The following is a 44885-nucleotide window of genomic DNA, read 5'->3' on the forward strand; positions in this document are numbered from 1 at the left end:
AGTCGTACAAGGCGGAATCCCTTTCCCAGCGGGCTTGGCGGCCGCATTGAGTTTGCTGATGCCCCAGGTGGAGACCTTGCCGGGGAAGTTTTGAAGGATGATATCCATTCCGCCTTGTTTCAGGATTGGCTCCACACTATTCCTTCCCGTTTCGATTCGTTGGCAACGGATCCAGTGTGGGTCCAGCAAACCATACGAGCGGTGGAGCTGATGCTTCAGGGAAGGGTACAGGAAAGTGGGGTTCTTTGACCTAGCTGCAGAATTATCCCAGTATCTGCAAGACCAGCTGTTGGGAAGGTATGTGCTTGAAAACTACAGATACCTGAGAGTCTCGAGCAGGAGCAGGTTTTCAAGTAAGGCTGAAAAGAATGGTCAAAACTCCCTCTGGACTTTACAGAGCCGCTGGAGTAGCTTTCCGAGCGGGAGTTGAAGGGGAGGGAATTTATACCGGGTAACGCTCACAGACTCTGGATGGCAATGCCTACTCTCGTCTGACTCATTGAGAGGAAAGACGCTCGTCCTCTCTCTTTTGGACTTCCGGTAGCTGGAATTCTGTACGGAACACTACACCCTGCACGCTCTAGGGAGGTATTTCTGGAATTGAAGGATAGGGAAGATTTGGTTTTTGTTTCTATCAATGCAGATAAGGAACACAAGCCGATGGAGAGAGAGTATTCTGTCAGACCGTTTTACACATCCTGATATGCTGCAACTGCATCAGGATGAAGGCACAGGGATTCTTGAAGCTTACAAGATACTGCTCTCCTTTCCCTGAAAAGCTTCTGATAGACCCACAGCACAACCTTTTCCTGCTCACCAAAAACCAATATTCTCCTCTGGAGTCTATTAGCCTAATTGAAAAAGCCAATGGAGAGCACTTTTCTTATTTTACAAACGAAATCTCATGCAGAATGAAAAATATACTAGTTCTCTTTATCTCGTCTGTGTCTGAATAAATGAGCGTACGCAGGCGCAGGAACAACCTGGTCTCCTGAAAGGTATAATCCTAACCAAGGAGGATGCAAAACCCGTGACGCAGTTGCGTTAGTAGCACTGGGGAAAAGTAATCAGCTCGCTATTACCGATGAGAGCTGGGGAGCTTTATGCTATGGAAAGCTATTCCGGGACTCATACGAACTGACAGTTTCCTATTTAGGTAATGATTTCCCGCACTGTTTTAGTGACGCTACCTTTGGAGGAAGAGCTGGTAATATCCCTGTTGACGGACAGTAGGCAGCTGACAGGAAGTTACGGTGAGGTCCACTGGCTATCAGAATCTCCCGGTGGAGCGGGTGACTTGGTGTCATTTGCCGCAATGGACAAGGAGTTGGTTAGCGGCAGTGTCACAAGCAATTTTCTGGATAGACTCGATAATGTTGTGTCCGGTGTGACATTCGACAGTGGCCACTGGGGACCGGGGGAGAGAAACTTTCCATTCGAGGCCTGATCCACACTCTTTGCAAATGCAGAGCCGCTTATAATAGTGGATAATTTCCCGCAGCGACGGTCCTCTGGAAAGCATCAATCCAAACGATATCGAGGAGATCACAGTTTTAAAAGATGCCGCGGCTGCATCCATCTGGGGAGCAAGAGCTGGAAACGGGGTAATAGTAGTGACCACTAGCAAAGGCTCCCGTCTATGGGCTCCTGTAGAAGCTTCAACTGCCTCCGTCGGATGATTTTCAGCAACCTGACCTACAGTTACGTTCCTCAAATGGATATGGGGGATTACATAGCACAGTAGAAAGGCAGTCGTTTCAAAAAAACTACTACCGCTCACAGGAGATCAGCTCAAACAAGACAGCTCTTTCTCCTGTGGTAGAAACCCTGGATAGCACAGCGGGAGGGCAGGATCAGTGAATCCGAAGCAGAAGTGCAGCTGGAGCTATACAAAGGAAGGGATCTGAGGACTGACCTATCCCAATATTATTATAGACCACGATTGAACCAGCAATACGCATTGGCGGTGTCAGGCGGGTCGGCATCACAGCAACTCACCGGTATAGTGTGGGGTATGACAGGAACCTACAGAATAATCATAGGGAATGCTGATGATCGCTGGACATTTTCAGGTGAAGATTTCATGGAGTTTCTTCTTTAAAGATAAGTTAAGCTGGTCTGTCGGGGCTTACCATGGAACCGAGAGCGGAGATATCAATACCACGGCGGCGCCCAGCACAGCGCCTTATGGATCGCTCGGCCGATGAAACAGGAAGCCCTTTGCCTGATCTGATACGTACCTTTCCCAACGTTACATCAATTCTTCGGAAGGGAGTGCCGCTTTTAGATCGGCACAACATACCACTCAATGAAGTTGGGCCAGTTGGATATACAGGTATGACAAACTCGATGGCAGATTTCAGATCCTCGGTCGAATTTCGAACTGGCAAAAGATCTGAAGATTGGGGCATCCTACCAAGAAATTGGGGATTCCGAGGAAGAGCTAGCGACAGAAGTCCTGAAGGCTTGGCGGATTATGTTCGGGATCTGGTCAATAGGTTCACTACGATCGGGGAAAACGAACTGGTGAAGCAAGAGGCCCTTGCCAGATGGAGATATCCTGAACTCTTTCCGGAGACATTTTCCCCTTTTCACACACAGTTAGAAGCCAACTGACCTATCAGAAATACTGGTCAGAAAAGCACAGGCTCTCCTTATTGGCAGGCACTGGAGATCAGAGATCTCAGGCAGGAATCCGATTCCATGCGTCTATGCACGGGCCATAATGATAAGCTGGGGACCAGTGCTGCCTGTGGATTTCCATCAGGCTGACGCTTCCCAGTCATGATCATACTGAATTCAAGTAGATCCCATTGATCCGACAGAACAAGCCATGGTGGGGCTACAGACAGATTTGTGTCCTTCTACAGCAATCTGGGGTACCTGACTGCAAAACAAGCTGGGATGCTACCTTCAGCATTCCAAAAGGACTCAGTCTAATTTTTTTGGTGTAGAATCAAACGCAAAAGGGACAGCGCCGCTCTGGTCTGCAGGTCTGGGATGGACCTTGAGTGAAGAACCATGTTCCTCCCTTCTGAATGGAGCCCTCATCCAAAATGGAGGGGAAGCTATGGCTACAGTGGCAATTTGGATGAAAGGCATCCTGGGCTTCTGACTGCTGCCTATTTCACACACAGCCACCTCATGCCTTTATTCCCAACATTCCGGGTGCCTGATATCCCAGAATCCACCGAGTCCCTGTATTGAGATGGGAAAAAGTAGGAATCTGGAATACTGGTTTGGACTTTGAATCTACATCAGGGAGCACTTGCTGCCTCCTTGGAGCTCCACGTGCAAAAGGGGACAGGACCTTATCAGCCAATTTGAATGTCCCTGCATCTACAGGATTTACCAGTGTTACAGGAAACTTTGCCACTACCCAGACCACAGGATTGGATGTAGTAGTAGGAGCGAATTGGCTAAAGGGTACGTTGAAGTGGAAGACCGACCTGCTTTATTCCCACATAAGGGATCAAGTAATCCAGGTAGATGTGACACAATCGGCATCGAGCCTCTGGTGACCTCCGGATTCTCTGCTCTTCCTGCTCCAATTGAAGGCCAGCCCTTTTTTGGTATTTATTCCTTCCCTTGGGCTGGACTCAATCCTGACAATGGAAATCCAATGGGATTCCTGGATGGAGAGCCCTCTGAGAATTACGGGGCAATCATTTCATCACTCAGCCCGGATGACCTAGTTTTTCATGGATCGGCACGTCCAACGGATTTTGGTTCTCTGAGAAATTCCCTTTCATGGAAGGGGTTCAGTCTTTCGGTAAATATTTGATATGGTCTTGGCTACTATTACAGGCGTAGATCCATAGACTATAATACCCTTCTGAGAGGACAGCAGATAGGACATGGAGATTTTGATAAGCGATGGAAGGAGACAGGAGATGAACTGCTAACTGATGTGCCATCCATGCCCACATCAGCAAATAGTATCCGAAATTCATTTTATATGTATTCAGAACCTTTGGTGGAAAGGGGAGACCATATCCGCTTGCAGGACATTCGGTTTTCCTATTCTCTGGCAAGAAGGAAAAAAATAAGTTGCCATTTTCCAGAGCCGAGTTTTACACTTATGCAAACAATCTGGGAGTCATCTGGAAAGCTAGCGATGATGAACTCGATCCTGATTACCAAGACTGTAGCCCCAAGAACAAGCATTGCTATGGGAATAAAAATGGATTTCTAACTCTTCAATTGAAATAAACGCATGAAATCGAGCATAATCGAAGCGACAAACAATGGGTTGATCTTTCACCCTGCGAGATTCTTCCGATCCGCCGTGGCGGATCGGGAGCAGGCTATGTGGCCATAAAAAATCAAATTATAAACACATGAAATTACACTATAGAATATTAATGTTACTTGGATTGCTTATAAGCACATCCTGTCAGGGGTTTTTGGATGAAAAACCTACTAAATCCATCCTTGTGCCTGAATCTGTCCCGGATTTTGAAGCATTGCTTGATGGATATGGGACAATGAACCTGACGACTATCCTGCCTTTTATGTTTTCAGATGATTATTGGACATCAAAGTCCAACTGGCAGAATTTCAATTCCTGCAACAAAGAGCATATTTGTGGGATTTAGACCCCTATCTTCCTGATGAGCCTCCTTTGGATTATTCTATTATGTATAGAAAAATCAGCTATGCCAATGTCACACTTGATAAGCTAAATGAAGACCCTGACTGGCTAGAAGAAGATAAAATGAGGCTGAAAGGAAAAGCATTGTTTTGGAGGGCAAGTGCCTATTTTGAACTGGCGGTATTATACCTGCCTATGCCTTCCAGTACTTTAGATAGCGATGAATTTGTGATTCCTATGCCATCAACAGCTGATATTAATGCTGCACAAGAGCTTAAAACATCAGAAGAAGTATTTACGGAAATCTTAAATGATTTGCAGGAGGCGATTCTCTTGCTTCCAATAAAAACAGACTATGCTACTCAGCCGTCTCTTTACGCTGGTTATGGACTATTGGCTAGGATCAGCCTTTATTTGGGGAATTATTCTGATGCTGCTACTTATGCTAAATTAGTATTAGATGGAGGTTTTACCTTAATGGATTATCAGGATCTGGATTTTTCACAGGCTTATCCCTCTCCTTTATTTAACTCAGAAACTATCCTATTTACCTTTCTTGCTCCACAAGGCTCAGTTTCCGGTGAGAATGTAGCTTATGTAGATTCTCTTTTTGTCAAAAGTTTTGACTCATTAGATCTAAGATCAAAGTTTTTGTTTGAGAATAATATGAATTCAACATCTTTCAAAGGGAGTTATACAGGCAATTATGAGTTGTTTACCGGAGTTGCCCTTGATGAAATTTATTTGATTTTAGCGGAAGCCCATGTTCGATTGGGAGATATTGAAAAGGCGAAAAACTACTTGGATATCTTATTAGCATCCCGGATAGTTGATTATGCAGGTAATGAGGATCAACAAAATTATTTAAAAACAGTACTTGAAGAAAGAAGAAAAACACTGTTGTATCGAGGCCAAAGATGGGCTGACCTAAAAAGGTTCAGTTATCACGATGGGGAGCAATTAACTTTAAGGAGATATGAGGGAGATGAATTTGTGATATTTGAGGGAAAACCGGAGAACTTCCAATTAAAGCTTTCAATCCGGGAGCGGAACCTATTGTATTGAAAAAAGGGAGAGTCAGGTTACGTTTCTGACTCTCCCAGATTAAATTAAGCCGGTGTTAAATTACTGGCATTTTTGACAACAAATAGCTGTCCTGGTGCAGAGATTGGATTCCCCATCAATGATGGGTCGTCATACAGACAATGCTGAGATCCTGACTCACACTGGTAAGTGTTAATGCCTGGATCAGTATCGGTAACATCGTACCAGATACCTCCACCTTTGCCATATTCTCTATCCTCTTTTGGAGAGTTAAACGCAAATGCTGCAAAGGCAGCAAATACGAAAGCGATCATGGGCAATGCGCCCTTTACTTTATTCATAAGATGCCCTGTTTTTTAACAGATCAAAAACAGGGAAACCGTTTCTGGTTGTTTGCCTACTCTGATAAGGGTTTTCGGCATCTCCCTTCCAGGAATTCATCAGCATAAACCAGCCTCGAGCTCTGGTCTTTTCGAGGAATAAATTCCCATTCTTATTTTTTGCAGCCCATTCTTGCAAGGTTTTGGGCTGTGGGGCGGTTTCAGCAGCCGCCCCTTTTTTAACCTTTGGGGTTTTCAAAACCCCGAAGGTTTCTACCTCGGTTCCTGTAATCTGGAACACCCCCAACCATGGTGTGTGTCTCAACGACCATTTTTTATTATTAAGCCGTTCACCTCACATCCGAAATCAATTCAGGTTCCATCTTGCTGGCATTTGGTAATCGTCTCTGAATGACGATTCTGGGTCAGCGCTGGTAAAACATTATACTTCTTTGAGCTGGGGTTGAAACCCCAGCCTATTGACTACAATCCTATTTCTTGACCGCTTCCAACTTCATCATTCGATATTCGAAATTGTATATTCATCATTATTAACAACTAACATCGGTCACCCAACACTAGCCATCTCCATCCATGGTCTGTGTCTCAACGACCCAACAATCCATGACTTTTGCTAATACATTCTACTGACTAAAATTCAGCGGTTTAATTGCATATTCTTTATTCAACATTTCTAACAATGATGGCTACCCGTTTCCATCTTGCTGGCATTTGGTAATCGTCTCTGAATGACGATTCTGGGTCAGCGCTGGTAAAACATTATACTTCTTTGAGCTGGGGTTGAAACCCCAGCCTATTGACTACAATCCTATTTCTTGACCGCCTCCTACTTCATCATTCGATATTTGAAATTTTACATTCATCATTAATAACCTACGGCATGCTCTCCAAATTCCAGATCTCTTACCATTTTAAATTCTCAATTCCTTTATTTTAAATTGTAGCCAACCAACACCTGTCCTCCGTGGCGGAACTTCCACCCATTTTAAATTTTAAATTATCAATTCCTCCTCACCGGACACCGGACACCGGACGTCCAACATCCTTCTCACATCCGAAATCGATTCGGATTTCATCTTGCTGGCATACCGAATTCATCTCCGAATGAGGATTCCGGGCCAGCGCTGTTGAACATTATACTTCTTTGAGCTGGGGTTGAAACCCCAGCCTATTGACTATAATCAGGTTACTTTACCGCCTCCTACTTCATCATTCGATATTCGAAATTTTACATTCATCATTAATAACAATTAACATCGGTCACCCAACACTAGCCATCTCCAACCATGGTCTGTGTCCCAACGACCATTTTTTCTTACCGAACCGATCATCTCACATCCGAAATCGATTCGGTTTCCACCTTGCTGGCATTTGGTAATCGTCTCCGAATGACGATTCTGGGCCAGCGCTGGTAAAATATTATACTTCTTTGAGCTGGGGTTGAAACCCCAGCCTATTGACTACAATCCTATTTCTTGACCGCTTCCAACTTCATCATTCGATATTCGAAATTGTATATTCATCATTATTATCAACTAACATCGATCCCCCAACACTAGCCATCTCCATCCATGGTGTGTGTTTCACAGACCATTTTTTCTTACCGAACCATCCTTCTCACATCCGAAATCGATTCGGATTTCATCTTGCTGGCATTTGGTAATCATCTCCGATAGACGATTCCGGGCCAGCGCTGTTGAACGATTACAACCTTATTCCCAGGGTTAAAACCCTGGACTCACCCATCTTGCATACCTACGGCATGCTCTCCAAATTCCAGATCTCTTACCATTTTAAATTTTAAATTCCCAATTCCTCCTCACCGGGCACCGGACATCCAACATCGGACAACTTCCCCAATTTTAAATTCCTAATTCTTACATTTTAAATTATTAAGTCCCCACACCGACACTCCAATACACACCACATTAAGAACAAAATGCTCCGCCCATCCCAAGCTTTCAATTATCCCCGCACAGTTGCACGGCACCCTAGGAAAAGCTCCCACCCAAATTAGTCCCACATAAGTAGTAAATACTGTCAGCAGTAATATGCTGCCTAGATATCCCCACCATCGGGTCACTGAAAAGAGCAGGAGCAGGGCGAGAAGCAACTCTGTAAATGGAATGGCATAGGCTAGAATCTCTGCCAATTCTCCAGTGAAAAGTTTGATTATAAAATGCTTTTCTACTCGCATTAAAGCGGATTACCTTGTCTAGACCAGTGTAGGTCCAGAGAAGGATTAGAAAAGTGCAGAGGATCCTATTCATAAATTTGTCATATATAACATTGACTTACCATTTGCTTGAGTATATCCAAGCCTGTTGAAACCCCAACCGTTTAGAAAAATTAGAGACATGTGATCAATTGATTGTAAGCCACTTGGCGTATCCATTAAATTTTTCGTCTAAATCACGCCAATTGGCATTTTTTCCTAAAAAAAATTTAGTCGTCGCCTTTTTATTCTTGACATAAATGCTTGTTAACATTAAATTAACAGTGTGGATTTAGTCTAAATAATGATTGTAATCTGCTTTTTCACACACGGGATAGTATTGTTTAATTAAATAGAAAGGTCATGGACAGAAAGTACCGTTTGCAATTGATCGATTTTTATAAAAGTCTAATGGAGATTTCTGAAGAAGATCTGTCAGCTCTTTTTTCAAGACTTGATCAAAAAAGGTTTAAAAAAGGAATGATTATTAAGGAAGCTGGCAAAATAGATCAATTCTCACGCTTTGTTTGTGAAGGACTGATTGGGCTTTACAGAGAAAAGGATGGTACTCCCAATTTGGAGTATCTTTTTACTACAGGGGACATTGCCACAGAATTTCATTCTTATTACACCAATCAGGCGAGTGAGTATTACCTGAAAACCCTCAATGATGGGGTCTATATTGAGCTATCTGCTGACTCTCAGGAATATGTAGCCAAAAAAAATCATAACCTCATGAAATTGGAATCAAAGGTTATGTCCTATATCATGAGTAGAAGGACTGAAATGAATGGAATTAGATTGTTGGGACTTGAAGCTGGTTATCGGGAACTGGCAAAATACCTGGGAGACTATATCTTCCTATTAAAGCAAACGGACCTAGCTGGCTTATTTAATTGTAGTCTAAGAAAAGTATCCCGCTGGTATAGTGAAAAAGGATCCAAAGACTTATGAACCTCTCTATTTTACCGGTGTCTCTCAATTTACATACACGCAGTGCAGAAGCAGCAGCTATTGAATGGGGTTGGAGTTTTGGTTTAGTGGACGATGAGTTAGTCTTAAAAAGTGATAAAATCCTGTGGTTTGCTGGTTATGCATTGCCAGATCTTGACAAACCTCAGCTGGAGCAGGTTACCAAGTTTTTCTTCTGCCTAACAACTCTGGATGACTTGCTACAAGATTGTTTTTACGAGGAGGCTATGGAGTTCTTTCACAGATGGGAGGAATATTCATTTTATCAGGAATTTGAAAGTCCATTTAGCTCATTGTGGTTTGCATTGGAAGATGTGCTTGAGAATATGTCAGATTTAAGCGATCAGGAATGGTTGGATACACTGTGGTTTTATCTGGATGATTACCTACAGGCAAGACGCTGGGAATATTATAATATAAAACAAGGTATTATCCCAGGCATGAATTTATTCACTATGCAGCATGCCTATGGTTCAGGTATTTACCTTGCTATCCACTTCCTCAAATTGCACTTTCCGGCAGAGGAATACCCTATCGAATGGGTGGAGCAACGTATAGCTAGAATTCTATGCCTCTTCGCAGATTTAAAGGCATTTGAATTTCATGGGAAAACCCAAAGTAGCCAAAATGAATTAGTGCTACGGCAAATTCATACTGGAATATCCGACGCTGAGGCTTGCAGACATGCGGTCAATCTCATATCCATACTATTTGATAGTTTATTGGAGATAATTCAGGAATTCAAAAATGAAAATAAGACCCTCTCTGAATGGGCAGATCGTTTACTATTATTGCTAGGAGGATGTCTGTACTGGTCCGAAGAAAATGCTCTTCGGTATGGAACCACTATAAATGGAGTGAAAAAGACCTAAATGAGAATTCTGATGATCACAAAAAGATGTGTAATCTATGCTAAGGATGTTCAGCGCATTACCGGACGGAGTGAGCGGTACAGCCATGATGTACTACGAAAAATCCGGGAACATCTTGAAAAAGGGGAAAAGCAATTTGTTACTGTGGCGGAGTTTTCCGCATTCTCAGGAATACCCGAAGAAAAACTAAGGGAATATATATTCTAACTGGCATTGCCTTAATTCAAGTGATATTATAATCCCAGTCCTAGTAAGGGATGAGCATATGCTGCTAGTAGTCAAAGGCATACTTCCTCCCTTAATTCTCCCTTAATCCTCCCTTGTAGTTCCCTTGATTCTCCCAGTGAGTAAGGGAAGTTCAAGGGAGCAATATGGGCTCAGGTGTGAAGCTTTTACGGGATTGACACCCGTAATCCTAGGCTATTAATTTAAAAACAACTAATAATGGGAAAGGTAACAGATTCACTATTAAGTGGAGTCGTAGGAAAAGTCGGTAATCTCGTGCTCTATAAGCAGAAGGGAAAGACTTTTATTAAGCAAAAGGCCACAAGGTCTGCTGACTACAAACCATCCAAACTGCAACTTTACTCAAACAATGCTTTTGTGGAGGTACAGCAGTTCTTGCTTCCAATAGAATCCATATTGGCCATGGGTTTTGAGCGCTTTACTTCAGGAGGAAAACGAGGGATTCACTTGGCAATGTCCTGGGCCCTGAAGCATGCAGTGGAAAATGAGGATGGGATTCCTCGCCTCTATCCAAAAAAGATCAAAGTATGTGATGGAGATCTTGACTTGTCCCCCGGAATGAATTTGGTGAAGGAGGAGGAAAGAAAGTATTCCATCTATTGGGATGTTGGAGAGGTAGGTCGTGCCCGGCATTCAGATATTTGCTGGGTGTTGATCTATAATCCCCTTAGCAAAAAGTTCCGATTGATAGATGAAGGGGTATATAGAAAAAGAGGTTTGTTAGCGTTTACCCTAGACCCAAATTTGGATTTAGTTGGCGGATATGTATACGTTGCCTTCTACCGTTTGAAAAAGAATAAGGCCAGGTACTTTTCAAGTTCTGTTTGCTTGGGTAGTCTGGAATAAGTAATTCTTCAAGATCCCTACCATTGAAAAGTAAAAAGTCATTCTATGTCTATTTATACTGATTCAGTTGATCCCGGATATTCCGGGATTTTTTTTATCCGTCTAAGACTGAGTAATACAGCTAAATCCTGAACTTATAGCAGATTCTGCTCTATACTGCACATTCAATTGATATCCAGGCTTATAGGGATGAATTTTCCTGCATGTTTCACTTAAACCCCATATACTTATGGCAAAACAAGCAGGAGTTATTACACTAAATGGAAAGGTAGGAAGACTCTCTTTCTACAAATCCAAAGACGGATACCTCGCCCGTGAAAAAGGAGGTGTCAGCAAGAGCCGCATCATGAATGATGCACGCTTTGCACGTACCCGGGAGAACCTCAAAGAGTTCGCCGATAATGCTACTTCGGCCAAACTCGTTCGGGATGCTTTACGTCCGGTAATCGCTAAGATTGGAGACAGCAGACTGAGTCAGCGAATCACCCAGGTGATGATGAAGGTGCTGCAATCTGATCTTGTCAATAACCGAGGAGAACGTATGGTACGTGCAGGCGACTGGAGTCTACTGAAAGATATGGAGCTGAATGCTTCCAGTTCCCTGGGTAGTACGCTCTTTTTGGAAACTACCTACACGGATTCCCCAACGGCATGGGCGGTAGCCATCCCGGCTTTTGTCCCTCAGGATTATGTGGCAGTACCTAAAGGTGCAACCCACTTGAGGATATCGGCTACAGGAGTGGGACTGGATTTTTCGACGGGTGCAAGAGCAGTGCAAACTGCTGTTTCAACTTTGCTTCCGGTAATCGATCCGGCTGCGGCAATCAATTTATCCGTTGATAAAGCCCTGCTTCCTGGCACGCACAGAGCTTTTGTGCTCAGTGTGGAATTCGTCCAGATGGTGAATGGCAGCGAGTACTCCATTAACAATGGGGCGCACAATGCGGCCAAGATGGTAGGCGTAGAGCAGGTCTAAGATGAGACTGGTACTTCACCGCAAGTACAAAGCAACAGTAACCCTTGGGAGATTATTTCTAGGGCAGAAGCAGCTCTGCTTTACCCGTGAGCCTCCCAAGGCCTGCTTTGGAAAAGAGATCGCCTGTCTGGCAGAAGGAGTGTACGAGCTGGAAGCTATGCATTCCGAGGGGAAAGGCTGGGAGATAGGAATAGGGGACAAAGGTAAAATCTCTTTTTACCAAGGAGAAGATAAGCTGGAATCCAGTTCCCTCTATCCTGTGACCAGCTATAGAGCCGACGGGACACCGCTATTCACGAACCTAGCATTTCTCCAGTTGATGGAGAGACTGGAGTCTGAATGGGAGCGGGGGGAGATTGTAGAGTTGCAGATAGTATCAGAGCAAGTTCCATATCTCCTTGAATCATGTCTGCAGCGGAGCTATTGCTAAGTCTGGCGGGAGTGGTGACCATGATGCTGCTTTCAGTGATTGCTTACTTTCTAAAATTGCTGATAGAGGATACAAGGCAGTTAAGGGATGAGTTAGCCAAGTTGAAAGAGCTCTTTTACCGACTTGAAGCCGAACAGGCAGTGATAAAGAATGTGATGCAGCGTACCCGCAGTCCAAGGATTCGCAGATCCTCTCGAACGAAGCAAGAGGATCCTTCGGGCTGCACCACTCTGTAATCGCATTTTGCAAGAAGCTCTTGATTCAGGCAATTTGTATTTAAGCCGGAGGGGATTCCTCTCCGGTTTTTTTATCCCAGTTCCAATAGGGGAGCATCAACATTCACCCGTTAGAATGGCCTCTATTGTCCTGCTTCTCCAGAAGCTGGACTCAACTACTACCAGATACGGACCAAGCACCCCTTTCCATGGTCTGTGTCCCACAGACCATTTTTCTTTATTAAACCCCACATCCCACATCCCAAATCCCAAATCCTACATCTGAAATCTGAAATTGATTCGGTTTCCATCTTACTGGCACTTCGCCTTCGTCTCCGAATGAGGATTTCGAGCCAGCGCTGTTGAAACCTTATACTTCTTTGAGCTGGGGTTGAAACCCCAGCCTATTGAATACAATCCTATATCTTGACCGCTTCCTACTTCATCATTCGATATTCGAAATTTTACATTCATCATTAACAACATCTAACATCGGTCACCCAACATCCAACACCAGCTATCTCCATCCGTGGTCTGTGTCTCACAAACCATTTTTTCTTATCTGTTGTCCTGCTTCTCCAGAAGCTGGACTCAACTACTACCAGATAAAGAACAAGCCCCGAACTTCCACCCATTTTAAATTTTAAATTCTCAATTCCTCCTCACCGGACACAGGACGTCCAACATCTATCTCACATCCGAAATTGATTCGGTTTCCATCTTGCTGGCACCAGGCATTCGTCTTCGATAGACGATTCCGGGCCAGCGCTGGTAAAACATTATACTTCTTTGAGCTGGGGTTGAAACCCCAGCCTATTGACTATAAGCAGGTTACTTTAACGCCTCCTACTTCATCATTCGATATTCGAAATTTTACATTCATCATTATTAACAACTAACATTGGTCACCCAACACCAGCCATCTCCATCCAAGTTCTGTGTCTCACAGATCATTTTTTCTTACCAAAGAAAATCCGAAATCAATTCTGGTTCCATCTTACTGGCACTTCGCCTTCGTCTCCGAATGACAATTCTGGGCCAGCGCTGGTGAACGATTACAACCTTATTCCCAGGGTTAAAACCCTGGGCTACAAATTTGCCATGCCTACGGCATTGTTCAGTTTCCAACTTCCCTGCTTTCAAACCTCCGATACCCGCCAACTCCTAACTGCCACCCGCGAAAAGAAATTGCGAGGTGGTAGAACCTCTGCTGTTCGTAAGGGCGCGGTGGGAAGCTGAAATAGCGGGGCAGGCGGCTGGAATGCGGGTTGAAGCATTATTTCAGCAAGCCTTTTGGTTACTTTTGGGCTCAAAAGTGACAAGAAAGAAACCATCTGGCTCGCCTCCCTTCGTTTCTCACAGATCATTTCCTTTCTGTTGTCCTGCTTCTCCAGAAGCTGGACTCAACTACTACCAGATAAAGAACAAGCCCCGAACTTCCACCCATTTTAAATTTTAAATTCTCAATTCCTCCTCACCGGACATCCAACATCCAACATCCATCTCACATCCGAAATTGATTCGGATTTCATCTTGCTGGTACCTCGATTTCATCTCCGATAGACGATTCCGGGCCAGCGCTGGTAAAACATTATACTTCTATAAGCTGGGGTTGAAACCCCAGCCTATTGACTACAATCCTATTTCTTGACCTCTTCCTACTTCATCATTCGATATTCGAAATTTTACATTCATCATTAATAACATCTAATATCGGTCACTCAACATTCAACACCAGCTATCTCCATCCGTGGTCTGTGTCTCACAGACCATTTTTTCTTACCAAAGAAATCCGAAATCAATTCTGGTTCCATCTTGCTGGCATTTGGTAATCGTCTCCGAATGACGATTCTGGGCCAGCGCTGGTGAATGATTAGAACCTTATTCCCAGGGTTAAAACCCGGCGCTACAAATTTGACATGCCTACGGCATTGTTCAGTTTCCAACTTCCCTGCTTTCAAACCTCCGATACCCGCCAACTTCTAACTGCCACCCACGAAAAAAAATTGCAATGTGGTAGAACCTCTGCTGTTCGTAAGGGCGCGGTGGGAAGCTGAAATAGCGGGGCAGGCGGTTGGAATGCGGGTTGAAGCATTATTTCAGCAAGCCTTTTGGTTACTTTTGGGCTCAAAAGTATCAGAGAAGATGATATGGATCTCACATCCGAAATCCGAAATCGATTCGGTTTCCATCTTGCTGGCAAAATGCCACATCTCCTAGAGGATTCCGAGCCAGCGCTGTTAAAATATCATGCTCCGATTCAACCCAGGGCTGCGTCGTACCTCCTTACCCTGGGCTATTAATATTGCATGCCTTCAGCATGCTCCTCATATCCAACTATCACCGCAAACGCCAATCGCCAACCGACAACTTTCATTCATTTTAAATTTTAAATTCCTTCATTTTAAATTCTTAATTTCCTCCGTTTCCATCTTGCTGCAGTCGGCTGGAATGCGGGTTGAAGCATTATTTCAGCAAGCCTTTTGGTTACTTTTGGGCTCAAAAGTGACAAGAAAGAAACCATCTGGCTCGCCTCCCTTCGTCTCTCACAGATCATTTCCTTTCTGTTGTCCTGCTTCTCCAGAAGCTGGACTCAATTACTACCAGATACGGACCAAGCCCCAAACTTCCACTCATTTTAAATTTTAAATTCTCAATTCCTTTATTTTAAATTGTAGCCAATCAACACTTGTCCGCCGTGGCGGAACCTCCTCTAATTTTAAATTTTACATTGATCAATCAGCAAATTCCACTCTCCCCTTTAGGGATCGGGGTAACCAACAACTTCACTAAAATAAATTGCTCATCTTAAATAGAATGGGTTGGACTGCTATTCCCTCAACAGGATTTCCTAATCTATCTTCTTTTGGTTCAAAATCCCACTCAAAATTAGCCAGTACTCTAAGTGCTTCAGTAGCGAAAAGTGGCTCAAATTCTGGGTTTCCTACTTCCATTTCTTTTACATTACCTTCACTGTCGACTGTCAAAATCATATATATAGTCCCTTCAATTCCCTTACGACGAGCTAGTTTAGGATATTTCATATTTTCCCTTAACCATATGCCTAATTCATCAATATTCATCAGCCTTGGGGTAAATCTGTGCTCATCTAAGGATAATTTTTTATTGCCCTCAGGAGATATTTCCCATCCTGAAATAAAATATGACTTCTCCCTGTAAACTTCGGAGAATATTACCCCCTCATCATAATGAAAGATTCTTTCATTTTGTTCTAACAAATCAATTACACTCATCTGGAGAGTATCTCCCGAGTTAGAGAATGAGACGGATTGGGTTTTTACAGGAACCTTATGCTTCTTTTCTTTTACCAGCCATGTTCGGCTTATACTGCTTAAATTGCCTAGGGTGTCAAACGTTTTAAAACTATACAAACTGTCGGAATCTTCAGTGATTTGACCATAAAAGCTAGGCTTATACTTCAATGTGTCTTTTATAGAGAATTTGTGAGCATTCAGCGGTACAAGTTCCTGGCAGTTTGCATTTTGGATAAATGCCATCAGAAAAAACAAGATTATATATTTAGACATTTCTTTAATTAGAAAAGTAGAGTAGGGTGGCTTCACTTTATCATACATTTTAGATGTTGGAATTTCCTGACAGTCATCTTCTGCTAAGCGTTAATCATGCTGGGATTCAATCGATAGTTACCAGTTTAATAAATACATCCTTCAAATGAACAAAATCCTTGTCTTTAGTAAAAAGTGTTGCATTAATGACATAGGTGGTGGCAGCTATCCACATATCATTTTGTCCAATGATTTTAGAATTTGCTGCTTTCAATCTTGGGTGGTTATTTTGGCAATACCCCTGTATAGCAGCATAAGCTTGCATCAACTTTTTATCTCTTCCATCTATTGACAAAATGATAGATTTTTCCAAAAGCTTTCTCCAGCGCTCAGTTTGTTTTTCACCGTAATCCTTTCTAAGGAAAAAACCCTCAATTTCCCCAATGCTGATTGCAGAAAGTAAAATAATGGAGCCTGGATCAGTCAATAAGTGATGTTCCTCCTCCACCTTTCGGAAAGTAGCATCTCCTCTCATATAATGTAGAATCAGGGAGGTGTCAAGGAGGATTTTTTTCATACACCCAGATCCTTAAGTAAAGTTTCAAACTCTTCGTCAGTCTCTGAACCAGGCCAGGAAACCAACAATCAGCTTCAGAGGGTTAGTTTCTTTTCCTTCTTTTAATTGTCTGTTAATCTGCTCCTCCAGATTTTCATGCCTCGGTTTCTTGGAGAAAAACCCATCACCATCAGCCTGATCAAATAACTGCTCTATTTCTACGGCAAATCTTTTTCCGGGCTTATAGTGCTTCGTTCCCACTACGGTTGCCTCTTTGCCCCACCAATCCTTGATTTTATCGGTATCGAATTTTTCCGACAAAAAAGCATCCACCAGTCCCTCCTTAGTCAAAATTCTTACTTTTTGGGTGCTGAATTTCAACTCCTCTATTCTTCCATTGATTATGGTTCCTTCTGAAGATGGTATTTCTTCTTCTATTACCTGAATCTGTTTGAAATCAGATTTTCTGAGTGAAAATTCTGAAATGCTTCCCTCATTCTTTATAGAAAAAACTTCCTCATCACCCTTAAAAGATCTTTTAAAGTTTATCAGCTCCTTAAGTAGGGGTTTGTCTAACAGTTCACTCTCCTCAGGACTTTGCAAAGCCGCCATGAAGGATTCAACCACCAAGCTTATTGCGGTTTTTTGGGGCAGGTCATGTTGGTGCTCTATTCTGAACAGATCCGTTTGAAAAGAGGGGAGGGTCTTTTCAAAGGGCTCACTTTGAAGACATAAAATGGTACTTCCTTTCTCAATGCCCGTCAAAGTTACTTTCAGTGCTTCCTCCAGTTTTAAGGTCTTTTTGGCTTTACTCAGTCCCTTTAACCTAAGCATTAAAGCCCCTTCCGCTATTTTCCTCAAACCCTCTGAGATATTGGAAAGCCTCTGCAGGTCAATGCTGCCATCAGTATCTAATGCATGCGCTATTTTTAGTTCATACTTCATGACTTGTTTATTTGTTCCAAGTTGCTAGTCATACCTACATTATTCTCATGAGTGAAGGGTAACTCACTTCCCCTCCAGTATCTTATCACCTCATTCATCTGCATCATCTTCATCATTACTTCGGTTTGCTTATTGTGGTGCAATTATTATTGGAGTTTATAGATACAGGCGAATTAGTATGATGCTCTATTACGTGACCTGGTTGAGCTGAAATTAAATGCAGAGGATACACATTTAAGAACTCAGCAACTTTTTGAATTAAATCAACGGTGATTATGCTCTCTCCCCGCTCATACTTTGTATTGGTCTGCTTCCTTAATTCCTCAATATTCTGCTACTTCAATCGCTTTCCTGTCTCCCAGTTTTCTGAACATGGAAAGATTTCTACCTATTTTTTAACTCTCCAAAACGGTAAATTCTGATTCTTCTCCATCTCTCATAATAATGCTATTTATTCAAAAATACGGGTTTTGGCGCTATTGAATGCTGTTTTTTATAAACAGTAGTTTTAAACTACTATACATAGAGTTTATACTACCGAATTTATTCTTTTTTGATGAAACATCTAGTTAAAATTATCTAAGAATCATAGCAAATGAGACATTCTGAGACAATTACTGCCTTTTTTCATTTCTCTTCTCTCTATTCGATGAAAGGTGTGTTTTCATACGTCCATTGTGCAGAGTTTATTTTAGCTAAAGGGTTTGGAAGTATGCAATCAGACAGTGATTGCCTATATCCACTGAAGCCCAAGAATCCGATTTGAGATATTCGACTTTTATCGCCGATTAAGGGGAGGTGCACAGCCCTTAGCAGGTCGGTTACCAACACCAGCCATCTCCATCCATGGTCTATGTCTCACAGACCATATACATATTTATGCTTCAATTAAACCTAGAGTTGCGTCGTGCCTCCTTACCCTAGGCTCTTTCTGTTGCATGCCTTCAGCATGCTCCTCATATTTTACTACCAACACTGTAATAACCGAAAATCCTAACAACCAACACCTGTCCGCTGTGGCGGAACTTCCACCCATTTTAAATTTTAAATTTTAAATTCCTCATCACCGGACACCCAACATCTATCTCACATCCGAAATTGATTCGGTTTTCATCTTTTGCTTGCCCGCCGCGGCGGGGTACCTCGATTTCATCTCCGAATGATGATTCTGGACCAGCGCTGTTGAACGATTACAACCTTAAACACCGGGTTAAAACCCTGGGCTACAAATTTGACATGACTACGGCATTGTTCAGTTTCCAACTTCCCTGCTTTCAAACCTCCGATACCCGCCAACTTCTAACTGCTACCCGCGAAAAAAAAAATGCAATGTGGTAGAACCTCTGCTGTTCGTAAGGGCGCGGTGGGAAGCTGAAATAGCGGGGCAGGCGGCTGGAATGCGGGTTGAAACATTATTTCAGCAAGCCTTTTGGTTACTTTTGGGCTCAAAAGTGACAAGAAAGAAACCATCTGGCGCGCCTCCCTTCGTTTCTCACAGATCATTTCCTTTCTGTTGTCCTGCTTCTCCAGAAGCTGGACTCAACTCTTACCAGATAAAGAACAAGCCCCGAACTTCCACCCATTTTAAATTTTAAATTCTCAATTCCTCCTCACCGGACACCGGACATCCACCATCTATCTCACATCCGAAATCGATTCGGATTTCATCTTGCTCGGCATACCGAATTCATCTCCGAATGACGATTCCGGGCCAGCGCTGGTAAAACCTTATACTTCTTTGAGCTGGGGTTGAAACCCCAGCCTATTGACTACAATCCTATTTCTTGACCTTTTCCTACTTCATCATTAGATATTCGAAATTTTACATTCATCATTATTAACAACTAACATCGGTCACCCAACACCAGCTATCTCCTTCCGTGGTCTGTGTCTCACAGACCATTTTTTCTTACCAAAGAAATCCGAAATCAATTCTGGTTCCATCTTGCTGGCACAACACCGCGTCTCCGCTAGACGATTCTGGGCCAGCGCTGGTTTACAACTACATTCTTAAACACCGGGTTAAAACCCGGCGCTACCCATCTTGCATACCTACGGCATGCTCTCCAAATCCCAGATCTCTTACCATTTTAAATTCTCAATTCCTTTATTTTAGTTTGTAGCCAACTAACACCTGTCCTCTGTGGCGGAACCAACACTTGTCCGCCGTGGCGGAACTTCCTCCCATTTTAAATTTTAAATTCCTCATCACCGGACACCCAACATCTATCTCACATCCGAAATTGATTCGGATTTCATCTTGCTGGTACCTCGATTTCATCTCCGCTAGACGATTCCGGGCCAGCGCTGGTAAAACCTTATACTTCTTTTAGCTGGGGTTGAAACCCCAGCCTATTGAATACAATCCTATTTCTTGACCTTTTCCTACTTCATCATTAGATATTCGAAATTTTACATTCATCATTATTAACAACTAACATCGGTCACCCAACACCAGCTATCTCCTTCGGTGGTCTGTGTCTCACAGACCATTTTTTCTTACCAAAGAAATCCGAAATCAATTCTGGTTCCATCTTGCTGGCACAACACCGCGTCTCCGCTAGACGATTCTGGGCCAGCGCTGGTTTACAACTACATTCTTAAACACCGGGTTAAAACCCGGTGCTACAAATTTGACATGCCTACGGCATTGTTCAGTTTCCAACTTCTGTTGTCCTGCTTCTCCAGAAGCTGGACTCAACTACTACCAGATAAAGAACAAGCCCCTAACTTCCACCCATTATAAATTTTAAATTCTCAATTCCTCATCACCGGACACCGGGCATCCATCTCACATCAGAAATCCGAAATCGATTCGGTTTCATCTTACTGGCATACCGAATTCATCTCCGATAGACGATTCCGGGCCAGCGCTGGTAAAACATTATACTTCTTTGAGCTGGGGTTGAAACCCCAGCCTATTGACTACAATCATGTTTCTTGACCTCTTCCTACCTTCATCATTCGATATTCGAAATTGTACATTCATCATTATTAACAACTAACATCGAGCCCCCAACATCAGCCATCTCCATCCATTGTCTTTGTCTCACAGACCCAACAATCCATGACTTTTGCTAATACATTCTACTGACTAAAATTCAGCGGTTTAATTGCATATTCTTTATTCAACATTTCTAACAATAATGGCTACCCGTTTCCATCTTACTGGCACCAGGATTTCATCTCCGAATGACGATTTCGGGCCAGTGCTGTTGAACGATTACAACCTTATTCACAGGGTTAAAACCCTGGGCTACCCCATCTTGCATACCTACGGCATGCTCCTCATATTTTAACTACCAACGCTGTAATAACCGAAAATCCTAACAACCAACAACCAACAACCAACAATTAACAACCACCACCTGTCCGCCGTGGCGGAACTTCCACCCATTTTAAATTCTAAATTTTAAATTCTCAATTCTCAATTCCTCCTCACCAGACACCGGGCACCCGGCATCAATCAATTTTCAGATTTTCAAAAAACCTCCAAATCCCCCAAACTCCAACCCCAAGGCCGCTGCAATAAATCCTCAGAAAGTCCTACTTTCCTAAGTGTTACTTCTGGACCTATAGACATCACAGGCATTAAACCCATTTCTATAGGCAACTCTTTTCCAAACTGTAAACCAGAATAGGAAGTGAACCTGACTTTCTCATTTTTTTCAATTGTTTTCAATCGAGTGTTCAGCTGTTTCTTTTCATTCTGACCAAAATCTGAAAGCTGGAAGAAATCTACAATTCTAAGCTCTCTGCCAATTTTCCCTTCCTTAATCCTATAGATTAGTAGGTAGCTCTCGCTATCGCTGATGAAATGATAAGGAAAAAGAGGGCAAGTAATATAGCGCCAATGAATATAGCCGGTGACTAGATTAGTTCTGAATCAGATTGGTACTAAAAGAAGTGTGCTCTATTTTCTTAATAAAGTCACTAATACTGCTCCAGTCACTTGTCTGAGACTGATTTTTACTTTTGCCTACACCTAAGTTAAAGTGGATTTTCAGGGGTAACTTCCCCCATTTTTCCCAGCCCATCTTCAGGTAACCTGCATACTTTGAGTATTGGGTGTATTATAAATCAAATCCACTCCCTCACTTTTGAGTTCTTCTATCAGTGAAAGTGTAAGGTTCTTGAAAATTCCTTTGCCTTGATAGTCTGGATGAATAGCGGTGTCTACAGCCCGGCAGGCTTTGATGATTTCTTCACCTTGTAGAAACTCCCATCTTAGAAAGACACGTACCCCACAGATCATCCCGTTATCCTCGGCAAGAAGTAAAGGTGATGTACCGAAAGGATTAGCCACATGCTTCCAGTGCCAAAGTTCCTCAGATTTGGGAATCATACTTTCCCCCAAAGAGGCTCTTAATAGCTTAATAATTGCTGGTAAATCACTGGAAATAGCCTTTCTGATCTGCATGGGTTGAAGATAGGAAGATTTTTTATTTGGGTTTACGAGAGCTTTGAATGGATTTATAGCTGAAAGATCATTTGTGTGATTTCACTTGCGCTAGTACTAAAGGGTATTTGCCGCAGAATGTTACTGCGATTAAATATTCTAAAAGGTTAATCGTCTAAATGAATTCCCGTTTACATCCTCCTGCATTTACTTTCTTAGTACATAGGTAATTCCGGACAGGAGAGTAGTATACCTCAGTCTTTCCTATTTACCACATAGGTTTGACCCCTTTGGACCCATTAGGTTATTTTCACCCTTCTCCGACCTCCCACACCCAACATCGCACATCCCACATCGGCCATCGCACATCGTTCATCCAATTTTAAATTCATAATTCTTACATTTTAAATTCCTACATCGGACATCGGACATCGGACATCGGACATCGCACATCGGACATCGCACATCGGTCATCCCACATCGTTCATCCAATTTTAAATTCATAATTCTTACATTTTAAATTCCCACATCGGTCATCGATCATCTACAAACAACTAAGCCCCATACACCTTCTCCCCAAGTATTTTTATATATTTGATCCGAGCTAAATTTATGCTTCTAGAATGAAGAAAATCCTTTTTGTCGTCAGCATTGTGATTTTTGCTAACAAGTTGTATCAGTAATAAGCGAATTACCTATCTGCAAAACCTCCCTGACAATACCCCGATTGAGTTAAATGAATTTATTCCTTTTGCTGAAGTTGACTATCAGTACATATTGCAACCCTTTGATATAGTCTCCATTGATTTTGCAACTTCTGATGCAGAACTGATAGAAGCGTTCTCCTTTCAAAATTCCCAAAACATGGGGGGAATGGGAGGCGGAGCTGGTGGCGGAGGAGGAGGTTCGGATCCCCTATATTTCCGCGGATATTCTATTGATCAGCTAGGTTTTGTACAAGTTCCAAAGCTTGGAAAAATTAAAATCTCGGGACTTACAGAAGAAGAAGCAAAGGATAAGGTGCAGCTTGAAATCAATAAATTTTTCAAGGAAGAAATCTTCGTCAAACTGGGAATAGCGGGAATAAGATATACCACTCTAGGGGAGTTTAATTCCGTAGGAGTCAATGTGATATATAAGAATAGAGCAACTATTTTCGATGCCTTGGCAAATTCAGGTGAGACCACCATCTTGGGCAAGAAAAACAAGCTTTTTATTATCCGTCAATACGATGGAGGTACTAAAATCCATCAAATTAATTTGAATGACAGAGCTATTTTGGCCAGCCCCTTTTATTTCATCCAACCTAATGATATCTTGTATATGGAGCCGATGAATATCAGACAGTTTGGAAACGCAGATAACCTTACAGCATCCTTGGCCCTGTTTGCCGGATTGCTTGCATCCACTCTTCTGATTATAAATTTGGTAACCGGTAACTAGTAGCTATGGAGAAGTTAGACTTAAGCCAGTTAGACAACGAGGAGAAGGCTCTGGAGATCAGGTATGTGGTCGCTAAGTACATTCGCTATTGGCCTTGGTACGCCCTTTTTATCATACTATTTCTGATTGTCACCTTTCTTTTTCACCGCTACACGGTAGATGAATATGAGGTGTCAGGAACGATGATGATTAAGACAAATACCTCTCCCGAAGCTAGAATCCTCGATAGATCAAACATTTTTTCCACCGGTCTTAATCTGGAAAATGACATTCTCCGACTTAAGTCAAAGGGCCTAGCTCGTGAGGCCTTGAAAAAGCTTCATTTTGATGTGGAGTATTATGCCAAGACTAATATCAAGGCAATAGAATTGTATGACAGATCTCCGATTAGAATTGAGGTCGACTGGGATCACTTTCAGTTATCTGATGTACCTATTCAGCTCGAAATACTATCTGGAGAAACCTTCAGGTTAGCCCAGGAGGAGTCCAGTTTGCTGGATTTCAATTCAGCCATGGCTGCAGGTGACGAATCTATTTACAATAAAACCTATTCTTTTGGCGAAGAGATAGTTACTGCCAAATCAAAGTTTACCGTTCACCTGGTAAATCCCGGCAGAACTAATGAGCAATTGGTCTTTAAACTTAGAGATCCATCCTCCTTGGAAGACTCTTACGCTAGATCTACTCAAGTTTCACTGCAGAATGAATACAGTTCCGTCCTTCGCCTCAGCACCACTTCCGAGGTGGTGGAAAAAGGCAGGGATTATATTAACTCCCTTATGCAATCTTACATTAGCGTACGCAATCTAGAGCGAAAAGAATAAAATTCAGGAAAACACACTTGCGTTTATTGAAGAGCAGTTGGGGATTTTTCTGGAGGATTCCCTCCAGCAAAAAGAACGGGAATTGCAGGATTTTAAAGTGGAAAACAAGTTGCTGGATGTGTCAGCCGAATTTTCCAATATCCTAGGGAAAATGAATACCCTGGATGAGATGAATGCTGAGATAGATTATCAGCTGGAGAATATTTCGAGCAGATTCGGGCCTACATGGAACAAAAAAGCAAGGATTTTTCTGATGTAATTGCTCCCTCAGTCATTGGGATTCCAGATCCTTTATTGAATGGCCTGATTCAAACCTTGGTGACCCTATCTCAAGAACGTAGAAAATTGCTTGCTACAGTCAATGAGAATCATCCTGAAGTACTGAAAATCGATGTGCAGATGGATAAAACCCAGGATGCTCTGTTTGAGAAGCGTCAGTAAACCTAATAGAAAATACCAAGCAAAAAGAAGAGTAGCATCCTACGGGATATCCGGGTTTATAGATGCCCGAGTTTTCCACCTTACCTGAGTCGGAATCTGGAGTATGCAGGGATTTTCAGAGAATTTAAACTGAGAGAATCCTTATATACTTACTTGCTTCGAGAAACGTGCTGAAGCCGGTATCGCCATGGCTTCCAATGTCTCTGATAATGCTATTCTGGATGCTGCCCAGAAGAGGGACGCTACATCGTTCCAAAGAAGCAACAGAATTATGGATTCGCCATCAGTGTTGGGATTTCTTTCACCATTTTCGGTTTTACAGTGGTAAGGGATATTTCTGGTGGATACGCATCAAGAGATCAAAGAGACCTGAAAAAGCATTTTATGATTGCTCAACTCGGGATAGTAGGCTTTAGCTTGAGGGTTACAGAATATAGGTTGTGCTGGATTTTCCTAAATCAGCGGTAGCAGAATCTTTCAGATCCCTGCGCTCGGCAATTACTTACCTTGCTAGTGGAAAAAAATACCAAGAAAATTCTGGTAACAAACATCATCTGTTTCTGGAGAAGGAAAAACCGTCACCTCTTTGAATCTTGCCTCAGCTATGGCTTTGGGCTCAAAAAACACCGTAGCGGTAGGAGGGGATTTGAGAAGACCTAAATTGGCTTCCTATTTTGGAGAATCTGATCGCATAGGACTTTCTACCTACTTAATTGGTAAAGTGGAGGCGGAAGAAATAGTAATGCCTACAGATCATGAAAACCTATGGTTTGTACCATCCGGAGTAATTCCTCCAAATCCTGCAGAATTATTGCAAACGCCAAGGCTAATTGAATTCCTAAATTACTTGGAATCGCAATTTGATGTGGTGATTTTTGATACTCCTCCTATGGGACTAGTATCAGAGACCATAGATTTAATGCGATTATTTGATATTAATCTATATGTGGTTAGGCAGAATTATACTGTGAAGGATGCACCTGGTAATGATCAATGACTTATTCAATAATAAGCAGGTGAAAAATGTTTACGGAGTCTTCAATGGTATCATCAATTCCGGATACCATTACGAAGGGTACAATTATGGGTATGGAAATACCTACTTGTATTCTCAGAACAACAAGTATATGTATAACTACTATGGAGATGATCTGGAGACAAAGAAGAAGAAAATCAAGAAAAGCCAGGCTGGAGTAATTCAAAAACTAATCAAACTATTCAAAGTAAAGTAATTGTTTGGTCTAGACTGACAATTCCTAAATAAGAATGCTATCCTGATATTGTGTAGAAAGCGGGAATAAGTATGAATATTTGCAAAGTGTGAGTCACACCTTCTTTGTTCTTCGGACACCGATATTCCCACCAAAAAGGTGAAGAATCATCCATCTTTTCATGCTTCCGGAAATTCTTAATACCTCAAATTTCAAATCCTTAATTTCACTTTAACCCCATGCCTAAAATTGCCGCTCTAATTCCCGCTAGATATGCTTCCACGCGCTTGCCTGCCAAACTTGTACAAGATCTTGGTGGGAAGTCTGTTATCCAACGAACCTATTTGAGTACTATCGATACCCATGTATTCGATGAGGTTTGGGTGGTCACCGATCATATGGAGATTAAAAAGCAGATTGAGGCAGTAGGAGGAAATGTGTTTTATAGTGAGACAGCTCACGAAAGTGGCTCCGATAGAATAGCGGAGGCTCTGGAAAAAGTGGAAGCCGGGATCATTGTGAATGTGCAAGGAGACGAACCCTTTCAAGACAAGAAGTCTTTGGAGGATTTGGTGGCTGTCTTTGAGGATAAAGCGGTAGAAATAGCTTCCCTGAAAACCCTGATCTCGGAGGATGAAGCCCAAAACCCAAATTTTGTAAAGGTTATTACTGACCTTAAAGGGGATGCCCTGTATTTTTCAAGATCACCTATTCCATACAATAGGGATAAAATCAGAGATCTTCAGTATTGGAAGCATATTGGAATTTACGCCTATAGAAGGGAAGCCTTGATTCATTATACTTCATTGGAGAAAAGTACCTGGAGAAGGTTGAAATGCTTGAGCAATTACGCTTGCTGGAAAATGGCTTTAAGATTAGGATGGTTTCTACTGTTCATCATGCGGTGGCTATAGATACCTTGGAAGATCTGGAAAGGGCCAGAAGTCTTATGGGGCTGAGGAATTAATGTACAAGGCTATTTAGAGCTAAGTTTTCTGTCATTTCTACATGCGGGCCATAGTTGAATTATTTCACATGGAGCGCATAGAGAGCGCTCTTTTGAGTAGGCCAACTAAGATTTTTCTCTCATAGAAAGACCCCTTATTCATTCGTTTTTCAACAGTCCCAAATTCCAAACCTCCAAACCCCACAATCCCTACCACGTTCTAAAATCATATTAATTTTTAGGTATGAAATCCATTACAAAATTCCGCTGTGTTGCTGCTTAAAATGAATAAAAAACGGTATCAGCGGAAAGAAATGACCGAGGCTCAGGGCTTTTTGGTTACTTTTTGTCCGCCAAAAAGTGACAAAGATAAAACCTATATAAAATGGAGGAAGGAGTAGGAGATGTTAATTCTTACTCAAGAAAAATTATCTAATAATAAAAAGAAGCTATACTTTCTTCTGTAGATATTAGTTTAGCGGCCAACTTACCTTTCCATTAAATTCAGGATAGAACGAACTTTAAATTGTCTTTTCGCTATATTTTACTCAGTTTCAATTACCAAGATTACTTTGATCAATGCAAAATATGAATTACTCATATGGAGACAGTTCTAGATTGAAATCTCTAGAAGGACTACAAATCCTAAATGCCGATAAGGATTTGGAGTTAGACGGAATCGCCAAGCTATCCATGATGATTTCGGCATCCTCTACGGGATTAATCTACTTTTTTGGAACTGATAAGGTTTGGATTAAATCCCAACAGGGAAAGATCCAGGATTTGATAGCTTCAGATCTAGACACTACTTTTTTAGCACTTCAGCAATCCGAGATTATTTTATTGTCAGAAGAGAAGCAGGATTTCGATAATCCCTTAAGGGAAAAAGGAGTTAATTTTTTCTCAGCGCTTCCGATTAAGGATATTCATGGTAACCTCTTGGGAGCATTGGCAGTGCTGGACCTGGAATCCAAAACTCTAAATGAGGAGCAGATCACAGGATTTAAGATTTCTTGCAGGAGGGCTGATGAGTATGCTCCGTGACAGGAAAATTAACATAGAGCTTTACCATTATGAAAAACTATTTCAATTCTCCTCAGATCCAGTTTGTGTAGCTGGTACAGATGGTTTTTTCAAAAAGGTAAGCCCCTCCTTTCATCAGATTCTAGGTTGGGATGAGCACACTTTGTTGAATAAATCCTTCTTCGAATTGATTCATCCGGATGATGTGGACAAAACAGCTTTGGAAGTACAGAAACTATCCTCTGGGATTCCCACCGTAAACTTTATAGATAGATTCAGAACCATTGATGGGTCTTACAAGGTGCTTCAATGGATGGCTTCTCCTGAACCTGAAACAGGAAGTATTTTCGCTATTGGAAGAGATATTTCGAAGGAAAGAAAGAAGGAATTGGAACTTGTAGAAAGTGAAGAGAAGCTAAGGTCATTTTTTGAAAACTCACAAGGACTCATGTGTACACATGATGTAAAAGGTAACTTTTTGACTGTCAATGATTCAGGGGCGAATATTTTAGGGTATACGGTGAATGAAATAAAAGCTATGAGCCTTTATGATATCATGCCCACCGACAAGCATGATGAACTGGAGAATTACCTAAAAGTAATTTTAACGAAGGGCAGAGCCAATGGGCAGATGATTACCAAGCACAAAAATGGATCTCAGCGCATTTGGCTATTTAATAATGTACTGGAGAAAAGTAAGGTGGATGATTCCACCTATATAATCGGTAATGCCATTGATATTACTTCTCGCTCAGAGCTTCAGGAAGACCTGAATAAGACAAAGCAATTGCTGGAGGAAACGGGTAAGGTAGCGAGAGTAGGAGGCTGGAGTATTGACCTTATCAGTAAAAATGTGCTTTGGACACCCGTCACCAGATTAATTCATGAAGCTGAAGATGATTTTGAACCGAACATAGAAACCGGAATCAATTTTTATAAAAAAGGGGAAAGTAGAAATAGAATTACAGAAGCTGTGGAGAATGCTATAGCTACTGGTGAGCCCTGGGACTTAGAATTGGAACTAGTCACCCAAAAGGAGAATGTATTATGGGTGTGGACTATTGGGCACCCGGAGTTTACTGATGGGGTTTGTACTCGGTTGTTTGGGACATTTCAGGATATGGATCTAAAGAAAGAAGATTGAGTTGGAAGTGGCAAGGGCCAAAAAAACACTGGATGATGTATTTAATGCTTCTTCCGAAGTAAGCTTTATTGCCACAGATCTGAACGGAGTGATGAGCTGTCTTTAATCAGGGGAGCTGAAAGAATTGCCTTGGCTACTCCTCTGAAGAAATGGTTGGTAAGCAAACCCCGGCATTGAATTCTGATTTAGAAGAAGAAATAGAAGAGCTTGGGTCAGAACTTTCGGAGGAATTAGGAAGAAAAGTTTCAGGATTTGAGGTGTTCAGATTACTCGTCCTGAACGAGATGGTTCTGAGCAAAGAATCTGGACATACCTGAGAAAAGATGGAGACAAGCGTTTGGTTTCTTTGATTATTACTCCAATCAAAGTTCCTGATTTTACAAGCATTGGATACTTAGGTGTAGCCATTGATATTACGGAGAATAGAAAAGTAGAGCTTGACCTCATCAATGAAAAGAGCAGACTTTCTGCCTTTGTAGAACATACTCCAGCAGAGTCCGTAGCCATGCTCGATAAAGAAATGCGCTACCTAGCCGTCTCTAATCGATGGATAGATGAGTATAAATTGAGCGGTAGAGCCTTAGATCGGTGAATCGCACTACGATGTATTTACTGAAAGCATTACACCTTCAGCGGTGGAAAGACATAAGCGGGTATCAAATGGAGCTATAGAAAAGAGAGAAGAAGAGGTATATACGCTTCGAGGATTTGATAAGCCGCAACATGTGACATGGGAGATGCGCCCTTGGTATCTCCACGATGGGGAAATTGGAGGAATGATGATTTTCCCACAAAACATCACCTCACTCATTAGTCAGCGGGAGGAATTAAAATTGGCCAGAGGCCAAGCGGGAATAGGAAGCAAGTAAAACAAAATCTGAATTTTTGGCTAATATGAGCCATGAAATCAAGAACTCCCCTGAATGGAGTAATAGGATTTACTGACTTGTTGCTCAAAACTAAATTAAATGAGACACAGCATCAATACTTGTCTATGGTTGAAATCAATCCGGGAATGCCTTACTGAGTATTATCAATGATATTTTGGATTTTTCTAAAATAGAAGCTGGTAAACTTGAACTGGATATTGAAAAGGCTGATCTCTACGAAATGTGTGCTCAGGCTACGGATATTATTGCCTATCAGATCCAGAATAAGGGCCTTGAAATGCTTCTCAATATCGAAAGTGATCTTCCTAGATTTATCTATACTGATTCGGATAGACTGAAGCAAGTTTTGGTCAATCTATTGGGCAATGCCTCAAAATTCACTGAAAAAGGAGAAATAGAATTGAAGGTGGAAAACCTAGGATCTAAGGGACAGTATTCTAAATTGAGATTTTCAGTTAGAGACACTGGCATCGGAATTCATCCGGAGAAACAGAAAAAGATTTTCGAAGCTTTCTCCGAGGAAGACAGTTCTACTACCAAGAAATATGGTGGTACAGGCTTGGGTTTAACTATTTCCAATCGTCTCCTTGGGTTGATGGATAGCACCTTGCAAGTGGTTTCAACTATTGGCCAGGGAAGTACCTTCTTTTTTGAGGTGCTCTTGGAGACTGAAATGGGAGAACCTATAGAATGGTTTGAAATTGAAGACATCAAGAAAGTCTTGGTAGTGGATGACAATGATAACAACAGGCTGATAGTTAGCCAGATGCTATTACTGAAGAATATACAATCCACCGAAGCTAAGAATGGTCTGGAAGCACTTCAGATTTTAGCCACAGGAGAACATTTTGATGTGATCCTAATGGATTACCATATGCCGTTTATGGATGGTCTGGAGACTATAAAGAAAATCAAAGAGAGCTTCATAGCTGATTTAAGTGAAATGCCTGTGATTTTGCTTCAAAGCTCTTCTGACGATCAAAAAATACTGAAGGTGTGTAAGGAGCTTGGCGTGAAGCACCGCTTGGTGAAGCCCATCAAACTTCAGGATTTTTATTATACCCTTTCCCGCCTACATACCCATGAGGAAAATACAAACAGTGCAAAAAAGGAAAGTATAGAGCTGCAGGAAGATACCAATACAAAATTTTAATTGCTGAAGACAATACGGTGAATATGCTGCTTGCAGAAACTATTATTGAGCGCACCTTTCCCAACGCCATTTTGATCAAAGCAACTAATGGGTTGGAGGCCTTGGAATATTGTAAAATGGAAACGCCTGATCTGATTCTAATGGATTTGCAAATGCCTGAAATGAATGGGTATGAAGCCACTAGGAATATCCGGGCAATTACTAAAGACAGGCAGGTGCAAGTACCCATTGTTGCGCTTACAGCTGGAAATGTAAAAGGAGAACGTGAGAAATGTATGGAAGCGGGTATGGACGATTTTGTAGTTAAACCAGTGGTAGAAGCTACCCTGCGGGAGGTTTTTAAAAAGTGGCTTGTAGTCGAAACTACAGCTGAATCCCAAGCTGTTTCAGAAGACCATTACTCTAAAAACACGCTGATAAATTATACTGGCAATAACAAACAGGTCTTAGCTAGGATTTTGGATACGGTTAAAGCAGAATTAGTAGGATCACTCCAAGATTTAAGTAAGAGAATAGAGGAGGAGGATTTGCATGGGTTGAATGAGGCAGGTCATAAACTATATGGTACTGCTGTATCTTCCGGGATGCCTATTCTCGCAAAAATGGCTACGGGGTTTGAAAAAGCTTCTGTATTTGAAAAGAGCTTTCTCGCTGGAGAAGTTAGATCTGTTGCGAAATGAAATTGAATTGGTACTAAGTCAGGTGGAATTGCAAAAGCAGGAATTAGGAAATTAAATGGCAATCCTGATGAATTTAAATCAGATTAAGTCTGCTCATTAATTCAGCTCTTCTGGATCTGCTGATAGGGATTACTGATTTCTGAATCAGCACGGTATTGTCCTGTATATCAATTATTTTATGGAGGTTGATAATGTAGGATCTATGAACTTGAAAAAATGAATCAGGAGATAATTTTTCGAAAATCTTTGTGAGTGTACTATGAACTCATACTCCTGGTTATCCAATTTGATAAGGGCATAATCTCCCTGTGCTTCAATCAGATTTACCTCATTTGCATTGAGTTTTATCAGTCTCTTGTCAATATTGATGTAAAATTGACTCTTATCACCTTTATCTGATTTTAATTCAGAAACAGTTGTATCCTCCTGTTTGTGGATCTTGAAGGCTTTCCCGATTGCTTTCTTTAATCGGTTGGGATCTATAGGCTTCGTTAAGAAATCAATGATAGTATCATAATCAAAAGCATGTATGGCAATACTTTGGTCTGAAGTAGTCAGGATGATATGCGTTGGCTTTTTTAAAGTTTGGATAAAATCAAAGCCACTGAATCCCGGCATATGGATATCCAGAAATATCAGGTCTACCTGTTCCTTGTTGAGGAATCTAAATGCATCCAAGGCATTTGAAAAACTTCCTACCACCTCTAAATCAGGCTCTTTTTCACATAAAAAAGTTAGTATTTCTCTTGACACACTTTCGTCGTCAATGATTATGCAGTTCATAACTACTCATATTGTTCGGGAAGAAATGTAAGAATATTACTTAAAACTTCCTGAAATTCTAGTTGATAATTTGTATTTCCTGCCATTAAAGCTGTTTCATGCTTCTCAGTGATGGATAAAGCCTCTTTCATTTGAAAGAAAGCCACTTTGTGTTTGATTTTATGTACTATATCAGCAGCCCAATAGTAATTTTGGGTTTTGATGGCATGTTGGTAAGTTTCAAATTCAGCAGGAAGTTCATCAAGCAATATTTTGAAAATTTTCATTTCGAAATTTTTGTTGCCTTTTGACAAATCCTTCAGATACGTTAAGGAGGGGGTTTCCATCGTGTTTTAATTCAAAAGCTTAAAATAACATCTACTTTTCTGGAAGGAGTCTTCTTTGAAATCGCCAAGGTGAATTCATTGACTAGGTCTAGAAAGTTAAACTTGCTCTTTATCAGGTCTTCATTAGGAACAGCTACAGCGCAAACTGTAAAAATCCAGGATTTGGAATCTTTGATGTGGCTGATATTAATTTCTTCGGTTAAGCCTTTGAATAATTCGAATCCTTTACTAATGAAGTCTTTAAATAGTAGTGTTAGTTGCTCTGGGTCCCCGTTTATTAAGGGGAGTGTATTATCGAGTTTGAAAGTAAAATTGGCCTGCCCCTCAAAATCCACAAGTATTGCTTTAATCATTTCATAGCTATCTACTATTTGATCCGGTTGATTGGTCCCATAGTGGGTGATTATTAGATCAGTGAGATTTACCATTGTATTGACTTTTCGCGTTGGGATTTATTCGGGGCAAGCCGAGGGGTGGGGGTGATCGACAACTTATTCTGCGCTCTTTTTCTACTCCAACTACTGCCTTCTATTGATTCTCTTAATTTATGATGTTAACAAAATTGATTTGGTAAAAGACCTCACGGCTTGTGCCGCGCTTTTTCCGCTTTATGTTAACAAATGTCATAAATTGAAAAAACTAAAAAATGGGATTATGGCTCAGTTGGAATAATCTATAGTCGAATTGCACAGATTTGTCGGTGAATGGAAATGTGTTCAGCCCAATAAATCTATGTTTTAGTCTGCCTTGCGCCTATTTAAATGAAATGCAGTGATTTCTCTTTTAGACACTAGGATGAAATTTCATCCTATGTTCTTCGAAATGTAGTACAGAGTAAAGACAATAGTTGGGGCTGTGATACAAAGGTTAGCTCACTACCTCCCTCCAATTAATTTAAAAATGACAGCTACTAGTGCTAGTACTAAAAGAATATGTATCAATCCAGTTACGCTGTAAATAAATACGCCAATTATCCAGCCGATTAATAGAATTACTGCAATGATATATAATATAGAACTCATGATATGTTTGTTTAATTTATGATTGAACTTTTGCTTACCTATAAATTCAATCCTAATGCCATTAACAGAAAAACGCCCTAATTCAGCGAATTAGGGCGTTTTTCTGTTACTTTTATACGGTTTTATGATTTTTCTGGGAATTATAAATCCCATAGTGGGAATAATTTTAAGGAGGAAAAACAATAGAATGACACTTCTCTGCAAGCGCTGCAAATTTCCCCGTTTATCCTCCACAGGCTTAATTTTGAAGATATAGTGTGCTGGGAAGCTGGGAGAAATATCCTCGGATACCGAGTTTGCTTACTGAAAGCTCTCGAAGTATGTGAGGTGCCTGGAGATTCAATTAGGCCTCCGGCAGAATTTCATATTACCATAATAAATAGTCCCAAATCTCCAGATCAAAATTTTTCCTTCTTACCCTCTTCCCCCAAAAATCGCAGAGCCTATCCTCACCATGGTACTTCCTTCTTCCTGAGCAATCAGGTAATCACCACTCATTCCCATTGACAGTTCTACCAGTTGTACCAAGGCAGGAAGTTGTCTTCCTTTTAATTCGTCAAAAAGTGATTTGAGCCCCCGAAACTCCTTTCTGACCTGATCTTGATTTTCTGTGAAGGTAGCCATTCCCATCAGACCTTGAATAGACACATGACTAAGGTTTGAAAAATCAGGATCTGAAAGCATTTCATTTAATTCTTTGGTGTCAAAACCGAACTTGCTTTCCTCCTCTGCAATGTGCATTTGAAGAAGCACATTTATTACCCTATCAATCTTTTTTCCCTGCTTATTGATTTCTTTGAGCAGTTTGAAGGAATCCACGCCATGAATCAGGTGAATGAAAGGAGCGATATACTTGACCTTGTTACTTTGTAGATGACCAATCATGTGCCACTTGACGTCCTGAGGCATTTCAGGTTGTTTTGCCTGAAGCTCCTGCACTTTATTTTCTCCAAAGTCCCTGATTCCAGCCGAGTAAGCCACTTTTAGGTCTTCCAAGGGTTTGGTCTTACTCACGGCAACCAGGAGACAATCCTGATTTATGAATGTTTTTTTTACTTTTTCGAGGTTGGCTTTGATGTCCATTTTCTATTTTTATGCTTTACTATTTTTAAAGAAGGCCTAAAACAAAGATATGGCGATCATTAGTACTTTACTAAAAAAAGGCATCCGTCTGAGGGAGAGTCTAGAGCAAGAATACTCTCATCCTTTGGAACTACAGCGTCAGGAATTGAAGAAATTACTGATTCAGGCAGCAGATACGGAGATAGGAAGGAAGTATGATTTTGCTAAAATTCTAAAGAGCTTCCGAAAGGGAGAAGGTGATTTTTATGAGATGTATAAAGCTCAGCTTCCTATTTATGATTATAACCGCATACACGAGGAATGGTGGTACAAACTCCTAGAAGGTAAACCCAATGTTACTTGGCCGGGTCCGGTTAGGCATTTCGCTTTGAGCAGTGGTACATCCGGCGCCACCTCCAAATTCATTCCCATCACCAGAGATATGGTGAAAGCCATTCGTAGAACTGGAGTGCGCCAAATTCTTTCACTCTCCAAGTATGACTTGCCAGCTTCTTTGCTGACAAAAGGTATTTTGATGTTGGGCGGAAGTACGGACTTAGAGTTTAACGGTACGTATTTCTCAGGCGATTTAAGTGGTATCACCACAGGAAGGTTGCCGATTTGGTTTCAGCGTTTTTACAAGCCTGGGAAAAAGATCTCAAGGAGCAAAAACTGGGGAGATAAGCTTGATCAAATTGTAGAAAAAGCGAAGTCCTGGGACATAGGAATTATCGTTGGGGTACCAGCCTGGCTTCAAATCCTGATTGAAAAAATAATTGAACGATATAAGGTAAAGAACATTCATGAAATCTGGCCAAACCTGCAGATTTTCGTCCATGGGGGCGTTTCCTTCGAACCTTATAAAAAGGGATTTGAGAAGCTCTTGGGCAGGCCGTTGCTCTACTTGGAAACCTACTTGGCCTCTGAAGGTTTTTTGGCTTTTCAGGCCTTGCCACATCGCAAATCCATGCGCTTGGTTCTGAATAATGGTATTTTCCATGAGTTTGTGCCTTTTACTGAGGATAATTTTGATGAGGAAGGAAATATCAAGGCAGATGCTAAAACTTTAAAAATTGATGAGGTAGAGGAGGGGAAAGATTATGCGCTTCTGATTAGCACCTGTGCTGGAGCTTGGCGTTACCTGATTGGCGATGTGGTGCGCTTTGTGTCCAAAGAGGAATCAGAGATAATTATTTCTGGTCGTACCAAGCATTTCTTAAGTCTATGCGGAGAGCACCTTTCGGTTGATAATATGAATAAAGCCATAGAACTCACTGCTGAGGAGCATGATTTGAATATCCGTGAATTCACTGTGATTGGAGTTCCACATGGTACTTTGTTTGCCCACCATTGGTTTATAGGACTGGATGCTGCTATGGACTCCCAAGTCCTAAGTGACACCATAGATAGGTATCTAAAAGTGCTCAACGATGATTATGCAGTGGAAAGAAATCATGCGTTGAGAGAGGTGATAGTTTCGGTTATACCATCCGCTGTATTTTATGAGTGGCTAAAGGAGCAAGGAAAGGAGGGGGGATCTTACAAATTCCCAAGGGTGCTCAAGGGAGAGAAAGCCGCAAATTGGCAGGCATTTCTATCTAGTAGAGATATCAAGCTATGAGTCAAGCGCTGCTTGAAGGAATAAGTATGGGGCTGTTGCTTTCTGCAATGATAGGCCCCGTGTTTTTCACCTTAATTCAAAGTAGCCTGGAAAAGGGTTTTCGCTATGCTGCTATGGTAGCATTAGGAATTCAAACCAGCGATGCACTTTATGTGCTTCTTACTTTTTTCGGCGTAAAATTCTTAGCAGAAGCCACTTATTTCGAATCCATCCTAGGCTATGTGGGTGGAGCAATTTTGATAGGTTTTGGCATAAGCTATTTGGTGAAAAGACAAGCGACGAAGCCTGATGCTAAAGTTGAAGAAGTTCGTAGAGCCAAAAAGCGAAGTGCATTTCTAAAGGGTTTTAGTATCAATGGCATCAATCCATTTGTACTTCTTTTCTGGATTTCCATCGCCAGTTTGGTTCACTTAAAATCCGATTTTGACAAAACAGCTATTTGGTCTTATTACTTGGGAATTCTTCTTACCGTCTTTGCCATTGATCTCATCAAAGCATACATAGCAAAGAAATTAGCTCATTTCGTAACGCCAAAATTTATGTTCTGGCTTAATAAAGCCGTTGGGGTTGCCATGATAGGTTTTGGGATTCGATTGATCTGGTTTGCAATAGGGAATGTTTAAACAATTATAAGAACAAAAGCGTTGAAGTTGTCGGTTGTCGGTCAGACACCAGACATCAGTCATCAGTCATCAGTCATCTAACATCGGACATCGGACATTGGTCATCGGACATCTGACACCCGACATCGGTCATCGGTCATCACTCCTCCCTCTCAAACCCTCCTCTATGTTCAATAAATCATCGTCCTATTCTCTTATACTTTTATTGGTACTGCTGACTGCCGTCTTTATACCTATGGAGACTTTTGCTCAAACTATTCCAGAACTTCAGGAATTCAACCAAACCAGGATTTCGTACAATGAAAAAGGAATGATGATTTTGGGTGGATGGGCTGTTGGAAATATGATTTGGGGTGGAATAGCAGCGGGTCAAACCACTGGGCAGACGAAAGCCTTTCATCAGATGAATTTGTATTGGAACACAGTTAATTTGGTGATTGCGGGATTTGGTTATTGGCAGGCAACCAAGGAAAATGCAGGCACTGACTTCTGGTCAACCATGGATGCTCAGCAGAATATGGAGAAAATATTACTTTTTAATGCAGCTCTAGATATCGCCTATATTGCCGGAGGTTTGTATCTGAAAGAACGTGGACTTCGGATCGATAAGGATAAATTTGTTGGTTTTGGAAAGTCTATCATTTTACAGGGAGCATTCCTATTGACTTTCGATGCTGTTATGTACACATTCCATCACACCCACGCCAAAGAACTTCCTCAAATTGTAAATCAGATCAGTTTAGGCCCAACTGGTTTCAATATCCGCATCCCATTAGGATCTGATCACTAATAGCCAAGAATAAAATTCTGGGTTGAATTAATGATGGGTAAGTCTTTGAGTGCCTACGTCACGATCCGTTTGAATTTTCCTTAAAGCTGGTCGATTCTTCTGTAAGTCTCTTGCCAACGGCAAGACTTGTAAGAGCCCAGAATGGAATTCTGGGTAGATTTAAGGTTTAATTACAGTTTTGAGTGCCAACGGCACGATCGGTAGTTATTCCATAACTCACATCAAAGAACTACCCATAATTTTTCCTAACAGGGGCGAGGAATTCTATAGTTTAATAGCCAAGAATTGATACCAAGTCTGAGCAGCGACCTCCGCGTTTTCCTCTGCGCGCTTTGCGGCAAAAGGCGTTTTTCTCTGCGCACTTTGTGGTAAAAAAGGTTCATTCCTTAAGGCACCTTGGTCTTTGATATTACTGCCACTTCTTCTGAAAAGCTCGTACACCTTTTAACTGCGCTCTCTGCGAAACCTCTGCGACCTCAGTGGTTAAATTTTTACAAAAAAATCCCTCCAGCTTTCACCAAAGGGATTCATATATATTAAAATCAGCTCTTATCAGTCAGCCAAATACTTTATCACTGGAGTGTAATCCATGTCAAACGCTTCTGCTACTGCCTGATATACAATATCACCATTGATAATATTCAAACCTGGAACCAAATCAGGATTATCCTGAGCAGCTTTTTTCCAGCCCTTATCAGCCAATTGCATAGCGTAAGGAAGAGTTGCATTTGTCAATGCCAAAGTAGAAGTGTATGGTACAGCACCTGGCATGTTTGCCACGCAATAGTGAACCACATCGTCGATCACGAAAGTTGGGTCCTGGTGCGTAGTCGGCTTACAAGTCTCGATACATCCTCCTTGATCTACTGCCACATCCACTAACACAGTGCCAGGAAGCATGTCCTTCAACATATCACGGGTGATCAAGTGAGGAGCTTTTGCACCTGGAATCAATACAGCACCAATAATCAAGTCATGATTCTGGATCAATTTTCTAATGTTGAATTCATTAGACATCATGGTATTCACGTTGGCAGGCATTACATCAGCTAAGTAGCGCAAACGCTGCAAGTTAAGGTCCATAATCGTAACATCTGCACCAAGTCCCGCTGCCATCCATGCAGCTTGTGTACCTACAATACCACCGCCAAGGATCAATACTTTAGCAGGAAGTACACCCGGTACTCCACCTAGAAGAATTCCTCTTCCACCAAGAGGCTTCTCCAAATAATTCGCTCCTTTTTGAACGGCCATTCTACCGGCTACCTCAGACATAGGAACCAAAAGTGGAAGGCTTTTATCCGGCTTTTCTACAGTTTCGTAGGCAAGACAAACAGACTTACTAGCTACCATCGCCTTAGTCAATGGCTCATAGGAAGCAAAGTGAAAATAAGTAAACAACAATTGATCTTCTTTGATCAGTGGGTATTCAGCTTCTATTGGCTCTTTTACCTTCATAATCATCTCAGCGATCTCGTATGTCGCTTCAATAGTAGGAAGAATAGTAGCACCAGCTTCTACATACATCTCATCTGGGAAGCCACTTCCTTCACCAGCGGTGTGCTGAACGTAAACAGAATGACCTCTTTTTACCAATTCTTGTGCACCGGCAGGAGTCAAGAGCTACCCGGTTTTCGTTGTTTTTGATTTCCTTAGGAACACCTATAATCATGACTTCAAATTTTGGATTTAAATAAACTTGCCCACAAATATAGTAAGTGAAAAGCTACCGATTTACACAGTAAAGAATAGTATTTGGTATGCTTTCGAAAATAAATTGATTTCGAAATTATATTCCGATAATACCCAAAAACATTTAGCAAATTTTAAAAAAGGAAAATTAAGCATTTAAAATTTTGAAGTGGTTTTTTAGCTAAATGCTTGGTTTATAGTCTACAGGGTTTTTGAATTCCCTGCTACTATTAATGGAGAATATTTGTTTTTCAAAATTAAATTCTGTTTTGAATCTTATTAATGACCTCGGTCAAAATTTTTGATTGAAAATTTATATTGTTGAAATTTGCATAGAAGGGGGATTTGGCTATTTTTGAATGATTCAAAAAATCAGCTAAGTAAAACCCAAATAACTTTAGTAAATTAACCTCTATGTCAGAAGTTCAATCAGTTCCAAAAAACCTGAATTCTCCGAATCTTTCCAAAGAAGCTATACTTGAAGATTTTCGAATTGCCATGATCAGTAGGCATGCTTCGTTGGTAGGTAGGAAAGAGGTTTTTATGGGAAAAGCGAAGTTTGGAATTTTTGGAGATGGTAAGGAACTAGCGCAGATCGCTATGGCCAGAGCCTTTCAGATTGGAGATTTTCGCTCAGGGTACTACAGAGACCAGACTTTTATGCTGGCTATCGGTGAATTGACAGTTCAACAATATTTTTCTCAGTTATACGCCCATACCAATGTAGAGGAAGAGCCTGCCAGTGCAGGGCGCCTGATGAATGGGCACTTCGCTACAAGATCCATTAATGAGGATGGAACTTGGAAGGATCTGACCAAAATGTATAATTCTGCTGCTGATATTTCACCCACAGCTGCTCAAATGCCTAAGCTTCTTGGCCTAGCATATGCTTCCAAGCTTTACAGAGAAAATAAAGGGCTGAAGGATATGACTAAGTTCTCGGTAAACGGTAATGAAGTTGCCCTGGGGGACCATAGGAAATGCATCCACATCGGAAGGAATGTTTTTCGAAACTATCAATGCTGCAGGGGTAATGCAGGTACCAATGGTAATATCCATTTGGGATGATGGCTATGGAATATCTGTGCCAAATGAGTTTCATACAACCAAAGGAAGTATTTCGGAGGTTTTGGAAGGTTTTGGAAGAACGGATTCTGAAAAAGGAATTGAAATCATCAGAGTGAATGGCTGGGATTACGAGGCATTACTGAATGCTTATGTGGAAGCAGGAGAGCTGGCTAGAACCTCTCATGTGCCAGTATTGATACATGTGCTTGAAATGACCCAGCCGCAAGGCCATTCTACTTCGGGATCTCATGAGCGATACAAAGACAAAAAGCGTCTTCAGTGGGAGAAAGACTGGGATTGTATTTCCAAATTCAGAGAATATATCCTAAGCAATCAAATTGCCAATGCAGATACTCTAGACAAAATAGAGGCTGGGGCCAAAGCTCAGGTGAAGCAGGAAAAAGAGGCTGCTTGGTCTAATTTTTCCAGTGAAATCAAAAAGGAATTAAATGAAGTTGTCACGCTTTTAAGGGAGGCAGCACAGCATAGCACGAGAAAAGTTATAATCAATCAAATCGCTGAGGAACTATCCAAGACTATTAATCCAATAAGAAAGGATGTAGTAATGGCAGTCCGTAAGGCACTTTTGACCCTGAGATTGGATAGCCCGGCTGTTAAAGCTGATTTGAAAAACTGGTTTTCAAAACAGGCAGATTTAAATTTCGATAGATACAATTCACATCTGTATAGCCAATCAAAATGGAGTGTATTGAATGTGGAGGAAGTACCTGCCCAATTCAATGATACGTCTTCATTCGTAGATGGGAGAGAAGTACTACAGTCTTATTTTGACCTTACCCTCGAAAAAGATCCGCGTTTCTTTACCTTCGGTGAGGATGTGGGTAAGATAGGAGATGTTAACCAAGCCTTTGCAGGCTTACAAGCAAAGCATGGGGAGCTACGTGTTGCCGATACAGGAATCCGGGAATGTACGATTATAGGGCAGGGGATAGGGACAGCATTGCGCGGTTTGAGACCATTAGCGGAAATCCAATACTTGGATTACCTACTCTATGGACTTCAAATGCTTTCGGACGATGTTGCCTGTTTAAACTACCGTACTAAAGGAGGGCAGAAAGTTCCAATGATCGTGCGTACGCGTGGACATAGATTAGAAGGTGTCTGGCATTCAGGCTCACCTATGGGAATGATACTTTCCTCCTTGCGTGGAATGGTTGTTTGTGTTCCTAGAGATATGACTCAAGCTGCCGGCATGTATAATGCATTACTTAAGTCTGATGAACCTGCAATCGTCATAGAATGCTTGAATGGTTATCGACTGAAAGAAAGAATGCCGGTTAATTTGGGCGAATACACAGTAGCTTTAGGTAAGCCTGAAGTTCTAAGAGAAGGAACAGAAGTAACTATTGTTACATATGGTTCCATGTGTAGAATAGTGATGGAAGCCGCTAATGATTTGGCAGAAATGGGCGTTGAGATAGAAGTGCTTGATGTTCAGACGCTTTTGCCATTTGACGTGCATGGAATCATCGGTGAATCAATCAAAAAAACTAACAGAGTGATATTTGCTGATGAAGATGTGCCAGGAGGCGGTTCTGCTTTTATGCTACAGCAAGTAATTGAAGGTCAGGAAGTTTTTAAATTCCTGACAATTCCGAACCTCAAACTCTCACTGCTAAAGCCCATAGGCCAGCTTATTCTTCGGATGGTGATTATTTCTCCAAGCCTAGCGTGGAAGATGTAGTAGAGAAGGTGTATGCTATGATGAGTGAAGTAAATCCTAAGAAATATCCAGCAATCTGAAAAGCTGATTATATATCATAAAAAAAGCCCTTCTGAAGGGCTTTTTTTTATTGTCTTGTGATTTGTGAAAGTGTTACTTCAGGGCTAAAAACCTCATTGCTTCTATTAAGTGCTCTGTCCTGAATTTCTACGGCAATTTGAATGGTATCCCTTCTGAAGATAGGTTCCCAACCAGAGGATAGCATTCCGTAACTAATATTTCCTTCTACAGCCTGTCCCACATCTGAAGTTAAAATTCTAGGGAAACGCCCATTAAAAGTAGTGTAGTATGGAGGATCCTGCCATCTAAACTCTGTGAATTGCCCGTTTCTTTTGATATAGAACTTGACAAATATATTATACTGATTAGGATTCTGCTTTACCCAAATCGTGTCTTTAACCACTTGATTATTGACGATAGGATCTACTAACCAATCGATAGGGTTATAGGAAGGAGCATCTGCAGGTCTGTTGCTATAAGTAATCAACTCACCATTTGAATCCCTTTGGAAGTCCACATCTTGAAATGGCGGATCATCATCGGTAGATGATAAGCCTAAATCTCCCTCTGCGTCCTGAAAATCTATCCCAATTATAAGTGAATCAGCACCGTTGGTAGGGACGTATTCAAGTGATTCAAAGGTGATTTTGGGAACAGAAGGGAAATTATCCGGGGGGTTAATACAGGCACTTGCGAGTAGTAACAAAAAGAATATTCCTAAATAGCTTTTTAAACGCATAAGGCGAAAGTAAATTTACCACAGAATTAAACCAATACTTTGGTTGATTGATGCAAAATATAAAACGATGCAGGACTTTAAAAGTTTTTCAAACAGGGTAAGTAATTTGAGTTCGGATGAATTCGAAAATCTTTAAGTCGAACTTTTTCATTTCCAGTCACAGGCAAATCCAATTTACAGGAAATATCTAGCCGCTCGTAATCTAAATACGGAAAAGGTGAAATCCTTGGATCAAATTCCTTTTTTACCTATCCGCTTTTTCAAGGATCATCAGGTAATATCGGGAGAGACGATTTTTCTGAGTTTTTCTCCAGCAGCGGCACTACCGGAATGATTACAAGCAAACATTTCATTTGGTCTGAGCAATGGTATTTGGAACATGCTCAGCGTATTTTCGAAAATGAGTTTGGATCACTGAAGGGCTTTCATGTCCTCGCGCTTTTGCCTGCTTATTTGGAGAGAAAGGGCAGTAGTCTAGTCAGTATGGCTCGATCGTTTTATTAAACTGAGCAATTCTGAGCATTCTGGTTTTTACCTCTATAATCAGGATGAGCTTATCGAAAAAATGGAATCGCTGGCCGAGGATAATAAAAAGGTGCTGCTGTTAGGAGTTAGATTTGCCTTATTGGATTTAGCAGAATCAGGGAAAAGAATCAGTGCCCCTTCGAATCTAATTGTGATGGAAACAGGAGGAATGAAGGGACGGAGAAAGGAGATGATCCGGGAAGAGGTTCATGATATTTTGAAACCATATTTCGGGGTGGAATTTATCTATTCTGAATACGGGATGACTGAATTGATGTCTCAGGCATATTCAAAAGGCCAGGGAAAATATACGCTACCTGATTCTATGCGGCGTTACGCTGAAGAGATGTGAATGATCCGCTATCTATCACTCAGAGAAGCCAAGGCGGAATCAATGTGTAATCGATTTTGGGCAAATTTTCATTCCTGTGCATTTATTGAAACGCAGGATTTGGGGAGAATAGATGAAAATGGGATGCTGGAAGTGTTGGGGAGATTTGACAATAGCGAAATCAGAGGCTGTAATCTCTTGGTTCAGTAATTGCTATCTTAATATTAATTGAACATATTTGAAAAGAATAATAACTTACATATGAAAAAATTAGCCACAGCAGCATTATTAATTGGGATTTTAGCTTTGGGAGCATGTGCCTCCAGTAAGCCATGTCCAGCTTACGCAAAAGCGACCACTACTCAGGACGCCAATAGCTAAAAAAAAATACGCTGACTTAATAGTCAGCGTATTTTTTTATGTCTTCAAGGCTAATTTCTGGCTCTCCTAGGATTACCAGCCTCTCTACTACATTTCTCAGTTCCCGGATATTTCCAGTCCATGGATACTCCTGCAGTTTTGCCAGAGCGGCTTTACTGATACTTTTTGGTGCATCGCCATTTTCCTGAGAGATATCATCCAAAAACTTATTTACCAGTAAAGGGATATCTTCTTTTCTGTCTTAT

General features: G+C 41.3%; 53 protein-coding genes and 4 pseudogenes. 37 read left to right on the top strand and 20 right to left on the bottom strand.

Annotation, left to right across the window (positions count from 1 at the left end; genetic code table 11):
- Window positions 1-1159: 1159 nt before the first annotated feature.
- From AC0L6R_RS08535 to AC0L6R_RS08550, 4 genes and pseudogenes are all read left to right on the top strand, one after another.
- Window positions 1160-1447 carry a hypothetical protein gene (locus tag AC0L6R_RS08535; protein WP_473270797.1) on the top strand — a complete coding sequence of 96 codons (288 nt, stop codon included), beginning with the start codon at window positions 1160-1162 and terminating at the stop codon, window positions 1445-1447.
- A gap of 64 nt (window positions 1448-1511) precedes the next feature.
- Window positions 1512-1631, top strand: a pseudogene (locus tag AC0L6R_RS08540) (TonB-dependent receptor plug domain-containing protein); the annotation flags it as partial.
- 242 nt (window positions 1632-1873) lie between these two features.
- Complete coding sequence (locus AC0L6R_RS08545) at window positions 1874-2101, top strand: hypothetical protein (RefSeq protein ID WP_473270798.1); 228 nt, start codon at window positions 1874-1876, stop codon at window positions 2099-2101.
- An 86-nt stretch (window positions 2102-2187) separates the two neighbouring features.
- Window positions 2188-2616 (top strand): hypothetical protein, encoded by a 429-nt coding sequence (locus AC0L6R_RS08550; RefSeq protein WP_473270800.1) that lies wholly within the window; start codon window positions 2188-2190, stop codon window positions 2614-2616.
- A gap of 526 nt (window positions 2617-3142) precedes the next feature.
- On the opposite strand, the gene AC0L6R_RS08555 is transcribed toward AC0L6R_RS08550, so the two are convergent.
- A complete protein-coding gene (locus AC0L6R_RS08555) occupies window positions 3143-3376 on the bottom strand; it encodes a hypothetical protein (RefSeq protein ID WP_473270802.1) in 234 nt (77 codons plus the stop codon).
- Window positions 3377-3415: 39 nt separating this feature from the next.
- On the opposite strand from AC0L6R_RS08555, the gene AC0L6R_RS08560 reads away from it, so the two are divergent.
- Window positions 3416-3784 (top strand): hypothetical protein, encoded by a 369-nt coding sequence (locus AC0L6R_RS08560; RefSeq protein ID WP_473270803.1) that lies wholly within the window; start codon window positions 3416-3418, stop codon window positions 3782-3784.
- Here AC0L6R_RS08560 and AC0L6R_RS08565 read toward each other — a convergent pair.
- The gene (locus AC0L6R_RS08565) at window positions 3762-3953 is read right to left on the bottom strand and encodes a hypothetical protein (RefSeq protein ID WP_473270806.1); all 192 of its coding nucleotides are present in this window, start codon (window positions 3951-3953) and stop codon (window positions 3762-3764) included. The two genes, AC0L6R_RS08560 and AC0L6R_RS08565, sit on opposite strands and share 23 nt — an antisense overlap.
- Before the next feature lie 5 nt (window positions 3954-3958).
- Here AC0L6R_RS08565 and AC0L6R_RS08570 point away from each other — a divergent pair, with 5 nt between their 5' ends.
- The 3 genes from AC0L6R_RS08570 (at window position 3959) to AC0L6R_RS08580 (ending at window position 5659) form a co-directional block, all read left to right on the top strand.
- Window positions 3959-4195, top strand: a complete 237-nt coding sequence (locus AC0L6R_RS08570; protein ID WP_473270807.1) for a hypothetical protein — start codon at window positions 3959-3961, stop codon at window positions 4193-4195.
- A gap of 145 nt (window positions 4196-4340) precedes the next feature.
- Complete coding sequence (locus AC0L6R_RS08575; protein ID WP_473270809.1) at window positions 4341-4598, top strand: hypothetical protein; 258 nt, start codon at window positions 4341-4343, stop codon at window positions 4596-4598.
- Window positions 4586-5659 carry a RagB/SusD family nutrient uptake outer membrane protein gene (locus AC0L6R_RS08580; RefSeq protein ID WP_473270810.1) on the top strand — a complete coding sequence of 358 codons (1074 nt, stop codon included), beginning with the start codon at window positions 4586-4588 and terminating at the stop codon, window positions 5657-5659. Before AC0L6R_RS08575 ends, AC0L6R_RS08580 begins: the two co-directional genes overlap by 13 nt.
- A gap of 44 nt (window positions 5660-5703) precedes the next feature.
- Here AC0L6R_RS08580 and AC0L6R_RS08585 read toward each other — a convergent pair whose 3' ends face one another.
- From AC0L6R_RS08585 to AC0L6R_RS08595, 3 genes are all read right to left on the bottom strand, one after another.
- On the bottom strand, window positions 5704-5979 hold the full coding sequence (locus tag AC0L6R_RS08585; protein WP_473270811.1) for a DUF6520 family protein: 276 nt from the start codon (window positions 5977-5979) through the stop codon (window positions 5704-5706).
- Entirely contained in the window at window positions 5972-6283 is a 312-nt protein-coding gene (locus tag AC0L6R_RS08590) for a hypothetical protein (protein ID WP_473270812.1), read from the bottom strand. Before AC0L6R_RS08590 ends, AC0L6R_RS08585 begins: the two co-directional genes overlap by 8 nt.
- A gap of 1566 nt (window positions 6284-7849) precedes the next feature.
- The gene (locus AC0L6R_RS08595) at window positions 7850-8176 is read right to left on the bottom strand and encodes a MauE/DoxX family redox-associated membrane protein (protein WP_473270815.1); all 327 of its coding nucleotides are present in this window, start codon (window positions 8174-8176) and stop codon (window positions 7850-7852) included.
- A gap of 381 nt (window positions 8177-8557) precedes the next feature.
- On the opposite strand from AC0L6R_RS08595, the gene AC0L6R_RS08600 reads away from it, so the two are divergent.
- From AC0L6R_RS08600 to AC0L6R_RS08630, 7 genes are all read left to right on the top strand, one after another.
- On the top strand, window positions 8558-9148 hold the full coding sequence (locus AC0L6R_RS08600; protein ID WP_473270817.1) for a Crp/Fnr family transcriptional regulator: 591 nt from the start codon (window positions 8558-8560) through the stop codon (window positions 9146-9148).
- Window positions 9145-10038: a terpene synthase family protein gene (locus AC0L6R_RS08605; protein WP_473270818.1), complete on the top strand. Its 894-nt coding sequence runs from the start codon at window positions 9145-9147 to the stop codon at window positions 10036-10038. The genes AC0L6R_RS08600 and AC0L6R_RS08605 overlap by 4 nt, the downstream gene beginning before the upstream one ends.
- Before the next feature lie 12 nt (window positions 10039-10050).
- Window positions 10051-10245, top strand: coding sequence for a hypothetical protein (locus AC0L6R_RS08610; RefSeq protein ID WP_283412541.1), 195 nt, complete (start codon window positions 10051-10053; stop codon window positions 10243-10245).
- 237 nt (window positions 10246-10482) lie between these two features.
- Window positions 10483-11130: a hypothetical protein gene (locus tag AC0L6R_RS08615; protein WP_473270819.1), complete on the top strand. Its 648-nt coding sequence runs from the start codon at window positions 10483-10485 to the stop codon at window positions 11128-11130.
- Window positions 11131-11359: 229 nt separating this feature from the next.
- Window positions 11360-12106 (top strand): hypothetical protein, encoded by a 747-nt coding sequence (locus AC0L6R_RS08620; protein WP_473270820.1) that lies wholly within the window; start codon window positions 11360-11362, stop codon window positions 12104-12106.
- Window position 12107: 1 nt separating this feature from the next.
- Entirely contained in the window at window positions 12108-12536 is a 429-nt protein-coding gene (locus AC0L6R_RS08625) for a DUF5675 family protein (protein ID WP_473270821.1), read from the top strand.
- Window positions 12512-12772: a hypothetical protein gene (locus AC0L6R_RS08630; protein WP_283414961.1), complete on the top strand. Its 261-nt coding sequence runs from the start codon at window positions 12512-12514 to the stop codon at window positions 12770-12772. Before AC0L6R_RS08625 ends, AC0L6R_RS08630 begins: the two co-directional genes overlap by 25 nt.
- A gap of 2768 nt (window positions 12773-15540) precedes the next feature.
- Here the strand turns inward: AC0L6R_RS08630 and AC0L6R_RS08635 are convergent.
- The 6 genes from AC0L6R_RS08635 to AC0L6R_RS08660 all read right to left on the bottom strand — a co-directional run bounded on the left by AC0L6R_RS08635 (window position 15541) and on the right by AC0L6R_RS08660 (window position 22199).
- Window positions 15541-16005 (bottom strand): energy transducer TonB, encoded by a 465-nt coding sequence (locus AC0L6R_RS08635; RefSeq protein WP_473270823.1) that lies wholly within the window; start codon window positions 16003-16005, stop codon window positions 15541-15543.
- A 400-nt stretch (window positions 16006-16405) separates the two neighbouring features.
- Window positions 16406-16855 carry a type II toxin-antitoxin system VapC family toxin gene (locus AC0L6R_RS08640; protein ID WP_473270824.1) on the bottom strand — a complete coding sequence of 150 codons (450 nt, stop codon included), beginning with the start codon at window positions 16853-16855 and terminating at the stop codon, window positions 16406-16408.
- A gap of 36 nt (window positions 16856-16891) precedes the next feature.
- Window positions 16892-17779 carry a hypothetical protein gene (locus tag AC0L6R_RS08645; RefSeq protein ID WP_473270825.1) on the bottom strand — a complete coding sequence of 296 codons (888 nt, stop codon included), beginning with the start codon at window positions 17777-17779 and terminating at the stop codon, window positions 16892-16894.
- A 115-nt stretch (window positions 17780-17894) separates the two neighbouring features.
- Window positions 17895-18107: a helix-turn-helix domain-containing protein gene (locus AC0L6R_RS08650; protein WP_473270857.1), complete on the bottom strand. Its 213-nt coding sequence runs from the start codon at window positions 18105-18107 to the stop codon at window positions 17895-17897.
- 3153 nt (window positions 18108-21260) lie between these two features.
- Window positions 21261-21461 carry a hypothetical protein gene (locus tag AC0L6R_RS08655; RefSeq protein ID WP_473270826.1) on the bottom strand — a complete coding sequence of 67 codons (201 nt, stop codon included), beginning with the start codon at window positions 21459-21461 and terminating at the stop codon, window positions 21261-21263.
- A 357-nt stretch (window positions 21462-21818) separates the two neighbouring features.
- The gene (locus AC0L6R_RS08660) at window positions 21819-22199 is read right to left on the bottom strand and encodes a GNAT family N-acetyltransferase (RefSeq protein WP_473270828.1); all 381 of its coding nucleotides are present in this window, start codon (window positions 22197-22199) and stop codon (window positions 21819-21821) included.
- Window positions 22200-22838: 639 nt separating this feature from the next.
- Between AC0L6R_RS08660 and AC0L6R_RS08665 the strand changes: the two genes are divergently transcribed.
- The 15 genes from AC0L6R_RS08665 to AC0L6R_RS08735 all read left to right on the top strand — a co-directional run bounded on the left by AC0L6R_RS08665 (window position 22839) and on the right by AC0L6R_RS08735 (window position 31933).
- Window positions 22839-23621, top strand: a complete 783-nt coding sequence (locus tag AC0L6R_RS08665; RefSeq protein ID WP_473270830.1) for a polysaccharide biosynthesis/export family protein — start codon at window positions 22839-22841, stop codon at window positions 23619-23621.
- A gap of 5 nt (window positions 23622-23626) precedes the next feature.
- Entirely contained in the window at window positions 23627-24445 is an 819-nt protein-coding gene (locus tag AC0L6R_RS08670) for a hypothetical protein (protein WP_473270831.1), read from the top strand.
- Between the two features lie 82 nt (window positions 24446-24527).
- A complete protein-coding gene (locus tag AC0L6R_RS08675) occupies window positions 24528-24704 on the top strand; it encodes a hypothetical protein (protein WP_473270832.1) in 177 nt (58 codons plus the stop codon).
- The gene (locus AC0L6R_RS08680) at window positions 24671-24886 is read left to right on the top strand and encodes a hypothetical protein (RefSeq protein ID WP_473270833.1); all 216 of its coding nucleotides are present in this window, start codon (window positions 24671-24673) and stop codon (window positions 24884-24886) included. The genes AC0L6R_RS08675 and AC0L6R_RS08680 overlap by 34 nt, the downstream gene beginning before the upstream one ends.
- Before the next feature lie 586 nt (window positions 24887-25472).
- Complete coding sequence (locus tag AC0L6R_RS08685) at window positions 25473-25883, top strand: tyrosine-protein kinase family protein (protein WP_473270834.1); 411 nt, start codon at window positions 25473-25475, stop codon at window positions 25881-25883.
- Complete coding sequence (locus tag AC0L6R_RS08690; protein WP_473270836.1) at window positions 25861-26118, top strand: hypothetical protein; 258 nt, start codon at window positions 25861-25863, stop codon at window positions 26116-26118. The genes AC0L6R_RS08685 and AC0L6R_RS08690 overlap by 23 nt, the downstream gene beginning before the upstream one ends.
- Before the next feature lie 218 nt (window positions 26119-26336).
- Window positions 26337-27011: a 3-deoxy-manno-octulosonate cytidylyltransferase gene (locus tag AC0L6R_RS08695; protein ID WP_473270837.1), complete on the top strand. Its 675-nt coding sequence runs from the start codon at window positions 26337-26339 to the stop codon at window positions 27009-27011.
- 620 nt (window positions 27012-27631) lie between these two features.
- Window positions 27632-28087, top strand: a complete 456-nt coding sequence (locus AC0L6R_RS08700) for a hypothetical protein (protein WP_473270839.1) — start codon at window positions 27632-27634, stop codon at window positions 28085-28087.
- On the top strand, window positions 28026-29210 hold the full coding sequence (locus tag AC0L6R_RS08705; RefSeq protein WP_473270840.1) for a PAS domain-containing protein: 1185 nt from the start codon (window positions 28026-28028) through the stop codon (window positions 29208-29210). The genes AC0L6R_RS08700 and AC0L6R_RS08705 overlap by 62 nt, the downstream gene beginning before the upstream one ends.
- A 149-nt stretch (window positions 29211-29359) precedes the next feature.
- Window positions 29360-29527 carry a hypothetical protein gene (locus tag AC0L6R_RS08710; protein ID WP_473270841.1) on the top strand — a complete coding sequence of 56 codons (168 nt, stop codon included), beginning with the start codon at window positions 29360-29362 and terminating at the stop codon, window positions 29525-29527.
- 29 nt (window positions 29528-29556) lie between these two features.
- On the top strand, window positions 29557-29802 hold the full coding sequence (locus AC0L6R_RS08715; protein WP_473270842.1) for a hypothetical protein: 246 nt from the start codon (window positions 29557-29559) through the stop codon (window positions 29800-29802).
- A gap of 43 nt (window positions 29803-29845) precedes the next feature.
- Complete coding sequence (locus AC0L6R_RS08720; RefSeq protein ID WP_473270843.1) at window positions 29846-30079, top strand: hypothetical protein; 234 nt, start codon at window positions 29846-29848, stop codon at window positions 30077-30079.
- 32 nt (window positions 30080-30111) lie between these two features.
- Window positions 30112-30237: a histidine kinase dimerization/phospho-acceptor domain-containing protein gene (locus AC0L6R_RS08725; protein WP_473270844.1), complete on the top strand. Its 126-nt coding sequence runs from the start codon at window positions 30112-30114 to the stop codon at window positions 30235-30237.
- A 17-nt stretch (window positions 30238-30254) separates the two neighbouring features.
- Complete coding sequence (locus tag AC0L6R_RS08730) at window positions 30255-31253, top strand: ATP-binding protein (RefSeq protein WP_473270845.1); 999 nt, start codon at window positions 30255-30257, stop codon at window positions 31251-31253.
- 23 nt (window positions 31254-31276) lie between these two features.
- Window positions 31277-31933, top strand: a complete 657-nt coding sequence (locus AC0L6R_RS08735; RefSeq protein ID WP_473270846.1) for a response regulator — start codon at window positions 31277-31279, stop codon at window positions 31931-31933.
- A 73-nt stretch (window positions 31934-32006) separates the two neighbouring features.
- Here AC0L6R_RS08735 and AC0L6R_RS08740 read toward each other — a convergent pair whose 3' ends face one another.
- The 6 genes from AC0L6R_RS08740 to AC0L6R_RS08765 all read right to left on the bottom strand — a co-directional run bounded on the left by AC0L6R_RS08740 (window position 32007) and on the right by AC0L6R_RS08765 (window position 35147).
- Window positions 32007-32177: a LytTR family transcriptional regulator DNA-binding domain-containing protein gene (locus tag AC0L6R_RS08740; RefSeq protein ID WP_473270858.1), complete on the bottom strand. Its 171-nt coding sequence runs from the start codon at window positions 32175-32177 to the stop codon at window positions 32007-32009.
- Window positions 32105-32716, bottom strand: a complete 612-nt coding sequence (locus AC0L6R_RS08745; protein WP_473270847.1) for a LytR/AlgR family response regulator transcription factor — start codon at window positions 32714-32716, stop codon at window positions 32105-32107. Before AC0L6R_RS08745 ends, AC0L6R_RS08740 begins: the two co-directional genes overlap by 73 nt.
- A gap of 2 nt (window positions 32717-32718) precedes the next feature.
- On the bottom strand, window positions 32719-32982 hold the full coding sequence (locus tag AC0L6R_RS08750) for a hypothetical protein (RefSeq protein ID WP_473270848.1): 264 nt from the start codon (window positions 32980-32982) through the stop codon (window positions 32719-32721).
- Between the two features lie 71 nt (window positions 32983-33053).
- Window positions 33054-33470 carry a hypothetical protein gene (locus AC0L6R_RS08755; RefSeq protein ID WP_473270849.1) on the bottom strand — a complete coding sequence of 139 codons (417 nt, stop codon included), beginning with the start codon at window positions 33468-33470 and terminating at the stop codon, window positions 33054-33056.
- Window positions 33471-33917: 447 nt separating this feature from the next.
- A complete protein-coding gene (locus AC0L6R_RS08760) occupies window positions 33918-34064 on the bottom strand; it encodes a lmo0937 family membrane protein (RefSeq protein ID WP_283414893.1) in 147 nt (48 codons plus the stop codon).
- 414 nt (window positions 34065-34478) lie between these two features.
- Window positions 34479-35147, bottom strand: coding sequence for a YggS family pyridoxal phosphate-dependent enzyme (locus tag AC0L6R_RS08765; protein ID WP_473270850.1), 669 nt, complete (start codon window positions 35145-35147; stop codon window positions 34479-34481).
- 49 nt (window positions 35148-35196) lie between these two features.
- Between AC0L6R_RS08765 and AC0L6R_RS08770 the strand changes: the two genes are divergently transcribed.
- The 3 genes from AC0L6R_RS08770 to AC0L6R_RS08780 all read left to right on the top strand — a co-directional run bounded on the left by AC0L6R_RS08770 (window position 35197) and on the right by AC0L6R_RS08780 (window position 38160).
- A complete protein-coding gene (locus tag AC0L6R_RS08770; protein WP_473270851.1) occupies window positions 35197-36747 on the top strand; it encodes a GH3 family acyl-acid amido synthetase in 1551 nt (516 codons plus the stop codon).
- The gene (locus tag AC0L6R_RS08775; RefSeq protein WP_473270852.1) at window positions 36744-37370 is read left to right on the top strand and encodes a LysE family translocator; all 627 of its coding nucleotides are present in this window, start codon (window positions 36744-36746) and stop codon (window positions 37368-37370) included. The genes AC0L6R_RS08770 and AC0L6R_RS08775 overlap by 4 nt, the downstream gene beginning before the upstream one ends.
- A 166-nt stretch (window positions 37371-37536) precedes the next feature.
- Window positions 37537-38160, top strand: a complete 624-nt coding sequence (locus AC0L6R_RS08780) for a DUF6992 family protein (protein WP_283414889.1) — start codon at window positions 37537-37539, stop codon at window positions 38158-38160.
- Between the two features lie 552 nt (window positions 38161-38712).
- On the opposite strand, the pseudogene ald reads toward AC0L6R_RS08780, so the two are convergent.
- A pseudogene (ald, locus tag AC0L6R_RS08785) lies at window positions 38713-39832 on the bottom strand (alanine dehydrogenase).
- Window positions 39833-40266: 434 nt separating this feature from the next.
- On the opposite strand from ald, the pseudogene AC0L6R_RS08790 reads away from it, so the two are divergent.
- Window positions 40267-42684: pseudogene (locus tag AC0L6R_RS08790) on the top strand (alpha-ketoacid dehydrogenase subunit alpha/beta).
- Window positions 42685-42731: 47 nt separating this feature from the next.
- Here AC0L6R_RS08790 and AC0L6R_RS08795 read toward each other — a convergent pair.
- A complete protein-coding gene (locus AC0L6R_RS08795) occupies window positions 42732-43403 on the bottom strand; it encodes a hypothetical protein (RefSeq protein ID WP_473270853.1) in 672 nt (223 codons plus the stop codon).
- A 330-nt stretch (window positions 43404-43733) separates the two neighbouring features.
- Between AC0L6R_RS08795 and AC0L6R_RS08800 the strand changes: the two genes are divergently transcribed.
- From AC0L6R_RS08800 to AC0L6R_RS08810, 3 genes are all read left to right on the top strand, one after another.
- Window positions 43734-43907, top strand: a complete 174-nt coding sequence (locus tag AC0L6R_RS08800; protein WP_473270854.1) for a hypothetical protein — start codon at window positions 43734-43736, stop codon at window positions 43905-43907.
- Window positions 43908-43968: 61 nt separating this feature from the next.
- On the top strand, window positions 43969-44280 hold the full coding sequence (locus AC0L6R_RS08805) for a hypothetical protein (protein ID WP_473270855.1): 312 nt from the start codon (window positions 43969-43971) through the stop codon (window positions 44278-44280).
- 42 nt (window positions 44281-44322) lie between these two features.
- Window positions 44323-44469 (top strand): hypothetical protein, encoded by a 147-nt coding sequence (locus AC0L6R_RS08810; RefSeq protein ID WP_473270856.1) that lies wholly within the window; start codon window positions 44323-44325, stop codon window positions 44467-44469.
- Window positions 44470-44656: 187 nt separating this feature from the next.
- Here AC0L6R_RS08810 and AC0L6R_RS08815 read toward each other — a convergent pair.
- Window positions 44657-44881 (bottom strand): annotated as a pseudogene (locus tag AC0L6R_RS08815) (AAA-type ATPase lid domain-containing protein); the annotation flags it as partial.
- Between the last annotated feature and the right edge of the window lie 4 nt (window positions 44882-44885).

This window comes from Algoriphagus sp. 10J20-15, from assembly GCF_055809615.1.

Bases quoted from the DNA above. Each gene is read 5' to 3' on its own strand.
- AC0L6R_RS08535 (WP_473270797.1), top strand. From the start codon at position 1,160: ATGATTTCCCGCACTGTTTTAGTGACGCTACCTTTGGAGGAAGAGCTG.
- AC0L6R_RS08550 (WP_473270800.1), top strand. From the start codon at position 2,188: ATGGATCGCTCGGCCGATGAAACAGGAAGCCCTTTGCCTGATCTGATA.
- AC0L6R_RS08565 (WP_473270806.1), bottom strand. From the start codon at position 3,953: ATGAATTTCGGATACTATTTGCTGATGTGGGCATGGATGGCACATCAG.
- AC0L6R_RS08570 (WP_473270807.1), top strand. From the start codon at position 3,959: ATGTATTCAGAACCTTTGGTGGAAAGGGGAGACCATATCCGCTTGCAG.
- AC0L6R_RS08575 (WP_473270809.1), top strand. From the start codon at position 4,341: ATGAAATTACACTATAGAATATTAATGTTACTTGGATTGCTTATAAGC.
- AC0L6R_RS08585 (WP_473270811.1), bottom strand. From the start codon at position 5,979: ATGAATAAAGTAAAGGGCGCATTGCCCATGATCGCTTTCGTATTTGCT.
- AC0L6R_RS08595 (WP_473270815.1), bottom strand. From the start codon at position 8,176: ATGCGAGTAGAAAAGCATTTTATAATCAAACTTTTCACTGGAGAATTG.
- AC0L6R_RS08600 (WP_473270817.1), top strand. From the start codon at position 8,558: ATGGACAGAAAGTACCGTTTGCAATTGATCGATTTTTATAAAAGTCTA.
- AC0L6R_RS08605 (WP_473270818.1), top strand. From the start codon at position 9,145: ATGAACCTCTCTATTTTACCGGTGTCTCTCAATTTACATACACGCAGT.
- AC0L6R_RS08610 (WP_283412541.1), top strand. From the start codon at position 10,051: ATGATCACAAAAAGATGTGTAATCTATGCTAAGGATGTTCAGCGCATT.
- AC0L6R_RS08615 (WP_473270819.1), top strand. From the start codon at position 10,483: ATGGGAAAGGTAACAGATTCACTATTAAGTGGAGTCGTAGGAAAAGTC.
- AC0L6R_RS08620 (WP_473270820.1), top strand. From the start codon at position 11,360: ATGGCAAAACAAGCAGGAGTTATTACACTAAATGGAAAGGTAGGAAGA.
- AC0L6R_RS08625 (WP_473270821.1), top strand. From the start codon at position 12,108: ATGAGACTGGTACTTCACCGCAAGTACAAAGCAACAGTAACCCTTGGG.
- AC0L6R_RS08630 (WP_283414961.1), top strand. From the start codon at position 12,512: ATGTCTGCAGCGGAGCTATTGCTAAGTCTGGCGGGAGTGGTGACCATG.
- AC0L6R_RS08635 (WP_473270823.1), bottom strand. From the start codon at position 16,005: ATGAGTGTAATTGATTTGTTAGAACAAAATGAAAGAATCTTTCATTAT.
- AC0L6R_RS08640 (WP_473270824.1), bottom strand. From the start codon at position 16,855: ATGAAAAAAATCCTCCTTGACACCTCCCTGATTCTACATTATATGAGA.
- AC0L6R_RS08645 (WP_473270825.1), bottom strand. From the start codon at position 17,779: ATGAAGTATGAACTAAAAATAGCGCATGCATTAGATACTGATGGCAGC.
- AC0L6R_RS08660 (WP_473270828.1), bottom strand. From the start codon at position 22,199: ATGCAGATCAGAAAGGCTATTTCCAGTGATTTACCAGCAATTATTAAG.
- AC0L6R_RS08670 (WP_473270831.1), top strand. From the start codon at position 23,627: ATGGAGAAGTTAGACTTAAGCCAGTTAGACAACGAGGAGAAGGCTCTG.
- AC0L6R_RS08680 (WP_473270833.1), top strand. From the start codon at position 24,671: ATGGAACAAAAAAGCAAGGATTTTTCTGATGTAATTGCTCCCTCAGTC.
- AC0L6R_RS08690 (WP_473270836.1), top strand. From the start codon at position 25,861: ATGCACCTGGTAATGATCAATGACTTATTCAATAATAAGCAGGTGAAA.
- AC0L6R_RS08695 (WP_473270837.1), top strand. From the start codon at position 26,337: ATGCCTAAAATTGCCGCTCTAATTCCCGCTAGATATGCTTCCACGCGC.
- AC0L6R_RS08700 (WP_473270839.1), top strand. From the start codon at position 27,632: ATGAATTACTCATATGGAGACAGTTCTAGATTGAAATCTCTAGAAGGA.
- AC0L6R_RS08705 (WP_473270840.1), top strand. From the start codon at position 28,026: ATGAGGAGCAGATCACAGGATTTAAGATTTCTTGCAGGAGGGCTGATG.
- AC0L6R_RS08710 (WP_473270841.1), top strand. From the start codon at position 29,360: ATGGTTGGTAAGCAAACCCCGGCATTGAATTCTGATTTAGAAGAAGAA.
- AC0L6R_RS08725 (WP_473270844.1), top strand. From the start codon at position 30,112: ATGAAATCAAGAACTCCCCTGAATGGAGTAATAGGATTTACTGACTTG.
- AC0L6R_RS08735 (WP_473270846.1), top strand. From the start codon at position 31,277: ATGCTGCTTGCAGAAACTATTATTGAGCGCACCTTTCCCAACGCCATT.
- AC0L6R_RS08745 (WP_473270847.1), bottom strand. From the start codon at position 32,716: ATGAACTGCATAATCATTGACGACGAAAGTGTGTCAAGAGAAATACTA.
- AC0L6R_RS08750 (WP_473270848.1), bottom strand. From the start codon at position 32,982: ATGAAAATTTTCAAAATATTGCTTGATGAACTTCCTGCTGAATTTGAA.
- AC0L6R_RS08755 (WP_473270849.1), bottom strand. From the start codon at position 33,470: ATGGTAAATCTCACTGATCTAATAATCACCCACTATGGGACCAATCAA.
- AC0L6R_RS08760 (WP_283414893.1), bottom strand. From the start codon at position 34,064: ATGAGTTCTATATTATATATCATTGCAGTAATTCTATTAATCGGCTGG.
- AC0L6R_RS08765 (WP_473270850.1), bottom strand. From the start codon at position 35,147: ATGGACATCAAAGCCAACCTCGAAAAAGTAAAAAAAACATTCATAAAT.
- AC0L6R_RS08770 (WP_473270851.1), top strand. From the start codon at position 35,197: ATGGCGATCATTAGTACTTTACTAAAAAAAGGCATCCGTCTGAGGGAG.
- AC0L6R_RS08775 (WP_473270852.1), top strand. From the start codon at position 36,744: ATGAGTCAAGCGCTGCTTGAAGGAATAAGTATGGGGCTGTTGCTTTCT.
- AC0L6R_RS08780 (WP_283414889.1), top strand. From the start codon at position 37,537: ATGTTCAATAAATCATCGTCCTATTCTCTTATACTTTTATTGGTACTG.
- AC0L6R_RS08795 (WP_473270853.1), bottom strand. From the start codon at position 43,403: ATGCGTTTAAAAAGCTATTTAGGAATATTCTTTTTGTTACTACTCGCA.
- AC0L6R_RS08800 (WP_473270854.1), top strand. From the start codon at position 43,734: ATGATTACAAGCAAACATTTCATTTGGTCTGAGCAATGGTATTTGGAA.
- AC0L6R_RS08805 (WP_473270855.1), top strand. From the start codon at position 43,969: ATGGAATCGCTGGCCGAGGATAATAAAAAGGTGCTGCTGTTAGGAGTT.
- AC0L6R_RS08810 (WP_473270856.1), top strand. From the start codon at position 44,323: ATGTGTAATCGATTTTGGGCAAATTTTCATTCCTGTGCATTTATTGAA.